Source organism: Natronomonas marina (genome assembly GCF_024298905.1).
Taxonomy (GTDB): domain Archaea; phylum Halobacteriota; class Halobacteria; order Halobacteriales; family Haloarculaceae; genus Natronomonas; species Natronomonas marina.
This window is the reverse complement of record NZ_CP101154.1, coordinates 1,037,889-1,093,402: the sequence shown is the minus strand read 5'-3', so window position 1 is coordinate 1,093,402 and position 55,514 is coordinate 1,037,889. Positions and strand designations below refer to the sequence as shown.

53 protein-coding genes, 1 tRNA gene and 2 pseudogenes (2 of these 56 cut by a window edge) are annotated in these 55,514 nt (G+C 64.2%); 30 read left to right on the top strand and 26 right to left on the bottom strand.

From position 1 onward, the window contains the following. Positions 1-1,237 carry the 5' portion of a S9 family peptidase gene (locus NLF94_RS05890; protein WP_254840540.1) on the bottom strand. Its footprint begins 662 nt before the window's first position, so the window shows 1,237 of its 1,899 coding nt (coding positions 1-1,237); the start codon lies at positions 1,235-1,237; the stop codon falls past the left edge of the window. A gap of 122 nt (positions 1,238-1,359) precedes the next feature. Between NLF94_RS05890 and NLF94_RS05885 the strand changes: the two genes are divergently transcribed. Beyond that, positions 1,360-2,457, top strand: coding sequence for an SDR family oxidoreductase (locus tag NLF94_RS05885; protein ID WP_254840539.1), 1,098 nt, complete (start codon positions 1,360-1,362; stop codon positions 2,455-2,457). Between the two features lie 112 nt (positions 2,458-2,569). On the opposite strand, the gene NLF94_RS05880 is transcribed toward NLF94_RS05885, so the two are convergent. From NLF94_RS05880 to NLF94_RS05870, 3 genes are read right to left on the bottom strand one after another with little or no spacing between them, the layout of a single operon-like run. Beyond that, positions 2,570-3,133 carry an NUDIX hydrolase gene (locus tag NLF94_RS05880; RefSeq protein WP_254840538.1) on the bottom strand — a complete coding sequence of 188 codons (564 nt, stop codon included), beginning with the start codon at positions 3,131-3,133 and terminating at the stop codon, positions 2,570-2,572. A gap of 44 nt (positions 3,134-3,177) precedes the next feature. After that, positions 3,178-3,525 (bottom strand): CHY zinc finger protein, encoded by a 348-nt coding sequence (locus NLF94_RS05875; protein ID WP_254840537.1) that lies wholly within the window; start codon positions 3,523-3,525, stop codon positions 3,178-3,180. Positions 3,526-3,564: 39 nt separating this feature from the next. After that, complete coding sequence (locus NLF94_RS05870; protein ID WP_350355866.1) at positions 3,565-4,281, bottom strand: hypothetical protein; 717 nt, start codon at positions 4,279-4,281, stop codon at positions 3,565-3,567. Positions 4,282-4,414: 133 nt separating this feature from the next. On the opposite strand from NLF94_RS05870, the gene NLF94_RS05865 reads away from it, so the two are divergent. The 3 genes from NLF94_RS05865 (at position 4,415) to NLF94_RS05855 (ending at position 6,646) form a co-directional block, all read left to right on the top strand. Then, positions 4,415-4,615, top strand: a complete 201-nt coding sequence (locus NLF94_RS05865; RefSeq protein WP_254840535.1) for a hypothetical protein — start codon at positions 4,415-4,417, stop codon at positions 4,613-4,615. Positions 4,616-4,713: 98 nt separating this feature from the next. Further along, positions 4,714-5,019 carry a glutathione S-transferase N-terminal domain-containing protein gene (locus NLF94_RS05860; protein WP_254840534.1) on the top strand — a complete coding sequence of 102 codons (306 nt, stop codon included), beginning with the start codon at positions 4,714-4,716 and terminating at the stop codon, positions 5,017-5,019. A gap of 136 nt (positions 5,020-5,155) precedes the next feature. Then, positions 5,156-6,646 (top strand): HPP family protein, encoded by a 1,491-nt coding sequence (locus NLF94_RS05855; protein ID WP_254840533.1) that lies wholly within the window; start codon positions 5,156-5,158, stop codon positions 6,644-6,646. A 123-nt stretch (positions 6,647-6,769) separates the two neighbouring features. On the opposite strand, the gene NLF94_RS05850 is transcribed toward NLF94_RS05855, so the two are convergent. The 5 genes from NLF94_RS05850 to aglM form a co-directional block, all read right to left on the bottom strand. After that, positions 6,770-6,964, bottom strand: coding sequence for a hypothetical protein (locus tag NLF94_RS05850; RefSeq protein ID WP_254840532.1), 195 nt, complete (start codon positions 6,962-6,964; stop codon positions 6,770-6,772). A 164-nt stretch (positions 6,965-7,128) separates the two neighbouring features. Further along, positions 7,129-7,201, bottom strand: a tRNA-Pro gene (locus NLF94_RS05845). Positions 7,202-7,251: 50 nt separating this feature from the next. Then, the gene (locus NLF94_RS05840) at positions 7,252-8,010 is read right to left on the bottom strand and encodes a DUF7847 domain-containing protein (RefSeq protein ID WP_254840531.1); all 759 of its coding nucleotides are present in this window, start codon (positions 8,008-8,010) and stop codon (positions 7,252-7,254) included. Between the two features lie 37 nt (positions 8,011-8,047). After that, positions 8,048-8,659 carry a tRNA (pseudouridine(54)-N(1))-methyltransferase TrmY gene (gene trmY, locus NLF94_RS05835; protein WP_254840530.1) on the bottom strand — a complete coding sequence of 204 codons (612 nt, stop codon included), beginning with the start codon at positions 8,657-8,659 and terminating at the stop codon, positions 8,048-8,050. A 70-nt stretch (positions 8,660-8,729) separates the two neighbouring features. Continuing rightward, positions 8,730-10,025, bottom strand: a complete 1,296-nt coding sequence (gene aglM, locus NLF94_RS05830; protein ID WP_254840529.1) for a UDP-glucose 6-dehydrogenase AglM — start codon at positions 10,023-10,025, stop codon at positions 8,730-8,732. Positions 10,026-10,141: 116 nt separating this feature from the next. On the opposite strand from aglM, the gene NLF94_RS05825 reads away from it, so the two are divergent. After that, the gene (locus NLF94_RS05825; RefSeq protein ID WP_254840528.1) at positions 10,142-11,287 is read left to right on the top strand and encodes a glycosyltransferase family 4 protein; all 1,146 of its coding nucleotides are present in this window, start codon (positions 10,142-10,144) and stop codon (positions 11,285-11,287) included. Between the two features lie 82 nt (positions 11,288-11,369). Then, entirely contained in the window at positions 11,370-12,344 is a 975-nt protein-coding gene (locus tag NLF94_RS05820) for an alkaline phosphatase family protein (protein ID WP_254840527.1), read from the top strand. A gap of 33 nt (positions 12,345-12,377) precedes the next feature. Here NLF94_RS05820 and NLF94_RS05815 read toward each other — a convergent pair whose 3' ends face one another. Beyond that, entirely contained in the window at positions 12,378-13,763 is a 1,386-nt protein-coding gene (locus NLF94_RS05815) for a sulfatase (RefSeq protein ID WP_254840526.1), read from the bottom strand. 207 nt (positions 13,764-13,970) lie between these two features. Here NLF94_RS05815 and NLF94_RS20925 point away from each other — a divergent pair. Next, a pseudogene (locus NLF94_RS20925) lies at positions 13,971-14,177 on the top strand (hypothetical protein); the annotation flags it as partial. A gap of 74 nt (positions 14,178-14,251) precedes the next feature. On the opposite strand, the pseudogene NLF94_RS21060 reads toward NLF94_RS20925, so the two are convergent. From NLF94_RS21060 to NLF94_RS05790, 5 genes and pseudogenes are all read right to left on the bottom strand, one after another. Then, positions 14,252-14,317, bottom strand: a pseudogene (locus NLF94_RS21060) (DUF7333 family protein); the annotation flags it as partial. Between the two features lie 125 nt (positions 14,318-14,442). Beyond that, a complete protein-coding gene (locus NLF94_RS05805) occupies positions 14,443-15,525 on the bottom strand; it encodes a CNNM domain-containing protein (protein ID WP_254840524.1) in 1,083 nt (360 codons plus the stop codon). Between the two features lie 131 nt (positions 15,526-15,656). Next, positions 15,657-16,949, bottom strand: coding sequence for an RNA-guided endonuclease InsQ/TnpB family protein (locus tag NLF94_RS05800; RefSeq protein WP_254840523.1), 1,293 nt, complete (start codon positions 16,947-16,949; stop codon positions 15,657-15,659). A gap of 234 nt (positions 16,950-17,183) precedes the next feature. Beyond that, the gene (locus tag NLF94_RS05795) at positions 17,184-18,068 is read right to left on the bottom strand and encodes an NAD(P)H-binding protein (RefSeq protein ID WP_254840522.1); all 885 of its coding nucleotides are present in this window, start codon (positions 18,066-18,068) and stop codon (positions 17,184-17,186) included. 362 nt (positions 18,069-18,430) lie between these two features. Beyond that, positions 18,431-19,885 carry a sulfatase gene (locus tag NLF94_RS05790; RefSeq protein WP_254840521.1) on the bottom strand — a complete coding sequence of 485 codons (1,455 nt, stop codon included), beginning with the start codon at positions 19,883-19,885 and terminating at the stop codon, positions 18,431-18,433. A gap of 182 nt (positions 19,886-20,067) precedes the next feature. Between NLF94_RS05790 and NLF94_RS05785 the strand changes: the two genes are divergently transcribed. Beyond that, on the top strand, positions 20,068-21,522 hold the full coding sequence (locus NLF94_RS05785) for a lipopolysaccharide biosynthesis protein (protein ID WP_254840520.1): 1,455 nt from the start codon (positions 20,068-20,070) through the stop codon (positions 21,520-21,522). 14 nt (positions 21,523-21,536) lie between these two features. On the opposite strand, the gene NLF94_RS05780 is transcribed toward NLF94_RS05785, so the two are convergent. The 3 genes from NLF94_RS05780 to aglG form a co-directional block, all read right to left on the bottom strand. Beyond that, positions 21,537-22,466 (bottom strand): SDR family oxidoreductase, encoded by a 930-nt coding sequence (locus NLF94_RS05780; RefSeq protein WP_254840519.1) that lies wholly within the window; start codon positions 22,464-22,466, stop codon positions 21,537-21,539. A 63-nt stretch (positions 22,467-22,529) separates the two neighbouring features. Further along, positions 22,530-23,804, bottom strand: a complete 1,275-nt coding sequence (locus NLF94_RS05775; RefSeq protein ID WP_254840518.1) for a nucleotide sugar dehydrogenase — start codon at positions 23,802-23,804, stop codon at positions 22,530-22,532. A gap of 94 nt (positions 23,805-23,898) precedes the next feature. Continuing rightward, on the bottom strand, positions 23,899-24,816 hold the full coding sequence (aglG, locus tag NLF94_RS05770; protein WP_254840517.1) for a glucosyl-dolichyl phosphate glucuronosyltransferase: 918 nt from the start codon (positions 24,814-24,816) through the stop codon (positions 23,899-23,901). 131 nt (positions 24,817-24,947) lie between these two features. Between aglG and aglF the strand changes: the two genes are divergently transcribed. From aglF to NLF94_RS05730, 8 genes are all read left to right on the top strand, one after another. After that, entirely contained in the window at positions 24,948-25,712 is a 765-nt protein-coding gene (gene aglF / locus NLF94_RS05765; protein ID WP_254840516.1) for a UTP--glucose-1-phosphate uridylyltransferase AglF, read from the top strand. A gap of 62 nt (positions 25,713-25,774) precedes the next feature. Next, the gene (locus tag NLF94_RS05760) at positions 25,775-26,017 is read left to right on the top strand and encodes an AbrB/MazE/SpoVT family DNA-binding domain-containing protein (protein ID WP_254840515.1); all 243 of its coding nucleotides are present in this window, start codon (positions 25,775-25,777) and stop codon (positions 26,015-26,017) included. Further along, on the top strand, positions 26,017-26,451 hold the full coding sequence (locus NLF94_RS05755; RefSeq protein ID WP_254840514.1) for a type II toxin-antitoxin system VapC family toxin: 435 nt from the start codon (positions 26,017-26,019) through the stop codon (positions 26,449-26,451). Before NLF94_RS05760 ends, NLF94_RS05755 begins: the two co-directional genes overlap by 1 nt. A gap of 57 nt (positions 26,452-26,508) precedes the next feature. Continuing rightward, entirely contained in the window at positions 26,509-27,498 is a 990-nt protein-coding gene (locus NLF94_RS05750; protein ID WP_254840513.1) for a GDP-mannose 4,6-dehydratase, read from the top strand. 68 nt (positions 27,499-27,566) lie between these two features. Beyond that, positions 27,567-28,997, top strand: coding sequence for a sugar transferase (locus NLF94_RS05745; RefSeq protein ID WP_254840512.1), 1,431 nt, complete (start codon positions 27,567-27,569; stop codon positions 28,995-28,997). Then, positions 28,919-30,148: a glycosyltransferase family 4 protein gene (locus NLF94_RS05740; RefSeq protein ID WP_254840511.1), complete on the top strand. Its 1,230-nt coding sequence runs from the start codon at positions 28,919-28,921 to the stop codon at positions 30,146-30,148. The genes NLF94_RS05745 and NLF94_RS05740 overlap by 79 nt, the downstream gene beginning before the upstream one ends. Continuing rightward, positions 30,145-31,698 (top strand): alkaline phosphatase family protein, encoded by a 1,554-nt coding sequence (locus tag NLF94_RS05735; RefSeq protein ID WP_254840510.1) that lies wholly within the window; start codon positions 30,145-30,147, stop codon positions 31,696-31,698. The genes NLF94_RS05740 and NLF94_RS05735 overlap by 4 nt, the downstream gene beginning before the upstream one ends. A gap of 1 nt (position 31,699) precedes the next feature. Beyond that, on the top strand, positions 31,700-32,641 hold the full coding sequence (locus tag NLF94_RS05730; protein WP_254840509.1) for a polysaccharide deacetylase family protein: 942 nt from the start codon (positions 31,700-31,702) through the stop codon (positions 32,639-32,641). Positions 32,642-32,674: 33 nt separating this feature from the next. On the opposite strand, the gene NLF94_RS05725 is transcribed toward NLF94_RS05730, so the two are convergent. Together NLF94_RS05725 and NLF94_RS05720 are read right to left on the bottom strand one after the other, a co-directional pair. Beyond that, entirely contained in the window at positions 32,675-33,508 is an 834-nt protein-coding gene (locus NLF94_RS05725) for a hypothetical protein (RefSeq protein ID WP_254840508.1), read from the bottom strand. A 318-nt stretch (positions 33,509-33,826) separates the two neighbouring features. Then, the gene (locus NLF94_RS05720; RefSeq protein ID WP_254840507.1) at positions 33,827-34,948 is read right to left on the bottom strand and encodes a glycosyltransferase family 4 protein; all 1,122 of its coding nucleotides are present in this window, start codon (positions 34,946-34,948) and stop codon (positions 33,827-33,829) included. A gap of 83 nt (positions 34,949-35,031) precedes the next feature. On the opposite strand from NLF94_RS05720, the gene NLF94_RS05715 reads away from it, so the two are divergent. Next, a complete protein-coding gene (locus NLF94_RS05715) occupies positions 35,032-36,183 on the top strand; it encodes a glycosyltransferase (protein WP_254840506.1) in 1,152 nt (383 codons plus the stop codon). Between the two features lie 36 nt (positions 36,184-36,219). On the opposite strand, the gene NLF94_RS05710 is transcribed toward NLF94_RS05715, so the two are convergent. Both NLF94_RS05710 and NLF94_RS05705 read right to left on the bottom strand, forming a co-directional pair. Beyond that, positions 36,220-37,110 (bottom strand): alkaline phosphatase family protein, encoded by an 891-nt coding sequence (locus NLF94_RS05710; RefSeq protein WP_254840505.1) that lies wholly within the window; start codon positions 37,108-37,110, stop codon positions 36,220-36,222. 32 nt (positions 37,111-37,142) lie between these two features. Further along, on the bottom strand, positions 37,143-37,976 hold the full coding sequence (locus tag NLF94_RS05705; protein WP_254840504.1) for a DUF2334 domain-containing protein: 834 nt from the start codon (positions 37,974-37,976) through the stop codon (positions 37,143-37,145). A gap of 196 nt (positions 37,977-38,172) precedes the next feature. Between NLF94_RS05705 and NLF94_RS05700 the strand changes: the two genes are divergently transcribed. Together NLF94_RS05700 and NLF94_RS05695 are read left to right on the top strand one after the other, a co-directional pair. Next, a complete protein-coding gene (locus NLF94_RS05700; protein ID WP_254840503.1) occupies positions 38,173-39,003 on the top strand; it encodes a putative nucleotide-diphospho-sugar transferase in 831 nt (276 codons plus the stop codon). A gap of 60 nt (positions 39,004-39,063) precedes the next feature. Continuing rightward, positions 39,064-39,828 (top strand): class I SAM-dependent methyltransferase, encoded by a 765-nt coding sequence (locus NLF94_RS05695; protein ID WP_254840502.1) that lies wholly within the window; start codon positions 39,064-39,066, stop codon positions 39,826-39,828. Positions 39,829-39,901: 73 nt separating this feature from the next. Here NLF94_RS05695 and NLF94_RS05690 read toward each other — a convergent pair whose 3' ends face one another. Continuing rightward, the gene (locus tag NLF94_RS05690) at positions 39,902-41,719 is read right to left on the bottom strand and encodes an ABC transporter ATP-binding protein (protein ID WP_254840501.1); all 1,818 of its coding nucleotides are present in this window, start codon (positions 41,717-41,719) and stop codon (positions 39,902-39,904) included. A 595-nt stretch (positions 41,720-42,314) separates the two neighbouring features. Here NLF94_RS05690 and NLF94_RS05685 point away from each other — a divergent pair. The 4 genes from NLF94_RS05685 (at position 42,315) to NLF94_RS05670 (ending at position 44,652) form a co-directional block, all read left to right on the top strand. Further along, positions 42,315-42,470 carry a hypothetical protein gene (locus NLF94_RS05685; protein ID WP_254840500.1) on the top strand — a complete coding sequence of 52 codons (156 nt, stop codon included), beginning with the start codon at positions 42,315-42,317 and terminating at the stop codon, positions 42,468-42,470. An 83-nt stretch (positions 42,471-42,553) separates the two neighbouring features. Beyond that, complete coding sequence (locus NLF94_RS05680; protein WP_254840499.1) at positions 42,554-43,375, top strand: undecaprenyl-diphosphate phosphatase; 822 nt, start codon at positions 42,554-42,556, stop codon at positions 43,373-43,375. A gap of 42 nt (positions 43,376-43,417) precedes the next feature. After that, on the top strand, positions 43,418-44,149 hold the full coding sequence (locus NLF94_RS05675; protein ID WP_254840498.1) for a DUF4330 family protein: 732 nt from the start codon (positions 43,418-43,420) through the stop codon (positions 44,147-44,149). Beyond that, positions 44,146-44,652, top strand: a complete 507-nt coding sequence (locus NLF94_RS05670; RefSeq protein ID WP_254840497.1) for a hypothetical protein — start codon at positions 44,146-44,148, stop codon at positions 44,650-44,652. Before NLF94_RS05675 ends, NLF94_RS05670 begins: the two co-directional genes overlap by 4 nt. On the opposite strand, the gene glmS is transcribed toward NLF94_RS05670, so the two are convergent. Both glmS and NLF94_RS05660 read right to left on the bottom strand, forming a co-directional pair. Next, positions 44,653-46,449: a glutamine--fructose-6-phosphate transaminase (isomerizing) gene (glmS, locus tag NLF94_RS05665; RefSeq protein ID WP_254840496.1), complete on the bottom strand. Its 1,797-nt coding sequence runs from the start codon at positions 46,447-46,449 to the stop codon at positions 44,653-44,655. Beyond that, the gene (locus NLF94_RS05660) at positions 46,449-47,633 is read right to left on the bottom strand and encodes a sugar phosphate nucleotidyltransferase (RefSeq protein WP_254840495.1); all 1,185 of its coding nucleotides are present in this window, start codon (positions 47,631-47,633) and stop codon (positions 46,449-46,451) included. Before NLF94_RS05660 ends, glmS begins: the two co-directional genes overlap by 1 nt. A 248-nt stretch (positions 47,634-47,881) precedes the next feature. Here NLF94_RS05660 and NLF94_RS05655 point away from each other — a divergent pair, with 248 nt between their 5' ends. After that, complete coding sequence (locus NLF94_RS05655; protein WP_254840494.1) at positions 47,882-48,082, top strand: hypothetical protein; 201 nt, start codon at positions 47,882-47,884, stop codon at positions 48,080-48,082. On the opposite strand, the gene NLF94_RS05650 is transcribed toward NLF94_RS05655, so the two are convergent. Beyond that, the gene (locus tag NLF94_RS05650) at positions 48,033-49,685 is read right to left on the bottom strand and encodes a spermidine synthase (RefSeq protein WP_254840493.1); all 1,653 of its coding nucleotides are present in this window, start codon (positions 49,683-49,685) and stop codon (positions 48,033-48,035) included. The genes NLF94_RS05655 and NLF94_RS05650 overlap by 50 nt on opposite strands. A 209-nt stretch (positions 49,686-49,894) precedes the next feature. Here NLF94_RS05650 and NLF94_RS05645 point away from each other — a divergent pair, with 209 nt between their 5' ends. The 6 genes from NLF94_RS05645 to NLF94_RS05620 form a co-directional block, all read left to right on the top strand. Then, positions 49,895-51,127, top strand: a complete 1,233-nt coding sequence (locus tag NLF94_RS05645) for a tRNA pseudouridine(54/55) synthase Pus10 (RefSeq protein ID WP_254840492.1) — start codon at positions 49,895-49,897, stop codon at positions 51,125-51,127. Between the two features lie 144 nt (positions 51,128-51,271). Beyond that, positions 51,272-51,829, top strand: coding sequence for a response regulator (locus NLF94_RS05640; protein ID WP_254840491.1), 558 nt, complete (start codon positions 51,272-51,274; stop codon positions 51,827-51,829). A 45-nt stretch (positions 51,830-51,874) separates the two neighbouring features. Further along, positions 51,875-52,507: a ribonuclease HII gene (gene rnhB, locus NLF94_RS05635; RefSeq protein ID WP_254840490.1), complete on the top strand. Its 633-nt coding sequence runs from the start codon at positions 51,875-51,877 to the stop codon at positions 52,505-52,507. Positions 52,508-52,572: 65 nt separating this feature from the next. Continuing rightward, on the top strand, positions 52,573-53,592 hold the full coding sequence (locus NLF94_RS05630; protein ID WP_254840489.1) for a complex I NDUFA9 subunit family protein: 1,020 nt from the start codon (positions 52,573-52,575) through the stop codon (positions 53,590-53,592). Between the two features lie 155 nt (positions 53,593-53,747). Next, positions 53,748-54,917: a tubulin/FtsZ family protein gene (locus NLF94_RS05625; RefSeq protein ID WP_254840488.1), complete on the top strand. Its 1,170-nt coding sequence runs from the start codon at positions 53,748-53,750 to the stop codon at positions 54,915-54,917. Continuing rightward, a protein-coding gene (locus NLF94_RS05620) for a hypothetical protein (RefSeq protein ID WP_254840487.1) crosses the window boundary here: on the top strand, positions 54,907-55,514 show its 5' portion. The gene runs 151 nt beyond the window's last position; 608 of the gene's 759 nt are visible here — the first part of the coding sequence; its start codon is at positions 54,907-54,909; the stop codon falls past the right edge of the window. The genes NLF94_RS05625 and NLF94_RS05620 overlap by 11 nt, the downstream gene beginning before the upstream one ends.

Sequence of the window (55,514 nt, the reverse complement as noted above, 5' to 3'; positions counted from 1 at the left end):
GGGCGCGGGGCCCGCCGTGGGGCGTGACGACCAGCGGCGACGGTCGCTCGCCGGAATCGTACAGCAGCGCACCGATCTCCAGCGTCTCGTAGGGGTCGTGGGCGACGGCCTCGGCGTCGGTCTCGGGGATACCGTTCGAGTCGAACGTGAAGTACTCGGCGTCGGCGAAGTCGTCGGGCGAGAAGGGACCGTACTCGGCCGCCACGAGTGTCTCCGTCTCGTCGTCGGCCAGGTCGTAGGCAAGGAGGTCGGGTCGACGGGTCGGCGTCGTGTGGGTCAGGAGGATGCGGTCGGCGTCGATGACCGACCGGCCGGCCATGCCGAAGTCGGCGACGCCCTCCGGCAGGTCCAGTTCCCGCCCTTCGCCGGTTGCCAGGTCGTAGACGACCGGCACGGTCGCCGCGCGGCGGGTCCGGGTGGCGACGACGCGGTCGCCGTCGGCGCCGAAGCACTCCGGGTGCTCTTCGGCCCCGCCGTCGCCCAGCCACGTCACCGAGTCGTCCGTCAGGTCGTAGACGCCACACCGACTCAGGTCGTCGGTGTTGTCCGAGACGAGCAGGCGCTCGCCGTCGGGGTCCCAGTCGACGACGACGGCCTCGGCGCCGACCTCGCCGATTTCGAGGTTGCGGGCGTCCGACGCGTCGTCGGGACCGCCGGCGGGTCCGTCGGTCGAAAGCGACTCGACGCTTGCGACGTAGACGTCCCGGTTGTCGTAGTCGTCGGTCTCGTTCGTGCTGTAGGCGAGTCGCTCGCCGTCGGGCGACAGCGTCGGTTGCCAGACAGCGCGGTCGTAGTCGGTGAGTTTTGCCACCGACTCGCCGTCGACGGCGTGCCGGTAGCAGTTCATCTGGCCGTCGCGGGAGGAGCCGACGACGACGAACTCGCCGCCGGGGTCGACGTCGCGGAGGCTGTTCTGCCCCTCGGACTCGACGACCGTCTCGACGGTCCCGTCGGCGTCGATGGCGCGGACGTCGTTCTGCTCGTCGCCGGCCTCGTCGTCGTGGAAGAAGACGCGCTCGCCGTCGGCGCTCCACCGGAGGAACCAGCGTGCGTTCCGCGGCACCTCGCCGTCGCTCCACCGCTCGGTTTCCCCGGTCTCGATATCGAGGACGTGGAGTTCGTTGCGGCCGGTGACGTCGTAGTAGTAGGCGACCCGCTCGCCGTCCGGCGAGACGGTCGGGTGCGCCAGCGTGGGCAGGGCGGCCAGTTCCTCCAGGGCGTCCGTCTCGGATGACATGCCTCGATTCATCGACCGCCCGGCGTAAATCGGTTCCCGTCCCGGTAGCGCCGGGGCCGTATTAACGCCCCCTCGAAACAGGGGCACAACGTATACGTCGCCGGGGAGTGTTGTCGGTTCGCATGACGACGGTGTTCCTCACCGGGTTCCCCGGGTTCCTCGGTTCGGCGCTGGTCGAGCGACTCCTCGAACGGCACGACGCCGAGACGACGGTGACGTGTCTGATACAGTCGAAGTACCGCGAGGAGGCCGAGACGCGAGTCGACGAGATAGCGGCCGACGCCGAGGGCGACGACGAGGCGGTGGCCGACCGCGTCCGACTGGTCGAGGGCGACATCACCGAGGGCGACCTCGGTCTCGGCGACGCCTACGACGAGTTGCAGGCCGACAGCCTCGAGGTCTACCACCTGGCGGCCATCTACGACCTGACGATGGACCGGGAACCGGGCAAGCAGGTCAACATCGAGGGGACGCGACACGTCCTCGACTTCGCCGAGGGCGCCGACGTCGACCGCTTGCACTACGTCAGCACCGTCGTCGTCTCCGGTCTCTACGAGGGCCGGTTCACCGAGGAGATGCTGCTGGAGGGCCAGAAGTTCGGCAACTACTACGAGTCGACGAAGCACGGCGCGGAGGTACTCGTCCAGGAGCGGATGGACGAGATACCGACCACCATCTACCGGCCGGGCGCCGCCGTCGGCGACAGCGAGACCGGCGAGACACAGAAGTACGACGGTCCTTACGCCTTCGTCGAGACCCTGCTCGACCAGGGCGACTACGCCGTCGTGCCGGCGCCGCGCGGCGCGGGCGACGCGGAGTTCAACGTCGTCCCCCGCGACTACGTGGTCGACGCCATCGGCTACCTGAGCGGCATCGACGAATCCGAGGGGAAGGTGTACCACCTCGCGGACCCCGACCCGCCCTCGACGGTCGAACTCATCAAGACGCTCGGGGAGGCGGCGGGCAAGAAACACACCTTCGTCCCGCCGTACCCGAAGGGAATCGTCCGCGGGCTACTGGAGTCGCTGGACCCCGAGCACGAACTGGTCAAGAGCGGCGGCTTCGAGTTCCAGACCTGGGGGGCCAGTTTCGACTGCTCGAACGCCCTCGAGGATCTGGAGGGCTCCGGCATCGAGTGCCCGCGGTTCGAGGAGTACGCCGAGAACCTCGTCGAGTTCTACCGCGAGCACCCCGAAATCGACGACGCCGCGATGACGTGATACTGCCGGCTGTAATTACGTGAAGGCCGTTTCGTGATGTTCGACAGTAGCCGTTCTGTACAGTCGGGTTTCCGCCACCACTGGCTTAGATAGTTACAGCCGGCAGTATGAGCTAGTCGCCGCGGGACAGCGCGTACTGGAGGATTCCGAGCGCCGAGCGGCCGTCCCGCAACTCGCCGGCCACGGCTCGCTCCCGCAGGGCGGGGAACGTCGTCGTGCCGACCCGGATGGACTCGTTGTGGTCGAGGTCCTGCTGGCCGGTCGGCTCACAGCCGCGGGCGACGACGTAGTGGAACACCGAGTCGAAGAGGCCGTTCGTGGGCTCGTAGGTCGCGAGGGCCTCGACGGCGCCGGCCTCGTAGCCGGTCTCCTCGGCCAGCTCGCGGCGGGCCGCCGAGCGCAGGTCGGCGTCCTCGCTCTCGAGGCCGCCGGCCGGCAGCCCGTAGTTGACCCGGTCGACGGCCTGTCGCCACTCCTCGATGACGACGACGTCGCCGTCCGGCGTGAAGGGCAGCACGACGACGGAGGGCGGTTCGGAGACGTAGTGGAAGTCGGTCTCGGTGCCGTCCGGCAGACGGACGTCGTCGCGCACGACGTCGAATCCGGGGCAGGTGTAGTCGGTTTCGGAGGCGAGCGTCTCCCAGGCGAGGCCGTCGTCGGCGTCCGCGTCGTCCATACCCGCCCTCGGCACCGGTCGGTGAAAACGCTACGCGTTCGGACTCAGGCGTCGTCGGTCGCGGCCGTCGTCTCGAAGTAGCGGTCGTAGTGGTCGGCGCAGGCGGGGTTGAACGCCGCCCCGCACTCGGGGCAGGCGTCCACGCCGAGGTACTCCTGGACGGCCAACTCGGTGCCGCAGGCGCCACACAGCACCGCGGCCTCGTCGCGGCGCTGTATCGGCCACCGCTCGGCGTCGTGGTCGGCGACCTCGACGTGACACCGGAAACAGGGGTAGTAGGTGTCACAGCAGACAAAGCGGATGGCGACGACGTCCCGCTCGGTCCCGTAGTGGGCACACCGCGTCTCGTCGTCGACGTCGACGCCGCGAACCTCGTGGCCGTGAACCTGCACGGTCGGGCTAGCCCTCGCACCGACAAAAACCGCACGCCATCAGAGACTCCCCCACCGGAGCCACACCATCACGAGGACGACGGCGAGCTGGAAGAACCCCTGGACGCCGCTGAGCTTCGCGTTCCGCATCCCGATCTCGCTGATGAGGTCGTCGTCGGGGGTCTCCGACCCCATCTCGAGGTAGATGCGGACCTCGCCGGGCAGCAGGACGCCGAACCCGAGGACGCTCAGGACGGCGACGATGGCGAGCGCGAGCGCGATGGCCGGAGAGGTCATCGCGAAGTCGGGCAGCGTGACGGCGAGGTACGCTGCGGAGCCGACGGTCGTGAGACCGAACGGCACGAACCACCGGGGATCACGGAGTGCGTCGAACTGCCAGCCGACCGACGCGAGGGCGGGCAAAAGCGATGCGGCGGTGAAAAGCGCTAGCCACGGCCCGGCGTTGGGGAAGACGCCGAGCCGGAGCGCGAGCGCGATACCGCCGGCGATGGTGACGACCGCCAGCGTCGGCATCAGGAACGTCATCTTCGGGGTGAAGCGCCGGAAGACGCTCGCACGCTGTTCGACCGCCAGCCCGCCGAGCACCGGACCGAGAACGAGCGCCATGAACAGGTCGATGCCCGTCCACAGCACGCCGGCCATGACGTGGACGTAGATGTGCTGGGGCGTGGTTCCCACCGTGAGCACGTACGCGAGCGCCAGCGTCGGTATCGCCACGGCGCCGGCCGCGAAGGCCGGGTTCGCACGGTCCGCCATCCCCACGACCGTCCCGCGAAGGGTCGCCGTCATGGGCCGATACCTGCGAGGATCGACAATAAATGTTGGTCGTCGGCGTCCGGGCGCCGGAGCGATGCCGGAGATTTATTACCCGCGAGCGCCGGTCGGTGATATGCCCAGTCGCGTCTGTCCGGACTGTGAGGTGGAGATGGAGCAGGTGGAGTACTCCACCGACGGTTCGGCGGGCAGTACGTCCCGGGTGCGCATCGACGACCCGCGGAAGGGCGGGCCGCTCGGCATCGGGGGCAAGGCCTACCTCGAGGCGTACCTCTGTGAGGACTGCGGGCTGGTCCGGTTCTACGCGACGGAGTGACCGGCGGACGGCGACTTCGCTTCGGCGGGCGCCGTCGGTCGTGTGCGCCGGCCGCAACCGCGAGGGTAGCTTAGGGTCGTCGGGAGCGACCCGCTCGTATGGCGAGCATCGAACTGTACGACCTGCGCGGCTGTCCCTACTGTGCGAAGGTCCGGCGCGCCCTGGCGGATCTCGGCCTGGAGTACGAGACCCACTCGGTGAGCCGAGCGCGCCGGACCCGCGAGGAGGTCTACGAGGTCAGCGGCCAGTACGGGGTGCCGGTGCTGGTCGACGAGGAGAACGGCGTCGACGGGATGGCCGAAAGCGACGACATCGTCGCCTACCTCTACCGGGAGTACGGCGACGAGGGTCAGGAATCGCCGGCGGGCGGCCTGCTGTCGCGGCTGTTGTCGAAGCTGGGGTAACCGGCGGGAAAACGGCGACCTAGTCGTCGGCGTCCAGTCACTCGACGTCGACGTCCGCCGCTTCGTCGGCGAACGACGGGTCGGCCGCGCCCGTGTCGTCGTCGGCTTTACTTCGGTGCAGGGAGTCCGGGTAGGTATGCTCGACCGCTTGCGAGGGATCGGCGGTGCGGCCCGGAGCCTCGTCCGCCGCTCGGTTCGTGAGATTCGCCGCCGTCTGGAGTACACCTCGGTGCTCGTCCACGTCTCCATTCTCGTCTTCGTCCCGTTCTCGGTGGGACTGTTGACCTACCTGTCGAACCGGCTCTCCTTCCTCTCGTTTTTCATCTTCCCGCCGCTTGCGGCCGGCACGTACGCGCTGTTTGCGAACCCGGAAAGCGAGTACGCCTCGCCGGTCCGGTTCGTCACGGGGCTTACCGCTGGCGCCGCCTGCGCCTCGGTGGCCGTCTGGGTCGCCGTCAGGTTCGTCTATCCCGAGCTGCCGCCGACGGCGCTGGAGGTCGACGCCCCAGGGGCGGCCTTCGCCGTCCTGTTGACCGGGCTGGTCACCTGGACCGTCGACGTCGAGGAGGCGGCGGCGTTCTCCATGGCGCTGCTCGGGCTGTTGATCCCGCCGGCCCGCCAGCCCGCCTTCGTGGGCAGCGTCCTCGTAACTTCCGCCATCGTCGCGGCGGTCTTCACCGCCTGGCGGGAGTTCGTCTACGAGCGGCGCGCGCAGTACTTCTACGAATCGACGCGGGGCGACGACCACGTCCTCGTCCCGATGCGGGACGTCATCGACGGCTCGACGGCCATGCTCGGCGGCCGACTGGCCGCCGCCCACGACGCCGGCAAGGTCGTCCTGCTCGACGTGGTCGCGGGCGAACGGGCCGCCGCTGTCGAGCGGCGACTGCTGCGGACGGACCTCGAAAGCGAACCGGCAGCCGCCGTCGCGGGGCAGGGCGCCGCCGATGCCACCGATACCGCCGAGGAATCCGACGGCGCCACCGCCGCGGCCGACCCTGCTGCGGCGATGGCCGTCTCCGAGTTGAAGTCGCTGGCCGACCGCATCGAGACTGAACTCGACGTGCCCTGCGAGGTGGTCGTCGCCGCGGGCGGTGGTTCTCCCGTCGAGGCGGTCCGGCGGGTGCGGGTGGAGACGAACTGCGACCTGACGGTCGTCCCCTACGAGGGCGAGGACGGCGAGCTATCGGCCTACGTCACGCGCCTGCTCGAGACCGCCGGCGACGTCGTCGTCCACCGAAGCTACGGCGACCGAACTAGATGGTCCCACATTACCGTCCCGGTCAGGAAGGCCGGCGACACCGCCCACAACATGCTCGACTTCGCGCTCCGAATCGTCGAACCGGACGGCCGCGTCAGCGTCGCCCACTGTATCGGCGACGAGACCGAACGGCGGGTCGCCGACCGAATGCTGGCCGACCTCGTCGAGACGTTCGACGGGACCATCGAGACCCGGGTCCAGAACACCGACATCCGGACCTTCCTCCGGCGTGCAGCCAGAGCCAACGACCTCCTCGTGATCGGTGCGAGCCAGGAGCGGGGCCTCGTCTCACGCATCGTCTCGCCGCCGACGTTCGAGGGGATCCACGACGTCGAGACCGACGTGGCCATCGTCGCCCGGGAGTGACCTAAAATCAAGCGCTAAAGCCCCGTTCTCAAGGAGCAACGCAGGGAGCGAAGTGACCGAGTAGCGCAGTAGGGCGAGGATACAGCGCCGTCATCGTCTCTCATACACCCTACAACGACCGGCTCACTGACTTCCGGAGGACGGTGCCGACGTGACCCTGGTCAGACGGTGGTAGTAGACCACGTCGAACGCGACGACGGTGGCCGCGAGCACACCCAAAAGCGGGTCGATACCCACGAACGTCACCGCAGCAGTGATGACTATCCACGCCAGAAGGGCCCCGAACGCGCCGGCGATGGACTCGAACGGTCCTCTCATCGCTCGCCGGTAGGGAGCAAAACCGTATAAACGCGCGTAGCGTTTCGAGAACTGATTCGAGACGGTCGACGGAGGTGTCTTCGAGCCGACACTCCTCGTGGTCGTTCCGTTCGGGCCCCCGGCAGGCGAAGCCCCGGCTGGCGGTCGTCGACTGCGGGAAGAAGTGGGCCGGCACGAATTTGAATCGTGGTTACGGCCACCCGAAGGCCGAAGGATACCAAGCTACCCCACCGGCCCGCACGCGAAACGACGCCGTGGCCGACTTTAAGGGTTGTGATCCGCCCCGTTCAGGCCATCGGATCCGCCTCGGGAGTCGGGCTCCCGGCGTCGGGTTCGCGCGGCTTCGCGTCGGAAAGCTGGAGGTACGCGTCGGCGAGGATGCCGTAGCTGACGACGGCGAAGATAGACGCCAGCGCGAGGCTCGTGACCTGGCCGGCGAGGGGGGAGACAACCGACAGCACCGACCCCAGGCCGCTCCCGACCGCCGTGACGACGCCGACGATGAGACCCAGCGCGAGCAGCGACCAGCGGTCGCCGCTGGCCAGTTCCCAGCTCCGCCCCAGGGCGTCGATGGCCCGTTCGTCCTCGACGCCGATGGCGAAGACGACGAAGACGAAGCTGAGCGCGAGGAATATGCCGGGCACGAACAGGAAGACGAACCCGACGGAGACGGCCACAAAGACGACGATGTTGGTGACGACCGCCGAGACCGTCGCCCGCCCGATGCGTCGGGTGAACAGTTCGGCGGGTAGCGAACCCAACTCGGAGTGTTCACGGGTCAGCGCCCGCGTCGCCACGAGATACAGGACGACACCGAACAGCAGTCCGACGACGGCCAGCGCCCCGGCCACGGCGACCGGGACCGGGAGCGCGAGCCCCAGGCTCCCCTGCTGGGCCTCCGGCGGGAGCGACTCGGCCACGAGCGTGTTCACCGCCCCCACGAAAACGAGCTGGTAGACGAACAGTAGCGCCATCAACACGCCGCCGCTGTACGTGAACGCCCGACGCACACCGTCGCCTATCGCGTCGCCGATCTGGAGGGACATGTCCGGCGCTTGCGGGCGGCGGGTTATAAATCCCCGCCTAGAACCGGCTAGAGTCGCCGTACGATGCGAAGCCGTCGGTGTCGAGGTAGTTGTGGGCGACGGTGACGGCGTGGTCGGCGTGCAGCGCCTCGGGACCCACCGAGACGCGGTGGTCGGCGGCCGCCGCCAGCGTCTCGGCCTCCGCGTCGGTGAACTCGCGGTGGTCCGAGAGGACGAACGCGGGGTCGGTCGGTGGGTCGAGGTCGGCGACGGGGTCGCCCTCGGCGTGGAGTTCGACGAGTGTGGCGGATTCGGCGAGGTCTTGGACGGTGCCGGCGAAGTCGCCCTTCCCGACGTAGACGCCGGGGGAGGGGTTGGCCTCCATCGCGCCGATGGCGCCGTCGCGGGCCGCCAGGGCGCCCCGGATCAGCGAGGCCGCCGACCGCTCGTCCGGGTGGAGGTGCCGGAGTTCGCTTCCCTCGAAGCGGACGACGTACTCGTCGGCGAGCACGAGACGGACCCGGACGTCCTCGCGGAGGTCGTGGGAGAGACAGAACGCGCTCGTGACACAGCGGGCGAGGATGTCCAGGCGGCCGGCGCCCGGGAGGTCGTCCAGCGAGAACTCCGGTGTCGTCGGCGCCTCGTGGCCGACGACGACGAACTCGCGCATACCCCCGACGGGGGCGGGCGCGGCAATGAGCCCTTCGTTTCGACGGCTCCGGGGGCACCGGGGCGGGCGGCTACCAGGTCAGCCCCTCGTAGGTGAGTCCCTCGCGGCGCTCGACGATGCGGCGGCCGTCGACGACGACGGGATTCGCCATCGCGTCGAACTCCGCATCGAGGTCGGCGAACTCGGGCCAGTCGGTGACGACGCAGGCGCCGTGGGCGCCCTCCAGTGCCGCCGCCGCCGAGTCGACGTACTCCACGTCGGGGTACTCGGCGGCCATTTCCTCCGTGGCCATCGGGTCGTAGGCGACAACGTCGGCGCCGCGGGCTTCCAGCCCCTCGATGACCGGCTTGGCCCGCGACCCCCGGACGTCGTCGGTGCCGGGCTTGAACGCGAGTCCGAGGACGGCCACGCGCTTTCCCGAGACGTCGACGTGGGCGTCGAGCAACTCCAGCAGGCGTTCGGGCTGGTGGTCGTTGACCTCGCGGGCCGCCTCGACCATCGCGGGGTCGTAGCCGGCTTCGCGGGCGGCCGAGGCGAGCGCGGCGGTGTCCTTCCCGAAACACGAGCCCCCCCACCCGACACCCGAGCGGAGGAACCGCTCGCCGATGCGGTCGTCCATTCCGATGGCGTCGGCCACCTCGTAGGCGTCGACGCCGAACTCCTTGCAGACGTTCCCGAGGTCGTTGATGAGGCTGACCTTCGCCGCGAGGAACGTGTTGTTGGCGTACTTTATCATCGCGGCCTCCCGGCGGCCGGTCTCGACGACGGGCACCTCCCAGTCGCTGACCAGTGGCTGGTACAGTTCCGCGAGCAGGTCCAGCGCCCGCTCGTCGCCGTCGGTGCCCAGGACGATCTTGTCCGGGTCCATGAAGTCGTCGACGGCGCTGCCCTCCCGCTGGAACTCGGGGTTGACGGCGACGCCGATTTCCTCGCCGTCGGTCTTGCCCGAGGCCGACTCCACGAGCGGGACGAGTTCCTCCTCGATCACGTCGGGGAGGACGGTCGACTTGACGACGACGAGGTGGTAGCCGTCCTTGTCGGCGAGGGCCTCGCCGACGTCCTCGGCGGCCGCGAGCAGGGCCGAGGGGTCGATGGAGCCGTCCTCGCGGGCGGGCGTCTCGACGGCGAGGAAGGTGAGGTCGGTGTCGGCGACGGCGGCGTGGTCGGTGGTCGCCCGGAGGCGGCCGCCGGCGTACGCCGACACCAGCGGGTCGAGACCGGGTTCGTGGATGGCCGTCTCGCCGGCGTTGAGGCGGTCGACGACCGACTGGTCGATATCGACGGCGGTGACGTCGTGACCCAGGTCGGCGAGACACGCCGCGAGGGTCGTGCCGACGTAGCCGCTGCCGACGACGCTTGCGTTCATACTCGTCCGTACCACCGGCGGGGATTTGAGGGTTCGGCTCTCCGGCGCGACGGGACGGCCGGCAGTCAGCGGGTATCGGTGGAGTCAAACGCCGACCCCAACAATCCCGACCAAGGATGGGCGACCCCGACGACGTCTGCGTCGTGACCCACCCGCTGAGCGGCGCGGGCGAGACGGCCACCCGGACGTTCCTCGCCATCCTCGCGGAGGTGACGGCCGTCTCGCTCGTCACCGCGAACCTGCCGGCGGACTCGCCGGTGCGGGACGACCACGAGGTGGTCGAGGTCTCCGAACGCGACGAGGGCGACTCGATACCGACGGCGGCCGTCCGGTTTCTCGCCAACCAGATTCGGATGGCGCGGGTGCTCGCCGACCGCGACGAGGAGGTGGCGCTGTTCTACGGTGCGACCTCGTATCTGGTCCCGATCCTCGTGGCGAAACTGGCGGGCAAGACGGTCGTCCTCGAACCTCGCGGGGACGTACCGCTGACGCTGGAACTGTACTGGAAACGGCGGGTGCCGGACCCGGTCGCGCGGGCGCTGGCCGGGGCGCTTCGGCTGCTGGAGTGGGCCGGCTACGCGCTGGCCGACGGCATCGTCACCTACACGCCGTCGATGGCCGAGGAACTCGGACTGGACCGCTTCGAGGCGAAGCTCTACCCCAACGGCGCCCGCTACGTCGACACCGAGCGGTTCGCCCCGACGACGCCCTACGAGGAGCGCGACCCGGTGGTCGGCTTCCTCGGACGGCTCGACGAGGAGAAGGGCATCCGGACGCTCGCGGAGGTCTCGCGGCGGTTGCCCGACGGCGTCCGGTTCCGGTTCGTCGGCGGCGGCGGCCTCGAGGAGTGGCTCCGCGAGGAACTGTCCGACGGGATAGCGGCCGGCGACGTCGAGGTGGCCGGCTGGGTCGACCACGCCGAGGTGCCGGCGGAACTGAACCGGTTCCGACTGCTGATCATGCCCTCCCAGCCGACCGAGGGCCTCCCGACGGTCATCCTGGAGGCGCTCGCCTGCGGCACGCCGGTGTACGCGTCGCCGGTCTCGGGCGTTCCCGACGTGGTCCGGAACGGCGAGACGGGATTCCTGATGGACGAACTCGAGGCCGACGCCATCACGCGGGACGTCGAGCGGATTCTCGACCGGGGGGACCTCCCCGAGATCAGCCGCAACGGGCGGGGACTCGTCGAGGACGAGTACAGTTTCGAGGCCGCCGTCGAGCGGTACCGGGCCATCCTCGGGGCGCTCTCGGCGGCGGACTGAGGCCGCGGGCACGGTGGCCGGCAGTCCCGACCGACCGGGCGGCACCGAACGATTCAACTGTCCACCCGGCCGACGTTGGGCCATGACCCTGGTCGTCCTCGGGATCGACGCCCTGGACCCCGACCTCGTCGACCCGGACGCCCACCCGAACCTGACGCTTGCGGCCCACCGCGCCATCGACACCATCGTCTCCTCGAGCGGCGAGCCGAGCACGCACGAACTGTGGCCGACCATCATCACCGGCCTGCCGCCGGCCGAGCACGGCCTGGAACTCGACGACGGCGTCGCCTGGGAGAACCCGCTCCTCGCGGCCCTGAGTTCGGTCGCCGACTACGCGGTTCCGGACGGCCTCCAGACCCGCCTCGGCGCGTGGCTCCTGACGAACACCGACGCGGACGCCTTCCGCGTGCCGGCCACCTACTACGCCGAGGAGGGCATCGAGACGGTGTTCGACGGCCGCGAAGCGACGGCCATCGGCGTCCCGAACTACGTCGTCGACCCCGACACCGAGGACCGCGAACACCAGCTCCGCCGCCAGATGGGCGAGTTGTTCGAGCGCGACCCCGGCGCCACCGGCGGCCACCGCTCCGCGGACCCCGTCGCCTTCTACGAGCAGTGTCTCGAGATGGCGATGATCCGAATCGCCCGAACCCGCCGGGCGCTGCGGAGCCGCGAGTACGAGCTCGTTTTCGGCTACACCAGCGGGTTGGACCTCATCGGCCACGTCAGCCACTCCCGGCCGGAACTCCAGGCGGGCGCCTACGACGAACTCGACGAGTTCGTCGGCGAACTCCGCGGCGACCTCGGGGACGACGACGAACTGCTGCTCGTCAGCGATCACGGCCTCCAGGACGGCCTCCACACCGAGGAGGCGATGGTCGCCGGCACCGACCCCGGCACCGTCGAGCGAATCGAAAGCGTCCTCGACGTCTCCGACGCGGTCGACGCCGCACTGGCCGACGGTGCTCACGTCCCCGAGCCGCGCTGGGACGACGACGAGGGTGCGGGCGATTCCGAGGCGGTCCGGGAACAGCTCGAGGACCTGGGGTACATGTAACCCGGACGGCGGCCGGGCCGCCCACTCTGCCGCTCACTCCACGTAGCCGAGGTCCCGGAGCTGTCGTCGCATGGACTCGTCGAGTTGGGAGTCGCTCTCGGCCTCGATGGGGTCGGCGTTGGCCTCGACCCACGCCTCGAGCGTCGCCGACAGGTCCTCGGTCACCTCGGGGTACTGCTGGCGGACGTCGGTCTCCTCGTCGGGGAGTTCGTACAGTCGCTCCATCGAGTCGCTGCGCTCGTAGCGGAACTCCTTGGTCCGGATCCCGTGGACCGGCCCGTGGTGGAACCGCGAGGTGTCGAAGTCGGGGTTGACGTCGGTGAAGAGGTCGAAGTCGAAGGGGCCCCGCTGGACGAAGGCGTGCTCTCGGGTCGTCTCCCGGAGGTCGACGCCCTGGTGCTGGTCGATCCCCTCCCCGACCATCGCCGAAAGCGTCGTCGTGAGGTCGACGTGCTGGACGAGTTCGTCGGCCTGCCCCTCGATGTCCCCGAACCCGTGGGTGACGAGCGGGACGTGCGTCAGCGCGTCGTCGACGGCCACCTTGTGCGACAGGAGGCCGCGCTCGCCGAACAGTTCGCCGTGGTCGGCCGTCACGACGAATATCGTCGGTCCGAGGTCCAGCGACTGGACGTGATCGAACAGCCGGCCGATCATCTCGTCGGTGTAGCGTATCTCGGCGTCGTACATCGCGTGGAGGGCGGCCCACTCCTCGTCGGTGAAGTCGAGTCCCTCCGCGATGCGCTCGTCGAGCGTCCGGTGGACCTCGATGGCGAACTCGGCGGCTTCCGAGGCGGACATCTCGATGTCGTCGGTGTAGGTGTCCATCCACGGCAGCGGCGGGTAGTAGGGTCGGTGCGGCTCGTTGTAGTGAAGGTAAAAGAAGAACGGCTCCGCCGCCCGGAGGTCGTCGAGCCACCGTTTGGCGGTGTCGTTCATCACGTACGGCGTGGCGTACTTGGCGGTGTCGCGGGCCAGCCCCGCCGAGTGACGCCGGAGGTTGAAGAAGTACTTGACGAGCGTCCGCAGGGGGACGGCGTCGAGGATGGTCGACCCGGAGACCCACGAGAAGCGGTCGAAGCCGCGGTCCAGGCCCGTGCCGGGGCTGACGTAGGAGTTCCGCGACAGACAGGCCGTCCGGTAGCCGGCCCGCCCGAGGGTCTCCGGCAGCGTCTCCAGGCGCTCGGGCAGGTACTCGTTGTCGATTTTCACGCCGTGTCTGGTCGGATAGGTCCCGCTCAGTATCGACGCCGACGAGTAGGGCGTGCCCGTCCCCGAGGAGATGCAGTGCTGGAAGGCGGCGCCGTCCTCGCCGTCGGCGATACGTGCGAGGTTCGGCGTCGTGTCCCGGTGGTAGCCGCCCATCGTGGTGTGGTCGGCCCGGACGCTGTCGAGCGTCACCCAGACGACGTTCGGGTCCATCGACCGGAAGGGGCACCGGCAGCTACAAAACCTTCCCGTCTCGGTGTCGCGGTCGACCGCGCCTCGGGGCGCCACGAGCGGACCCCACCCGGGACGCCCCGAGCGCCCGGCGTCGCCGACTACCAGAAGTTGAGACCAGGGTTCTCAATGTATAGGTGGCAGAGTTTGTCTGACCACCTACAGTAGTTCTCCCTATTCCGCCATCTCGAGTCGTCGGGCGGAGGCGCACCCGTAAACGTGCGCTTGAATCGCGGGACGTTGAACGTGAACGGCGAGTATTCGCCTGCCGCCGAGGGCGGCCAGAACAGGAGTCCACGCGAAAGCCCCACCCTCAACGAAGCGAACGGCGATAGCGCGGAACGAAGTTCCGCGGACCATTCGAGCGGGCCTTCGGCCCGCGAGAAGAAGCCGTGAGCGAGTAGGGTGGGGTAGTTTACTGAGGGCAGAACCATCATGAAGACCGTTGAGGGAGCCATTGCGGACGTGAGCGCGACTGTTGCGACGGCGACGATTGCGGCGAGCGGAACCACTGAGCGCGTGAAATCAAATTCCATATCCGTGATTGTAGCCGGACGAATAGAGCGTTTGAGAATGTACGTTATTAATCAGTAAGTTGAAAAGTATTGCTCTGAATAGGAGCGCGTGGAGATTCTGTCGGCTTTGGACTCGTACAGCCAGTTCACTGGGGGACGCTTTTCTGTTCCTTGAGTTTGATGTCGAGGGGGTCTTCGATCTCACCCATCACTGCTTCGAGGGCGTCTGTCGCAGTGATCAGTCCCACGACGTTCTCCTCGTCCTCTTCATACACGAGCGCGAGTTCTTGATGTTCGTCCTGAAACTGGTCGACGGCATCGCTGATGAGCGTGTCTGCTCGGAGCGTCATCGGTGGAGCAGCGACATCCTCGAACGTGACCTCGCCATGCCGGAGTTCGTCGATCTGATCAACAACTGCAGGAACGTAGACAACCCCTCGATAGTCGGCTGGATCGTCACCAATCAAGGGAAATCGCGTGTGCGGGCTTGTTCCGATTCGATCGAAATTTTCTTGCGCAGAGACGGCTGTCGAGAGAAAAATAATGTCCTCACGATCGGTCATGATATCGCTGACGGGCTGTTCGCCGACAGTGAAGGCGTTCAGGATCTCTTCTTGCCGTTCCTCAGAAAGATTCCCTTGGTCGAGCAAAGTCCCGAGCCGGTGGCGGAGGTCCGCCCGGGATTCGACCCGGTCGGTTTCGGTTTCTAGCCAGGCACCGGTCATCTCAACACCGAACAGCCCGAGCGTCCATTTGGCGACGCTGTCTCCGAGCACGATGACCGGATAGAGCAGCTTGGCAAACCAGTACAGCGGTGTCGCGCCGTACCGAGCGACGAACTTCGTCCGCTCGACCCCGAGATACGTGGGTGTCTGTTCGCCGTGGGTCAGGTGGAGCAGATTGATGATGACGAACGCAAGGATGCCACCCGCCCCAATCGACGTGAGCAGTGTGTTCTCGAACACTGGATCGATCAACGAAGCCAGGGCGGGTTCCGCGACGATGCCGACGGCGATACTCGTCGCAGAGATGCCGACCTGACAACTCGTGAGATAGATTTCGAGATCCTGTGTCATCTCCCAGGCTCGCTCGAGTCCCGGGACGTCGAACTCGGACTTGGGGTACTGTCGCACGCGAGTGAGTGCGAACTCGATCGCGACGAAGAATCCGTTTGCGAGGATAAGCAAAACACCGCTCAGTAGGCGGAGCGTTAGTTCGAGACCATTCATTTCGTAGGGCTATTCCCCGTGGTATCAAGAATTCCGTCATCTCGCTCACCGGGACGAGCTGATCCACGGAGCGAGGGCTCGATATGTCCTGTCTCAGGGTTGTGCCTCCGGACCGCCAACACCGGAATCGGTCAGCTACCCACCGCTGAAGCGGTGGGCTTGTCGGTGGACTCCCGTTCTGCCGACACGTAAGCGTCGGACGCCACGTCAGTAGCGTTCACGGTCATCACCCCCGACTTCAGGGCGTACTGACAGAACGCCCCTCCAGCGGGGGACTTCTGCCCTCGCTGGAGTTTCAACGCGAGTTTCCGGGCCACGTTTTTCGCCGCGTTGTAGTCGGCGTTCACCGAGTACGAACAGTCTAAACAGGCGAAGCGTTGCCCGTCGCGGTTTTCTTCGAGCGTACAGCCACACTTTGAGCACTGCTGGCTGGTGTAAGACGGGCCGACTGTCTCAACCACGCTGCCGTGTTCGTCGGCTTTGTACGCGACCTGTCGCTGTAACTCGTTGAACGCCCACTGCTGGAACTTCTTGCCGTCGCTGATGCGCTCTCGGATCTGCTCCAAGTCCTCGAACGCGATGTGCGTACAGCCGTGGCGGTCGGCCTCTGCGACAATTTCTTTGGAACACCGATGCAGGTAGTCTTCGCTCCACCGTCCGAATCTGTCACCGATGCGGTGGTAGGTCAGGTGGGCGCTTCGCGTGCCGGTCTGTTGCAGGCTAGCACGGCGTTTCTCAAACTCGCGGCGCTGGTGGTTGAGGTAGTCGGCGTTGCCGACGAACCGTCCTGTCGAAGTCACGGCGATGTGGTCGTCAACGTTGCAGTCCACGCCCAGGACTCTCGAATCCTCGGCTTTCTCAGGACTGGCAACGTCGAGTTCGCGTTCCATCGCCGCGTGCAGGTAGAACTCGTCGACTCCGCTGTCGTAGTGGACGGTACTGGTCGAAAACGAGTAGTCCTCGTTCAGCAGGTACTTGCCGTGTGGTGTGCCTTCGGGATCGTCGGGCAGGTCGTACTCGCACTCAACGCGCCCGTTGACGGTGGCGAGACTCACCGTGTCGCGGTAGTAGGTGGCGGCTCGCTTGTCGTAGACGATGCTGAACGTGTCGTATTCGGGCTTGCTGGTATTCTCGCCGTCAGCAAGCCGGTCAACGCAGTTGTCGATGTCGTCGGTGGCGCGTTTGATGGCTTTCTGCACGAGGTTCGCGTGAAGGCCGTCCGTCTCGTGGCGGAGTTCGTCGTAGATGGCGGCTTCGGCTTCGCTCTTGCTGGTTACACAGTCCTCGTCGGGATAGCGCCACGCCCAGTCTGCGGTACGGTTGGCACAATACTGGAACTTGCTGTTGGTGGCGTGGAGGTCGCTCTTGCGGTCGTCGGGCACGTCAAGGCGAACCTGAACCGTTCGAGTTACCTCCCACGCCATACCTCACAGTAGTAGCTACTCTTTATTAATATTTTTGAATGGTGTTGGGGAGTCAGCCCTGTCGCTGTCGGTGGTTTGCCGCTCGGAGCGTACGCGCTTCCTCCCACGGCTGAAGCCGTGGGCTTCCGCGCTGTTACCGCTGTGATTGATCGAGGTCCCGCCGGCGCTGGCGCCGGCGAGGACCTCGTACAACTCATCGGAGGTGACCGTGCAATATCCACCGAAGAGCCTTGATCACCCCTCCGCAAGCGCCTGCTGGATCGCCACCTCGACCGACGTCTGCTCGATGGGAACGACCGACTGCAGGTCCCGCTCGGGGTCGACCGTCACGGGGTTTCGCATACTCTCGGCCAACGGCCGGGCGATGGCGTACTGGACGTCCGTTGTCAGTCGGAGCCAGTGCGAAGAGAGTCCCGGGGACATCACCGGTACCGGCACGATCAGGATACGCTTTCCCTTCTCCTTGGCGGTCAACTTCAGCAGGGACTCGTAGGACCACACTGTCGGTGCGCCGATGTCGTAGATGCCGCCCCGGGTCTCTTCGACGTCGAGGACGCCGACGAGGTAGGCGACAGCGTCGTCGATGCCGATCGGTTGACACGGCGTCCGCACCCACTTCGGAACCGCCATCACGGGCAGCCGGTCGGTGAGGTCGTCGATGATGCGGAAGCTCGCGCTGCCGGCACCGATGATGATCGCCGCCCGGAGGACGGTCAGATCGAAGCTTCCGGCCTCGAGTACTGACTCGACCTCCCGGCGGGAGGCGAGGTGTGGCGAGAGGTCCCGCTCGTCGCCGCTGATGCCACTCATGTAGACCACCCTGTCGACGCCGGCTGCCGACGCCAGCTCCCGGAACCGGCGGGCGTAGGTGCGGTCGAGCTCCGCGAAATTCTCGGCCGTCAGCGAGTGGATCAGGTAGTAGGCCACGTCGATCTCCTCACAGAGCCCCTCCAGCGAGGCCGGATCGCCGAGGTCGCCTTCGAATATCTCGACATCGTCCGGGAATCTCGACTGGCTCGCGCTCCGGGAGAAGGCGACGACCTCATGGCCGGCCGAGCGCAGCGACTCGACGAGCCGGCCGCCAACGAACCCGGTCGCTCCAACAACGAGGACACGCATTCGTGAATGTACGGACCATTACCTCAAGGGTGTTCGGTTGGCGTACTCGATCTGGCGAACACTCGATTTGTTGGTGCAGGTTGAGTTGACCGGTGAATATGAACATTCGCCGATCGTGACGGCCGACAATACGCTGACGCTGCTGAAGAAGGAGACTGGAATCGGGTAGATAGGCACTCTGTCTGGGTTAGCGCGCCGTCTGAGTGGCTACACTATTGGAAGTCTCGAATATTCACCCATACGATCGGAAGTGTGACAAGAATGGCCGCTTGGAGAGTGATCTGAGGTAGTTTCTACGATCGCATTGGTCAAATTCACGCATCACAGCCTCGCTAAACCCACTGTAGTCTCAACTTCCCTGACTACATGTAGCCGAGGTCCTCGAGTCGCTTCTGGGTACCCTCGTCGACGGCGTCGATGCCGGCACCCTCCTCGACGAGGCCGGCGTCGTCGACGGCCTCGAACCGCTCGTCGACCTCGGCGGGGTCGATTTCCCGCTCGACGTAGGCGGTGGTGGCGTCCCGGATTCGGACCGTCACCGCCCGCCGGTCGCCCCAGGCGACGTGCTTGCGAACCGTGTCGCCGTCGTCCTCGTAGACCGCCCGGAGGCGGTCGTTGAACCCCTCCAGTTCGTCGGGATTCCCGTAGCGCTCGGCGCGCGACCGCAACTGGTCGTCCATCAGGAGGCCGTAGGAGGTGGCGTAGGCGGTGTCCGTCCGGAACGAGTCGGGACCGGCCGCCCCCTCGCGGGCGTCGGCGACGGCCGCGGGGAACTCCGCGACGGAGGCGAGGCCGGACACGCGCTCGCCGTCGCCCTCGCCGGGGAACCGGACGACCAGCGGAACGTGGAGGATGACCTCGTGGAGGGCAGTGTTGTGGCCCGCCACCCGGATGCCGGGGCGGACGCGACTGGGTTCGCCGAACCCCTCGCCGTGGTCGCTCGTTATCACGAGCAGCGTCTCCTCCAACTCGCCGCGGCGCCGCAGCGTCGCAACCAGCCGTTCGACGAGCGCGTCGGCCTGCCGGATGGCGCCGTCGTACAGCGACTCGACGGCGAACAGTTTCCACCACCCCTCCGGCCGCGAGAGCAGTTGCCAGTCGTTCGGCACCCGCTCCTGCAGCGAGCGCAGTTCGTCGTCGCCCCACACGTCGTGTTCGGGCCGCGGCTCGTAGGGCCGGTGGGCGTCCATGAGGTTCAGACAGGCCGCCCACGGGCCGTCGCGGTCGTCGTGCCACTCGAGGAAGCGGTCGAGGTAGACGTCGCCCGGCGGCGAGCTATCGAAGGGGTTCAGCCGGGGGTAGTCGGCGGCGAGTTTCGTCGCGGCGCCGTTGGCCAGCGACCGGAGCGGCCGGCCGCTTTCTGCGGCCGCCCGGAGGAACTCCGCGTAGTTGCCGCGACCCGCCTCGGCGACGAACCGGCGGGCGTCCAGCGCCTCCGGGAACGGGACGTTCTGCGGGCCGACGACGGTGTCGAATCCCCGCCGGAGACCGATGTCGACATCGGTTATCCAGACGTTCTCCGAGAAGACGGCCGTCTCGTAGCCCGCCGATTGCAGCGTCTCGAACACCGTCGTCCCTGGCCGGAGTCGCCGGTCGGCGCTGGTCAGGCCGTGGCCCTCGACGGTCCGGCCGGTGAAGAGGCTCGCGTGGCCGGTGATGCTGCGGGCGCCGGGGGTCCGTGCACCCTCGTAGACGGTGGCCTCCTCGGCGAACTCCGCGAGGAACGGCGTCGTCTCGCGGGCGTGGCCGTAGAGGCCGGCGTTCTTCGCGCGAACGCTGTCGAGGACCACGAGCAGGACGTTCGGTTCGGCGGCCATTGGCGGCTCCTTCCCGGCCGGGCGGCATAAACGAACCGTGTCGCGGCGCCGTCCCGTTCGTGACCTACGCTCTCCGCCCGGCGCGCTTCTGGAGGGTTTATATACGTCGGCCGAAAGGTGCCGACTGTCACGACGCCGTCCCGGCGGCCGACGCGGGGACGGCGACGCTCCGGTGTTCGCCAATGAGAATCGGCCAGAAATCGTTCGTCGTCTTCGTCTCGAAGTTCCTGGGCTCGGCGCTCGGCTTCGTCGCCACCATCTACTTCGCCAACGTCCTCGGGTCGGAGGTGCTGGGCTACTACGCCGCCGTGCTGGCGCTGGTGGCGTGGCTTCGGCTGGCCGGCGACTTCGGCGTCGGGTCGGCGATGCGAAAACGCATCAGCGAGGGCGACGAGCCCGCCGCCTACCTCGTTGCGGGCTTTGCGCTCGTCGGCGCCCTGGCGACGGCCATCGCCGCCGCGGTGCTGCTGGCGGGCGGCCTCGTCGACGACTACGTCGGCCGGCCGGTCGCCGCCTTCGTCGCACTGCTCGTCCTGACGGAACTGTTCCGGCTGTCGACCATCGCGGCCCTGGAGGGCGAACGCCTCGTCCACGTCGCCGGCCTGCTGTCGCCGCTGAAGATCGGCGTCCGCAGCCTCGTCCAGATCGGCCTGGTCGTCGCCGGCCTCGGACTCACCGGCATGCTGGTCGGCTACGCGGTGGGCGGCGTCCTCGTCGGCGTCGCCGGTCTCACCGTCGTCTCCGTCGGGATTGCCCGGCCCGAACGCCGCCACGTCGAGAGCCTCGTCGACTTCGCCAAGTTCTCCTGGCTCGGGAAGCTACAGGCCCGGTCGTTCAACGACGTCGACGTCCTCGTGTTGACGGCGCTGGTCCCGTCCGGACTCGTCGGCGTCTACTACGTGGCCTGGCGGGTCACGAAGTTCCTCACGCTGTTCGGGTCGGCCATCAGTTCGACGATGTTCCCCGAGTTGAGCCGCGCCGACGCCGAGGGCAGCGAGGAGACCGTCTCGACGCTCGTCACCGACGCCCTGACCTACAACGGCCTGCTCATCATCCCCGGTCTCGTCGGGAGCGCGCTCATCGGTCGCGGGCTGCTCCGAATCTACGGCCCCGAGTTCGTCCAGGGGGCCACGGTGCTGTGGGTGCTGGTGCTGGCCGCGCTCGTCTACGGCTACCAGGAGCAGTTGATGTACGCGCTGAACGCGCTGGACCGGCCGGACATCGCCTTCCGCGTCAACCTCGTCTTCATCGTCTCGAACGTCCTGCTGAACGTCGTTCTGGTGGTCGCAATCGGCTTCCTCGGCGCGGCCATCGCCACCGCGATTTCGGCGACCCTCGGGCTGACGCTGTCGTATCTCGCGTTGCGCTCGCTGGCCTCGTTCCGCGTCCCGGTCGGCGAAATCGGCCGGCAGGTCGCCGCTGCGGCCGCGATGGGCGTCGTCGTCGCCCTCGGCCGGCGGGTGGCGGCCGCGCTGGACCCCAGCGTCGAGTTCCTGCCGGTCGTCACCGCCAACGCCGTCACCGTCGGCGCACTCGTCGTCCTCGGGGCGGCCGCCTACTTCCTCTCGCTCTTGGGGCTGTCCGCGCAGTTCCGCGCGACGGTCCTCTCGAACCTCCCGGCGAGCGTCCGGCCCTGAATCCCTGCCGCGACCTACCGATAGTACTCGATGGTCCGCTCGAGACCCTCCTCGAAGCCCACCTCGGGGTCGTACCCCAGTAGCTCCTCGGCCTTCGAGATGTCGGCGTGGGAGTGTCGCACGTCGCCCGGGCGGGGGTCGTCGTGGACGGGGTCGATGTCCGTCCCGAGTTGCTCGTTCAGCGCGTCGACCAGTCCGTTGACGGTGACGCGGCCGCCGGTGCCGACGTTGAACGCCTCGCCGGTCACGTCGCCCTCCGCGGCCAACACGTTCGCCTCCACGGCGTTGTCGATGTAGGTGAAGTCGCGGGACTGCTCGCCGTCGCCGAAGATGACCGGTCGTTCGTCGTCGAGCATCAGGTCGATGAACTTCGGGATGACGGCGGCGTACTGGCCCTCGGGGTCCTGGCGCGGCCCGAAGATGTTGAAGTACCGCAGCGCGACGGTGTCGATGTCGTAGAAGTCGCTGAACTCCAGGGCCAGTTCCTCGGTGAAGTACTTCGAGAGGGCGTACGGCGATTCGGGAGTGACCTCCATCGTCTCGACCTTCGGCAACTGCTCGCTGGAGCCGTACACCGACGACGAGGAGGCGACGACGGCGGTGTCGACGTCGGCCCGGCGGGCGGCGTCAAGCACCGTCGCCGTTCCGGTGCAGTTGGCGCCCGTCGACGTGACGGGGTCCTCGACGCTGCGGGGGACGGAGGCGACGGCCGCCTGGTGGAAGAGGTAGTCGACGCCGGAGACTGCGTCGGCCATCGCGTCGCCGTCCCGGATGTCGGCCTCGTGGAACTCGAAGTCCTCGCGGGATTCGAGCGGTTCGAGGTTGCTGGACCGGCCGGTTGCGAAGTTGTCGACGCCGCGGACCTCGTACCCGCGGTCGAGCAGCGCCTCGGCGAGGTTCGACCCGATGAAGCCGGCGGCGCCGGTGACGAGTGCGGTCGGCATACCGTCCTCTCCTCACGGCGGGCGGTTTAGTGTGTCGGCTTCGTCGGGCGTGGGGCGACGAGATTACAGGCGGACGACCCCGTCGGCCTCGATGCCGGCGGTCGCGTTCCGCGTGTCGAAGACCAGCGACGCCCGCTCGACGATGCGCTCGACGTCCAGCGCCGAGTGGTCGGTGACGATCACCACGCAGTCGGCCGAATCGAGCCGGTCGTCGGTCAGCGGGACGGACTCGTAGGTCCGCTCGCCAACCGAGAGCGTCGGGACGTGGGGGTCGTGGTAGGCGACGTCGGCGTGCCACTCCGCGAGGCCGTCGACGATGTCGACCGTCGGCGACTCGCGCGTGTCGGAAACGTCCGGCTTGTAGGCCGCGCCGACGACCAGTACCTCGGCCTCCGGCAGCGGGACGCCGCGGTCGTTGAGCCGCTCGACGACGCGCCGGACGACGTGGTCGGGCATCTCGCGGTTGACGGTATCCGCGAGTTCGATGAACCGCGTGTCGATGCCGTGCTCGTTGGCCTTCCAAGAGAGGTAGAAGGGGTCGACGGGGATGCAGTGGCCGCCCAGCCCCGGCCCGGGATAGAAGGCCATGTAGCCGAACGGCTTCGTCTCGGCGGCGTCGATGGCGTTCCAGATGTCGACGTCGAGTTCGTGGGCGACCTGTGCGAGTTCGTTGATGAGACCGATGTTGACCGCGCGGAACGTGTTCTCCAGCAGTTTGACGAGTTCGGCCTCCGTCGCGGAGTCGACGCGGACGACCTCCTCGAAGACGGGGTCGTACAGCGCCTCCGCGCGGTCGCCGCAGGCCTCGGTCACGCCGCCGAGCACCTTCGGAATCTCCGTCGGCCCGTACTCCTCGTTGCCGGGGTCGATGCGCTCCGGCGAGAAGGCGAGGTGGATGTCCTCGCCGAGTTCGGCGCCGTTGTCCGCGAGGGTTTCGCCCACGACCTCTTTCGTGGCGCCGGGGTAGACCGTCGACTCCAGGACGACCGTCGCGCCGGCGGGGACGACGTCGGCCAGCCGTTCGGCGGCGTCGACGACGAAGGAGAGGTCGGGCGTGTCGGTCTTCCGCAGCGGCGTCGGCACGCAGACCGAGACGCCGTCGACGTCCGCGAGTTCGGCGTAGTCGGTGGTAAAGCGGAGGCCCTCGGCGACCGCGTCGGTCACCTCGGCGTCGGAGACGTCGTTGACCGTCGACTCGCCGCCGCGGAGCCGTTCGACGGTGTCGGGGTCGACGTCGACGCCGACCACCTCGTAGCCGGCGTTGTGCATCGCAAGCGCCAGCGGCAGGCCGACGTAGCCCAGGCCGACGACGCCGACGCGGGTCGACTGCGTTGTCATGTACTACGGGCGAGGACCCTCGGAGGTTTCAGTCCATCGGCTCCCGCGCGGTCGCTGCGTCTCCATCCCGGCGCCGGTCCTGTCGTGGCCGCCCCTACCACTTCAGCAGGCCGTAGAGGTAGCCCGCGCCGATGGTGCCCGTCAGCACGAACAGCGTGACGAGCTGGGCCGCCTTCGTCGTGTCGGGGTCGGTGACGAGCGACGTCACCCGCGAGGGGACGAACTCGGTCAGCAGTTGCTCGAGGAACTCCGACTCCTCCTGGCTGGACTCCTCGGAGACCAGCGTCTCCATCGCGCGCTTCGAGTAGCCCTGCCAGAAGGACCGCTCCAGCAGCCAGCGCTTGTCGGTCCGCCACTCGAACACCTTGTGACCCACTTCGGCGTCGGGGTTGTAGACGACGCCGCGGCCGAACTCCTCGCGCATCCGGGCGCACAGCTCCGTCTCGTGGGCCTGGAGGTTCTTCTCGCCCTGGCGACCGACCTCGGTGGCGAAGCCACCCAGTTCCCGCAGCACCTCCGTCCGGAAGGAGATGTTCGAGCCGAAGGTGTTGCGGACCTCCTCGCCGGGTTCGGCGAAGCCGCGGTGGGTGACGCCGACCAGCCAGTAGAACTCCTCGGGGAGGAACTCGGGCTTGCCGGCGACCCAGATGGGCGTCATCTTCCCGCCGGCGGCGATGGCGTCGCCGTCCTCGTACACCGAGACGAGTTCCTCGACCCACCGCTCGTCGGCGACGGCGTCGTCGTCGATGAGCGCCACCACGTCGCCGGTGACGAACTCGAGGGCGTTGTTCCGGCTGGCCGACAGCCCGACGTTCTCCTCGTTGCAGTGGAGTTTCAGGCCCTCGAGGTCGCCGTACTCGGCCTCGATGCGGTCGTGCAGGTCGTCGTTGCCGTCGACGACGACGACGATTTCGATATCGTCGTAGGTCTGTGCGCGGATGCTCTCCAGACAGTCCTCGAAGTGCTCGTACATCTCCTCGGAGTACGTACAGATGACGACGGAGACCTTCATTGCCGGGAGCGTACCCCCGAGCGGCCGATAAGGGTTTTCGTCTACCGTCGAACGCCCCGCTGTGAGAGCCGTCTTCTTCCTCGCCGACGGAAGCCCGAAGGCATTTGTGCCGTAGCCGACAGTGTGAGCGTATGAAAGGAGTCGTCATCGCGGCGGGCGAGGGAACGCGGCTTCGCCCGCTGACCGAGGACAAGCCGAAGGGGCTCGTCGAGGTGGACGGCGAACCCATCCTGACGCACTGTTTCGACCGCCTCGTCGAACTCGACGCCGAGGAGCTGCTGGTCGTGGTCGGCTACCGGAAGGAGCAGATCATCAGCCACTACGGCGACACCTACGAGGGCGTTCCCATCACCTACTGTCACCAGCGTGAGCCGCTGGGCATCGCCCACGCGCTGTTGACCGCCGAGGAGCACATCGACGACGACTTCATGATGATGCTCGGGGACAACATCTTCGAGGCGAACCTCCAGGACGTCGTCAACCGCCAGCAGGAGGAGCGCGCCGACGCCGCCTTCCTCGTCGAGGAGGTGCCGTGGGAGGAGGCCTCCCGGTACGGCGTCTGCGACACCAACGACTACGGCGAGATCGTCGACGTCGTCGAGAAACCCGACGACCCGCCCAGCAACCTCGTGATGACGGGCTTCTACACGTTCACGCCGGCCATCTTCCACGCCTGCCACCTCGTCCAGCCGTCGGGCCGCGACGAGTACGAGATCAGCGACGCCATCGACCTGCTCATCAAGTCCGGGCGGACCATCGACGCCATCCGGATGGAGGGGTGGCGCATCGACGTCGGCTACCCCGAGGACCGCGACGAGGCCGAACGGCGCCTCCAGGAGGGGTACGACGCCGACGCCGACGAGGGCGGCGAGGAAGCGTCCGCGGCCTCGGAGTAACTGCCGACGTGGTAGTGTGAAATCACACTAGCCTTTTGAACGAGCGGGCCGTACGGCCGGCCATGAGCGACGGCGACCGCGTCGGCGAAGGGAAGGTGTCGGGCAACCAGGCATCGATACCGGCCCACATCCGACGCGAACTCGGTATCGAGGACGGCGACACGCTCAGGTGGCGGGTCGTCGGGGACGAACTCAGAGTCTCCGTGGTGCCGACCGAACGGCGGGCGTTCGACGACTTCGAGCCCGGGGCATCCGACGACCCCGTCGACGCCGTCGAGGAACACGACGCCTTCGGGACCGACTGATGCCCGCGGCCGTCGTCGACACGACCGTCCTGTACGCTGCGGGCAACCGGAACAGCAAGCAGCACGACCGGGCGCTGGGAATCGTTCGGGCAGCGGACCGTAGCGCCCTCCCGACGCTCCACGTCCCCGATGTCGTTCTCGTCGAGACGATGAACGGACTCACGCGAGACGTCGGTCCCGGCACGGCGACCGATATGCTGGGCCGACTCGAGACCAGCGGCGGATTCGACCTCGTGCGTATCTCCGACGCCGTCTGGAGCGCTGGCGTCGACCGGTTCCGGTCGGTCGACCGTCTCTCGCTCGCCGACGGCCTGATAGCGACGTACTGCCGCGAACACGATCTCGAGTATCTGTACGGTTTCGATGGCGGCTTCGACGGGCTCGATGGGCTCACCCGGCTCGAAACGACGACCGATCCGTACGCTCCCGACTAACCCCGACCGCACCGGCGGTTCGTCGTACTTTTGTCCCCTCACGCTGACAGCGGCAGTATGCGCGTACTCGTCACTGGGGGCGCCGGCTTCATCGGCGGCCACCTCGCGGAGGCGTTCCTCGCCGACGGCCACGACGTGACCGTCCTCGACGCGATGGACCCCTTCTACGATCTGGGCATCAAGGAACACACGCTCGACGTCCACCGCGAGACGGCCGACGCCGAGGGCGTCGATTACGAGTTCGTCGAGGGCGACGTCCGGGACGCCGACCTCGTCGCCGAACTGGTCGCCGACGCCGACTACGTCTACCACCAGGCCGCCAAGGCTGGCGTCCGACCCAGCGTCGAGGCGCCGCGCGAGTACGACGAGGTCAACGTCGACGGCACGCTGAACCTGCTCGATGCGGCCCGCGAGACCGACATCGAGCGGTTCGTCGTCGCCTCCTCGTCGTCGGTGTACGGCGGCCGCGAGGCGTACGTTCCCTTCTCGGAGACGGACCCGACGATGCCGGTCTCGCCGTACGGCGCCTCGAAACTCGCCGCCGAGCGCTACGCCTGTGCCTACCACGAGGTGTACGACCTCCCGACCGTCGCCCTGCGGTACTTCACCGTCTACGGGCCCCGGATGCGGCCGAACATGGCCATCTCGAACTTCGTCTCCCGCTGTCTGAACGACGAGCCGCCGGTGGTGTACGGCGACGGCACCCAGACGCGCGACTTCACCTACGTCGACGACGTGCTGGACGCCAACCGGACGCTGCTGTCGTCCGACGCCGCCGACGGCGAGGCCGTCAACGTCGGCTCGACGGACAACATCGAGATACGGACGCTTGCCCGCGAGATCCGCGATCAGCTCGCGCCGGACCTCGACATCGAGTTCGCCGAGCGGTACGACGCCGACGCCGAGCACACCCACGCCGACACCACGAAGGCCGAGGAACTGCTCGACTACGCCCCCGACCACACCATCCGCGAGGGCGTCGCAGAGTTCGTGGAGTGGTACCGCGCCAACCGCGAGTGGTACGAACCGCTCGTGCTGTCGTCCTGACGCCGGCCCCGGCACAGCGTTCGAGGGAGACAGCACGTTTATTTCCGTCGCCCGTGGATGAACCCTCGATGAACGACGGCTGGCGCTACCGGGTGGGGGCCGTCCTCGGAGCCGCGACCATCGCCGTCCTCGCCGTCCTCGTTGCCAACCGTCCGCCCGTCCAGGCGGCGTTTCGGGCGCTGCCCGTCGTCGGCCACCTTCCCTTCGATTCCGCCGTCGGCGCCGAATTCGCCATCGAGGCCGCCACGGCCGCCGTCGCCTTCGTCGTCGCCCTGGCGCCGCTGTATCGCCCCCGGCCGCGACGCATCCTCGACATCGCCGAGTTGGCCGTCCGCCGGGTCGCGCTCGCCTGCATCGCGCTGGCCGCCGTCGGCTACTTCGACTACTCCTACCGGCTCCCGCGGGCGACGCTGCTTGTCGTCGGCGCGCTCACGCTCGTCGCCGTTCCCGTCTGGTTCGTCGCCATCCGACGGCCGCCCCGCGCCGAGAACGGCCGCACCCTCGTCGTCGGCGACGACCCCGACACGATGGGCGACGTTCTCGCGGCCGTCGAGGGGCGCCTCGTCGGCTACGTCTCGCCGCCCTCCGCCCAGCCCGCGGGCGGGCGGTCGACGCCGGCCCGGCCCGCTCGCGCGGACGGCGGCCACACCGACCGCCTCGACGCGCTCCCCTGTCTCGGCGGCATCTCCCGCCTCGAGAGCGTTCTCGTCGAACACGACGTCGACACCGTCGTCCTGGCGTTCGCTGCGCCCGACCGCGCGGAGTTCTTCGGCACGCTCGGCGCCTGCCACGAGTACGGCGTGACCGCGAAGGTCCACCGAGAACACGCCGACAGCGTCCTGACGACCGGCTTCGGGAGCGAGGAGCTGGTCGACGTGGACCTGGAGCCGTGGGATCCGCTGGACCGCGTCGTCAAGCGGGTGTTCGACGTGGTCTTCGCGGGCGTCGGATTGCTGGTGTCGGCGCCGCTCGCGGTCGGCATCGCCATTGCGATCAAGTTGGATGATGGGGGTTCGGTTCTGTACGAACAGGAGCGGACGGCGGCGTTCGGCGACACCTTCAGCGTCTACAAGTTCCGGACGATGCGAGAGGGTGCCGAAGCTGACACGGCCGTCATCAGCGCCGAGGACGAGGGCCGGTCCGACCCACGGGTGACGCGGATCGGCGGCGTTCTGCGGTCGACGCACCTCGACGAGATTCCACAACTGGCGTCGATACTGGCCGGCCGGATGAGCGTCGTCGGTCCCCGGCCCGAACGGCCCGAACTCGACACCGACATGCAGCGAGACGTCGGCGAGTGGCGGAGCCGGTGGTTCGTCAAGCCCGGCCTGACCGGACTGGCACAGATCAACGACATCACCGGCCACAGCCCGGAGGAGAAGTTGCGCTACGACGTCGAGTACATCCGTCGGCAGTCGGTGTGGTTCGATTCGAAGATCGTGGTTCGGCAGCTGTGGAACGTCCTCTACGACGTGAAATCGACCCTCGAAGAGCGATGAGTCGGGAGCGTCCCGAGGTCTTCCATCTCATCACACGACTGTTGCGGGGCGGCGCCGAGGCGAAGACGCTCGATACGGTCCTCGGTCTCGACGGCTACGACTTCACTGTCGGCCACGGGGCCGCTTGCGACGAGACACAGGTCGCTCGGCTCGGGGAGAACGGCGTCGAGACGCGACGGTTCCCGCTCGTTCGGCACTACAATCCGGTTACTGCGGTCCCCGCTGTCGCGTCGGTCGCACGGCACCTTCGACGGGAGGACTACGACATCGTCCACACCCACAGCACGGAAGCGGGTATCATCGGCCGGTTCGCTGCGGCGGCCGCGGGCGTCGACAACGTCGTCCACACCGTCCACGGCGTGCCGTTCACCGAAGATAGAAACGCCGTCCTGAACCGGTTCGTACTGGCGTGTGAACGCCGGGCAGCAAAACACACCGACCGTCTCGTTACGAACGCGGATGTCATCGCCGAGGAGTACCTCGAGCGCGGAATCGGGAGGCGTGAGCAGTACACGACCATCTACAGCGGCGTCGACCTGGACGAGTTTCGGGACCCGGTACCAGCCGATGACCTCCCCGGAGGCCGCCCACGCGTCGTGATGGTGAGCCGCCTCGTCGACGGAAAGGGATTCGAGGTGCTTCTCGACGCCGCGGCGAAGGTGTGTGACGGGAATGCGTCGGTGTGTATCGTCGGCGAGGGGCCGCTTCGGGACTCGATCGAAGCCGAGATAGACGAGCGTGGGCTCGGCGACAGCGTCTTCCTCGTCGGGTATCGAGAGGACGTACCGCGCGTGCTCGCCGCCAGCGACGTGCTGGTGTTGCCGTCGTTCCGCGAGGGAACGCCGCGCGTGATTACCGAGGCGATGGCGAGCGGACTGCCGGTCGTTGCGACGGATATTGCGGGGATTCCCGAGCAGGTGGCCGACGGGGAGTCCGGGTATCTGATACCGACGGGCGACTCGACCGCACTGGCTGCACGGCTCGAAGAAATACTGGCCAACCCGGACCTTCGAGAACGAATGGGAGAGCACGGCGCGAAACGGGCGGAGCAGTTCTCGGTCGAGACGATGCTCGCGGAACTGGACGGGCTATACGAAGGGTTGATTTGTGAGGACGAGGTGGTACACCCGTCCGGAGGTATCAGGAGATGACGACGGTCGTTCTCGGACTCGACGGGGGCTCTTTCGAGCTAATCCAGCCGTGGCTCGACGAGGGGCGTCTCCCCAACTTCTCGACGCTCGTGACCGAGGGAACAGCGGCCGACATGCAGAGCTGTCTCCCGCCGGTGACGTGTCCGAACTGGCAGTGTTACGCGACGGGGACGAATCCCGGGAAGCTGGGCGTGTTCTGGTGGGAGTCCGTCGACCGGGCGGCCGAGCGCATCGAAAACCGGAGCCGGTCGGACGACTTCGACGGCGTCTACTTCTGGCGCCTGCTGGAGGACGAGCCGGCTGTTATCAACCTCCCTACGTCGTATCCCCCGTCCTGTACCGAAGGGATTCACGTCGCTGGCGGACCGGGCGCAGAGCAGACCGGATACACGTATCCGGACTCACTCGAGGCGGAACTGGAGCGGGAGTACGACTACGCGGTCCACCCCGAGCGGATGTCGTTGCTGTCGGAGGAAGCTTCCGATAACGAGTGCGTAGACGAGATATACGAATTGATCGACACGCGTTTCGACGTTCTCGAAGACCTGCTGACCGACGGAGAGCACGAGTTCGTTCATGTGACAGTGTTCTATCTGAACGTCCTCCAGCACTTCTACTGGGACATGGATGTGGTCAGGCGAGCCTGGGAGCGAATCGACGAACGGGTCGGTCGACTCCTGTCGATGGAAGCGTTAGAGCATCTCTTCGTCATGTCCGACCACGGCGCAAACGAGATACGGACGACGGTCCGAATCAACGCCTGGCTTGCGCAGAACGGATACCTGCAAACTCGGTCGAGTATCAGCGACTACCTCCACGCCGTGGGACTCACTCGGGAACGCGTCCGGCCGGTTCTGGCGCGGCTGGAAATCGAGTGGCTTGCCCGCAGGCTGCTGCCGGAGCGCATCCAGATGTATCTCCCCGACGAGGAGGGGTCGGTGGACAAGAGCGCGAAGGAAAGCGTCGTCGACTGGAGGCGTTCCCAGGCGGTCGCCAGCGGCCAGGGGCCTCTGTACGTTCTCGCCGACGATCCCGTCGAGCGGAAGCGAATCGCCGCGGAACTCGTGTCGGACCTGGAGGGGTTGACAGACCTATCCGGTGCTCCCGTGTTCGATCAAGTCCTCAGAGGTGAGGAGGTATACATCGGCGAGTACGTCGAACGCGGGCCGGATATCGTCCTCGACCAGGCTCCCGGCGTCCACATCGAGGGGAAAATCGGGGTCGAAGACGTGTTCGGCAGTCCGGAGACGTGGCGCGGCGAGAACAAGGATACGGGACTGTTCGTCGGCTACGGCCCCGACATCGATGCGAGCGCCACGCTCGACGGTATGCACATCCTCGATATCGCGCCGACGCTGCTACATCTTCACGGCAACGCTGTCCCCGAGCGAATGGACGGAACGGTCCGGCGTGGCCTCTTCGAGTCGGGGTCGGCACCGGCCGAACGGGCGGTGTCCCGGACGGAACTAGCAGACCTCGAGCGCGCGACGGCGGAGTCGACCGACAGCGACGTGACCGACCGCCTGACCGACCTGGGATACATGGAGTAACATGGACGAAGACAGGGGCGTGTTCACGCTCTCGCTGGACACGGAACTGGCGTGGGGTACCTTCGACGTCGAGCGCGTCGAGCGGTACGAGGCGGCCTACCGGCGGACGCCCGAGGTCATCGACCGGCTCTGTGCGCTGCTCGACGAGTACCGGATTCCGGCGACGTGGGCGGTCGTCTCTCACCTCCTGGTCGATTGCGACGGCGACCACGGCGACCGAAATCCCCCATCGCTGCCGGGGGTCGACGACTGGTTCGGCTCCTTGCCCTGTTCGAGCGGTCTCGACCGGGAGTTGTGGTCCGCCCCCTGGCTCGTCGACCGGATACGGTCCTGCGAGACCGATCAGGAGATCGGGCTCCACGGGGCGACGCACATGCAACTCGGTGCCGAGGGCTGTTCGAGACAGAATGCGGTGGAGGAACTCGAGGCGGCCGTCGAGACGCTCGAAGGGTTTGGTGTGTCCCCCGAGAGCTTCGTCTTCCCGCGGAACGATGTCGGACATCTCGACGTGCTCGCCGAATATGGTATCCGCGTCTACCGCGGCGTGGACGCACGCTGGTACGAGCATCCGCCGACGCCCGAGGCGGTGAAACCGCCGCTGCGATTCGTCGATGAGGCGACCCGCCGGACCCCGCCGGTCGTCGAACCGAGGTCGGCGGGCGACCTCGTGAATCTTCCCGGCTCACAGCCCTTCCGGCCGAGACGGGGCGGCTGGAAATACACACCGCCGGGGAGTAGTGTCGCTCGCGCGAAGCGCGGCCTGCGACGCGCGGCCCGGACCGGGAAGGTGTTCCACCTGTGGTTTCACCCGTTCAACCTCGCTGGTGACCCCGACGCGGAGCTTCGTCGATTCGAGCGGGTGCTGGAAACGGCGAGGGAACTGGTCTCCGACGGGCGTCTCGTTGTTCGGCCGATGGAAGAAGTCGCGTCGATGAAATTCTGAAATGCGAAATGAAATATTTCATTTGGCTATCCTTCAGGCCTTCAGCTGAACCGTTTCGGATATGCCTATTCCGCCTAATATAAACAGCGCCCAGAGTATCATTTGCCGATGCCGAATAGCCGTCCCGACATTCGCAGTCCCCAAGCCATAGAGAATGGCTCCGAGGAGTACACCCATAGTTAGTGTAACTCCGACAGCGAGATTACGCCTCCAGAGCGTTCGTGCTCCGACAATACCAAAGAGTGCGTAGACCACGTTTCCAACCGCCTCAAAGAGAGCAACGAATCCAGTTATTTCCTCAACCATCCAGGGAAACGGAGTAAAAAGGAAATACACTGCTCCGACCCAGCTGAAAGCGACCGCTGCAGGTACGGTTTCAGGAAACACATGTCCCAAGTACTCGGTCCGTCCACGGGCTCTCTTCCGACGGAGTGTTGCTAGCGATTGGAGTAATATTTTGATTCGCGAATAAGATATAACGGCTGCAGCAGAGCCAATAGGTACGAGTAAGTATCTAGCTGTGGAATCTGTTATAACACCTCGATACTTGAGTGTGAGGGCAATACCCAGTAATATGGCAATCACCGGCAGGTTTTCTGAACGGAGCAATGCTGATAGCAATAAAAAGGAGACCGCGAGGAGGTAGTTTGTTGGCAGTGTCAACCTATCTGAAGGGGCGATGAAAAAGCGCGCTCCTGTGGTGAGTCCGAAAAGAACAGCCGCCTCTCGGAGGACCGTACTGTGTATGAGAATGAAACTCGGATAAAATATAGGCGGGGTAACAGCGTAAACCGCTGCTCTATGTGATCCGTATGCACGTGTTATGATGTAGACATTGTATACTGCAACACCTGCAAGTAGAGCCATGCCAATACGTGCATAGACGCGATTGGGGCCAGGCAAAAACCAGAAAGGGGCAAGGAACGATCCCCAGATATTATCGATTCCAGAAAATTCCGGTGAAGTGGAATAGCTGCCCCGGGCTAGACTCTCAAATATGAAGTAGGATGCCTTCCAGAATTGTTCAACATCTGCTTGGGCGTACGTGTTTAAATCCGTTAGCGTCGTTAGTGCAACACCGAACGTTCGTGTTGATATATAACATAAAATGCATACCAGATATGCTTTATATTGGGTATTCATGTTTCATCCAATTATCAGGTGGGTCCGGAATTCCAGTATCTACTAAATACATTTGAACACCTCTTCATACCTGTCAGTAACGGATGAGAGTGAATACTTCTCCTTCAACAATTCCCTGCCATTTTGACCCATCTGATTTCGGCGTTCAGGAGCGGAGAGAAGTAACTCCGTATCTTCTTCTAACTGTGCTTGACTACCCGAGTGCATCCCGACTTCTTTCGTCCTAAGTATTTGATCAACATCAAACGATAGTGAGACGATCGGCGTAGCAAAACGCCACGCTTCGAGAAAGGTATTTGGGAAGCCTTCATATGCGGAGGTATTTATAAAAACCTTAGCACGCCTGTGGTACTCATGGACTAAGTCTGGTGGCGTTGTACCTAAGAAATAAATGTTATCTATATTTTCTGCTCTGTTTTTTAGCTCATCGTGATATTTTTCTCTTCCTGGGTGGGGCTTTGATATCATTACAAAATCTTCTTCAGGGAGACTTTTTGCCAACTTGAGGAATTTCTCAGGGCGCTTCTGATTAGGATCACTGCTTCCTACCCACAAAACGAATTGTCGCTCCTCGTGGTGAAGCAAACACTTTGAGTCAGGAATTGTATAACCATTCGGAATACGTACACTATCGATATTAAAATCTGACTCCATTTGTGATCGTTGTCGGTTTGTCTGTGAAATCACGGTATCAGCATTCCGTATCGTCCAAAAATATGCTTTTCTAACTGGCTTTGTATATTTTTCCTGAAGATGACTCTTGAAAATGTCTGAATCGTTTGCGGCGCAAAAAACAAAATTTTTACCAAGTAGCTTACATCCTATGCCGACTGCGATCGTCAGACGGGGCGCCCCTCTAACATAATAAATATCTGCATCAATGGTATAAATAGCATGCCACAGTAAACAGATCTGCTGGGGAATTTTGAAAAATGAAGAAATATTGGTAGGGCATCCGGAAACAACTAACATATCCTCGATGGACTGCTCTTTATCCTGCCCAACATCTTCGACCAAAAGCTTGATTGAATATCCTCTGTTTTTCAATTCTGACGCTAGCAAGTATTGCTGTCTTTGCGCTCCTCCTGCTGGTTTGTTCTCTTTCTCGTCCAGATATTTATATAAATATGGCGCAATAAAGCAGATTTCTAAATTTTTGTCCATTTTTGATTATTGTCGGCTACAATGTTGGTAATGTATCGGTTCGTACCAATAGAGTTATCGATGATCTACTCTCTCATACTCTTATGGAGGTGAGCGTATTCGGCTATGCTGATATTGGTTCGCAGCCTGGCCAGCCCCTAACATATCTTGGACGGGAACTAGATTCGGCTGGCATATTAAATACCGTTTACGCTCGTGGAATTGAGAAGTCGGTGGAATATAATGTATCTAAACCCATAATTGGCGGGAGAAAAATCCCTCGAGCACTTAGTGGTATAGGACGGCTTTCGTCAGGCTTTCCAGACAGATATGTTTCAGAGACTATATTCGATTATTTCTCTTCTGTTCTGGCTAAAAATGACTTTGCCGATTTACACTTTCATTACCAGCCCGGACTGATCAGGACAGTCGAATCAAACACCGCCTCGAAAACCCGGGTTATTGTACGAGGACCAACTGAACTGGTAAGTTCAAGTCTCAAACGGCGAATTAACGAAGCGGAGCGGGCCGGGATAGAGTTATCTACTGAACTCTGCTCCCACCGACGGGCTGAGCATCGTAGACAAACATTAAGTAAGGCTGATCATATAATAGCACTATCAAATTTCGTAAAGAGGTCATATGTACAGGCAGGTATAGATAAAAAGAAAATATCTGTAATCCCGCAAGGTGTAAATGTTGATGATTATCCCGAGAAATGTGAACCCAAATCCGGAGAATTCTCGGCTATCTATGTGGGTAGTATAAACTTGCTCAAGGGAATACGGTATTTGTTAATCGCATGGGATAAATTAGAGCTGGATAATAGTAAATTACTTTTATGTGGAAATATATCGGATAATATTAAGAAAGTCATTGAGAACCCCCCGAAGGATGTGGTCATGCCGGGACATGTTGACCCGCGTGAGTACTTATCAGAAGCTAATGTGTTCGTATTTCCGAGTTTATCTGAAGGGTTCCCAAAGGCTCCGCTAGAGGCGATGGCAGCAGGTCTTCCGGTTATCGTTACGACTAATTCTGGAATTAACGATGTTATTACTGATGGAGAAGAAGGATTTGTTATACCGCCAAGAGACCCTGAACTCTTAGCTAATAAGATTAGATATTTGAAAAATAATCCCGAAATTTGCAAACGAATGGGGGATTCTGCAATCGAAACTGCAGAAAGGTATTCGTGGAAACGGCACTCGAACCGAGTGGTAGACGTGATTAGAGATTTGAGCCACACTGAATAGTAGATGGTTATAAAATTTTGAAAATAAGCTAATCATTTAAAATGTATATCCCAAGTCTTTTAGATTAGATTTAATTTCTTTATCGTCGTACCCTTCATTCATACTACACCCAGCTGAGGTGATCTCTTTTCTAGCTCCGTTGTTTATTTTTAACCAGGGTATCTTTATTGTTGGTTTGTTGAAAATATGGCTGTGGTGTCCATAGTCTCGAAGGGGGATGTAATCATGACGTTCTCCAAGCATTTCGCCATGATCAGCTGTTACAACTGTCTTTCCCTGCAAGAATGATAAGAGATTTTTAACTTCCTCAAGAACAATTGATAAATTTTCTTCATAAGCATTCATTAATGTGTTCCGACTAACAGACGAGTCGGACATGACCGTGCTGATTGAGGATGAGGTCTGATTCAGTTGTTTCCCTGTCTCCCCGAGAAACGGATGATGTGGCTGAAGGTAGTGTATAATGAGTCTTTTTTGAGGGTGTTTGTTTGAATTTTGCTTGGCATAGCGTGTAACTGTAGAAGGATTGGCTACTTTCAGATCATCAAATGCGTAATCTATATCCCTGCTATCTCCTTGCAAATTCACAAACTTGTATATTTCTGAATTAATTTGCCCTTTCAATTTTAAGTACCAGCTATTGGCACCGATATAGACTGTATCAAGCATTTTTTTCCCAAAAAAATTGTTCCTAATGAAATCACGGGTTGTTGACGAATTTGAGTACTTATAGGTACAATTTGCATTAATGTCGTTAATTTTCTTAAATTTGTCATACCGACAGGCGTCCAGAATTATCAAATTGTCCCAATCTTCTTCTATGATATTAATTGATTTTGGGTGGCAATTACGAAGATAGCCTCTGGTGTGACCTATCCTGTTGAGCTCTCTTGCAATCTTTTTCGGATTTTTAGCCGCTTGCAACATCTGAGACGGATTATACATAGTTAAATGTCCAATTATTTACCAGTAATAAAACTCTTCAATTGCATACTTGACTGAGAGGTGTTCAACAATTCTCTTATTGATACTGGCTCTACTTCGTGATCGATCGCGTACCTGAGTACCTGCCTTAGCTTCTTACGTCCTTCCTTTGAAAGTGCTGCTGCATGAGCTGAAACACAGAATACCCCATCGTTTTTATAAACATAATCAAACGATTTCTTTATTTCTTTCATATTTGAATTTTCATTTATTCTGTGACAGTAAACTTCTTGATGAGTCCCATAGTCGAGAGGGAATGGGTATCGGTATTGACGGCCCTTCTGTAGATAGAAACTAAGAAGTTGTCCGTACGTAGTAATCCACTGAGGACTCATCTGTAATTCTCTTGGGCGTGGTCCCCGTCCTCTTGCCACATTAAGTCCCTCATGTGCAATAGCTTTCAGGCCTCTATTTGAGAGCCTAACGTGTGGAGGGACAAATACGTCTATCTCTATATCAAATCCGTCACTAAGAATTTCTACACCATGTGCGGTTTTTTCTTTTAGTTTTCCACCACTAACGTATTCAGGTTTATCATTTGGTGTATTATGATGGTACCCATGAAGTGCAACTTCGAACCTGCCGCATTTAATTTGGTGTTGTATAAATTCAACTAGACTTCGGTTTTCTGTAATTTTTCGATTTGTTTCTGTATCTTCAATATCGATCACTACATCCGCATCTGCCGCCACATTCGGGACACAGGCTAACGTGATTGGAATGTCATCCCAAAATTCTTCATATACTTCCCGTAGAGTTGATGGTGAGGTGTAGAAACAGGTATCATCGTCCCGGACAGCTAATTTCATGGCAGATTAGTATCTATTGTTGTCATCGTAGACTGTTATCATTTATCATTATTATGATTTCGTGTTTGCCTGTGTTTTGCGCTACAACGCTACTGGTAAAATAACGATTCGACTGTTGTTGTCTGTTGAATATATCTGCAAACTGCGCTTCTATGATTAGTGAACACTCATTATCAATGCACCCTCTAATATAGACATGACCCGAGGAGTTGTATATATCTGTGCAGCAGACCAATTACTTGCCGAAGCTGAGCTCTCAGCTTATTCTGTTCGAGAATCAAACCCAGATCTTACTATTGGAATTATAACCGATGACACTTCTGAAGTATCAGATGTGTTTGATTTGAGTATCGAAACTTCCTTATCGGGTTCCTTCGCTGATAAACCGGGCGCGTTGGAGTTGCCATTTGATCGATCTTTGTACATGGATACAGATATTTGGGTTGATGGCGATTTAGACCCGGTGTTCGAAATCCTAGATCAATTTGATATAGCTGCTGTTCATAACCATGATAATTACAGCCGGATGGCTTATGAAAATCCAGATGTACCCAAAACCTTCCCGGAATACAATACAGGGATTATAGCATTCAAAAAGTCACTTAATGTTAAATCATTTATTGACCGGTGGAAAAGAACGTATCAGGAACGGACAAATCTTCGGCCAGGTGATCAGCCAAGTTTCAGACATACCCTATATCATAGTGACTTGCGAGTCGCTACATTACCTCCCGAATATAATTGCAAATTTAGGTATCCTGGATTGGCGGTAGGGCAAATCATTTGTTTCCATGGTAGAATATTAGACGTCAGTTCTGAAGGTGCTGTCGAACAATACTCTATTGAAGAAGCACGAAACACCCTAAACAATCAAACTATTGCTCGTTCATTTGCGCCCAATGGAACCGGGGGTTACAATGTTATCCACAGCAGAACGTACGCAAATAAAATTAGAACTCGGTATAAAAACGAAGGAATCACCGGAGTAGTCAAAGGAGTTCTGGAGCAACTATCCAAGTTGAAATAAATATGTCCTCGTAAACACGATCCCGATAAGTAAATGTGCAAGTGCTCTTTTTGATTGACTATGATGATTGATAAAGTCAGAAGAACTTTGCCCCATTCGCTTAGATATAGACTAAAGCGCACACATATTGGTCAAATATACTACAGCGAACCCGTACAGCGATACCGGGGCAAATACACCCGCTTGGAAACACTCTCGTTCTGCAGCGATTATGGCGATTTTACGCTTGAAGTTCCAAAGTCTGCAGGGCTAATATCGGAGCGGAGTCCCTGTCTCTACGAACCCGGCTTAGTCGACCGATTAATCGAATTACTGGATTCGGAGAGTCATTTTTTAGATGTCGGGGCAGGTTACGGGTACAATTGCAAGTTAGCCCTCCTTGCTGGCGTCCCTCCAAATCAAATTGTCTTGGTGGAAGCCTCACCATTCCGTTCCGAGATACTAAAAAGAAATGTGCCGAAAGAGGTGGAAGTGATAGAAGCGTTCATAGATTCTGGGTCAGAAGATGGGGCGTGTCTGAACGAAATTTTCGAAAATAGAATACTACCGAATGTTGTAACAATAGATATAGAAGGACAAGAATTTGAAGCAGTCAAGGGTGCCACATCATTGCTGGAGTCGGAAACTACTTTTTTAATTGAGCTCCATCCAGAAAAGCTTCAAGGGGGAAAACATTGGACGGAGCTCCAAGATTTCTTGCAGACACATGGATATGATCTTCAAATTCAGAATCACCGAGAGAATTCTCAGTGGAAGTCTCTGAATAATGACCTTGTCATGGATAATTCAACTGATTCTCCCACAGCTCTTGTCGAAGCGACGTGACTTGCCCGAGATTATTTCAGAAAATGATGTTATATTTCTATTTTGGAGTAAAATCCTATCTTGGGTATAGTAACTAATCAGATAGTTCTTCCCCTGTTTGTAAACCATGTAATGTTGAATATTTCCCACCTTCCTCGATCAGCTCTCCATGTTTGCCTGATTCTTTCACTTTCCCATCTATAATTGTGAATATGTTGTCTGAATTTTGTATGCTTGAGAATACATGAGAAACTGCGACAATAGCATAATCCTCTTGCATCTCTATAATGGCTTTGTGAACTTGCTTTTCTAAATTCGAGTCTAGATCGCTTGTTGCTTCATCCAGAATTAATATATCTGCATCCTTAATCAAGGCACGAGCTAAAGCAACGCGTTGCCGTTGTCCTCCAGACAACCGAACACCGTTGTCCCCTATTTGCGAATCGTACCCGTTGGGTAATTGATCAAGAAACTCGTTGATTTTGGCAATACAGGCGACCCTGTTTAATTCCGCGTCGGAAACGTCCCGGTTTCCGATAGTGAGGTTATACCTCAAGGTGTCGTTGAAGATGAATGGGTCTTGGCGAACTACTGAGACCTTCGAGCGCCACTCCTGTATGTCCATCTTGTGTATCGGTCTGCCGTTGATCCGTATCGCTCCGGAGTCGGGTTCGTACATCCGCACCAGCATCGAGACGATGGTAGATTTTCCCGCGCCGGACTCTCCCACAAATCCGATGAAATCGCCCTTATCGAACTCGAAGGATACTCCCTTCAGGGCTTCTTCATCCTGCCCCCTGTAGGAGAACCGGATATCGTCGAACTCCACGGTCCGTACTTCTTCCGGTACTGGTTCTGAGGCAGCCGTCGGCTCGGAATTCCGCTTGAGGTCGTTGATGAACGTTTGAGTCCGGACGAGATGCGGAAGGTGGTTCTCGATACGGTAAAACTTCGAGTTCAGGCTGCTGGCTTTCGGTCCGAGCCGGAACATCGCGAATAGAAAGACCCCGAGTGCGCCGAGCGAAAGGTTCGCGAACGTGATCGCGACGAAAATCAATAGAAAGACTGAAACCGCGGTCAGGAGGTTATAGAAATTCTGTATAATCTCCTCGTTGCGACGCTGTCTGATTAGTGAAGTCGCATATTGGTTGACTGACGTTTGGAAATCGTTGAATAGCTCGCCCTTCAGCCCAAATAGCTTCGTATCTCGGATTCCTTGGGTCCCTGCTTGAGCCGCTTCCTGGACCCGCTCGTTGGCGTCGGCGACCCTATCGCCGAGGGAGTAGCCCGATTCGATAGCGACTCGGAATAGTACCGCAAACCCCCCGAGGAAGACGATGGAAAAAAATGCCAGCCACGGTGCGATAACGAGCGCAACCACGAGGTACATAAATGCAAGGAGCCCCTGCTCAACAAAGTTGATGACGTACCGTATCGTCCGTCCGGCGTACTCCGCCTGCGTCACGATGGCGTTGAGTATATCGTCGGAGCCCTCCTGGTCGAAGTACTCGATTCGAGCATCCAGGGCGTTGTCGAACGCCCGTTCCTGAAGCTCTCGGGTGTAATCGATGGCAAGCGCACTCCGGAGCCACCTGACGAGAAACGTCGTCGTCCACCGAACTGTCAACACGAGGCTCACACCGGCGACGACGAACCCGAGCGTGAACGGAATGCCGAGGAACTGGTAGACCCGAACGAACCCAAGCAGTATCCCGTCGGCCTGCTGCGCCGGATTCCCGGGCGACTGCACGATCTCGACGATAGGCAAAATGAACCCCAGTCCGACTCCCTCGAGTAGCGCCGCGAAGACGCCCCCGGCGACGATGCCAGCTGTGAGCGTCGGCCTGTACCGGGCGACCCGCACCAGCGCCCGAAATTGCTCGCGCCGGCTGACGTCCTCGCCGTCACTCATCGAAGGTGTCTTTCCCCTCTCGCCGTTTATACGCGTTGGTCCACTCGGAATCTGTGTACATCCCCGAATCTTTGCCTCGCCGTCTCATCCTCGCCGAGCGGGCTGTTAGGGTGGCGAACGGCTCCGTACACTCACGCTCACGTCCGAACGATTTCCTCTCACCGCCAGCGTACGCCCCTCAGAGAACCGATGTCTGGAATCCGGGCGTTTCGAGCGCCTCCTCCCCTGAACTGGTTCAGACTCGTTCTTCCAATATCCGGGATACACCCGACAGAGCGGGGGTGTATCGACGTTTCGAGGGACTCGGATGCGCTCCACCCTGGACGAGAGTCGGAGCATCAGAGCTTCTGGACGAACAATGACCCTTCGAACGGACAGTACAAGGCGTACGCGCACGAGAGCTGGTACTTTTGCGGAAGGCAAAACGATTGTACAATTCGAGATAGGTGTGCGAGACGGCACAACGAAGCGGTTTAGGTCTCAGTGGAATCCGCTTTCATCGTGCGCCGCCACCCACTACGTCGCTTTCCCGAGCTATTTCACGAACTGAAAACGCCCGGCCGCATATATATTCCCGAGACGCATCCCTCCTTGCATGGCCGACCGATGTGAGAACTGTAGAGCCTCCGACGCCGAACCGCGGGAGCTTCTGACCCGCAACGACGACTCCGACGAGGTGTACCTCTGTGACTCGTGTTACAGCGCCCTCGAGGAGGAGTTCGTCTGGGGCGACGAGGCGACCCACGGGTAGCGCCGGACGGACGATAGAGAGACTGGAGACGACCACCGCCGCGAACCACCGCCGTTTTCTCCCCACCCGCCAGACTTCCGGACGTGCTCTGGTCGGACCTGGCGGTCGCGCTGCTGGTGGGCCTCGTACAGGGCGTCCTCGAGTGGCTGCCCGTCTCCAGCCAGGGCAACGTGGCGCTTCTCCTCACGCTCGTCACCGACGTCGACCCGGCGGTCGCCGTCGATCTCGCACTCTTCGTCCAGGTGGGGACGCTGTTCTCGGCGACGGCGTACTACCGGGCCGACATCGCGGCGGCGCTTGAGACCACCCCAACGTGGCGGCCCGAGACCGCTTACGAAGCGGAACACGCTGACCTCACCTTCCTCGTGGTCGCAAGCGCCGCGACCGGGGTCGTCGGGATTCCGGCCTACTTCGCGTTCCGGGAGACGGTCGCCGGCCTCGCCGGCGGCGTCTTCCTCGCCGTCGTCGGCGGCCTCCTGGTGTTGACGGGGCTGCTCCAGCGGGCAGGTGACTCGCTCGCCTTCGCCGGCAGGGAGACGCCCACCTTCGGCGACACGCTCCTCGTCGGCGCCCTGCAGGGACTCGCGGTCCTGCCCGGCGTCTCCCGCTCGGGGACGACCGTCTCGGTGCTGTTGCTCCGCGGCTACGAGGGGCCGGCCTCGCTTCGGCTCTCCTTTCTGCTCTCGATCCCGGCCAGTCTGGGGGCCGCCCTCCTCGTCATCTTCACCTCGGGGGGCGTCCCCGGAATCGCACCGGCGACGGCCGCCGTCGCGCTGGCGACCAGCGCCGTCGTCGGCTACCTCACCATCGACGCCCTGGTGCGGTTCGTCGAGCGGGTGCCCTTCTGGGCGGTCTGTGTCGTTCTCGGCGGGCTGGCGGTCGTCGGGGGCGTCGCTCTCGGGTGACGAGCGAAACTGGTTAGTGACTCCCCCCGGAGTTCCGCCCGAATGGAACTCCTCGACGAGGAGGGGCGGCTGTTCGGCGCGGTCAACGTCGTCGACGCCCTGGTGGTCGTCTTCGCGCTCGCGGTCGTCGTCGCCGGCGCGGCGCTGGTCTTCGGCGGTGGCGACGACGCCTCGGGCGAGACGATGCACGTAACGCTCGTCTCGGAGAACGCCTCCGCGACCGCGCTGGAGGCCGGCGAGGTCGGACTCGAATCGGGAACCCTGGCTGGCACCGGCCGGGACGCGACCGCGACCGTCACCGACGTCTACCGGACCGCCGGTCCCCGCGTCTACCTGCGGGTCGCTCTGGAGGGCAGCAGGACCGACGACGAGTTCAGGTACGAGGACGAACCGGTTCGTCTCGGCGACCGGGTCGTCGTCGCCGACGACACCGCGAGGGCGACCACGCGCCTCGTCGAGCGGGACGTCGACCGGACGTTCTCGCCGACGACGACGCCGGTCACCGTCGCAACGACGGTCCGCCGGCCGGTCGCCGACGCCGTCGCGGCCGGCGACGAGGTGACCGTCGGCTCCACCGCCGTCGCCACCGTCACCGACGTCGAGGCGACGGCGCGCAACGACAGCCACACCGACCTCCGGGTCACGCTCGACCTCCGGACGCGGACGGTCGACGGTACGCCCCACTACGGCGGCCGGCCGGTGCGTCTCGGGCGGGAACTCGGCGTCGGGACGGACGACTACGAGTTCGAGGGGGCGGTCGTCGACCGCGAATGAGCGACGGACTCGCGGACCGGCTCACGACCGCGCTCGATGACTCGGCCCTCGTCAGTGCCGCGCGACACGTCGAGACCACGCTCTCGAGGTGGGCCGACGGCTCCCGAATCGTCGGCTGGCTGCTGGCCGAGCCGGACCCCGGGGTAGTGGTCGTCGACCTCCGGGAGACCTACACCGTCGGGCCGCTCCTCCGGGCGCTGGAGCGGGGGACCCGGGCGGCCGAGGCGGTCGGTTTGACCGACGCCGCCGCGTGGCTGTCGGCACGCTTCGCAGCCGAACCGCTGCGGGCCTCCGGGGTGGTGCTGGCCGCGCTCGCACTCGTCGGCGTCGTCTCGACCGTCGCCCTCGGGGGAAACGGGACCCTCGGCGGCTGGCTCCTCGCGCTCGGCGTCGGTCTGCTGGTCTCGCGGGAGCGGCGCTCGGCGGAGGAACTCGGGGAGACGCGCGTCGGGGCCGCGCTGCGGGCCGTTTTCGAGCCGCCGGAGCCGCCCGACCGCCGCTGACTACTCGACGGTGACGCTCTTTGCGAGGTTGCGCGGCTTGTCGATGGAGCGGCCCAGTTTCGCCGCGGTGTGGTAGGCGACCAGCTGGAGCTGGATGTTCGCCAGGATGGCCGCGGCCCTCGGGTGGGTCTCGGGCACCTCCAGGACGTGGTTCGCGTACCGCTCGACGTCGGACTGGCCGTCGGTCACGGCGACGACGGGCGCGTCGCGGGCCTCGACCTCTTTCACGTTGCCGACGGTCTTGCGGGCGAGTTCGCCGTCGCCGATGACGTTCGCGATGACCGGCGTGTCGGGCGTCACCAGGGCGAGCGTCCCGTGCTTGAGTTCGCCGGCCGCGAAGCCCTCGGCGTGCTTGTAGGTGATCTCCTTCATCTTCAGCGCGCCCTCCATGGCGACGGGGTAGTTCAGCGCCCGGCCGATGAAGAAGTAGGCGTCGCTGTCGAGGTAGGTCTCGCCGACGGCCTCGGCGTCGGTCTCGTCGAGAATCGCCTGGACGTCGCTCGGGAGGTCCCGCAGCGCCGCGATGAGGTCGCGGTCGACGGGACCGGGCGAGAGGTGCTGGGTCAGCAGGTTCAGCGCGGTCTGCTGGCCGGCGAAGGTCTTGGTCGCGGCGACGCCGATTTCGGGACCGGACCGGATGTAGCAGACGTGGTCGCACTCGCGGGCCATCGTCGAGCCGACGGTGTTCGTCACGGCGAGCGTCTCGGCGCCGCGGCGCTGGGCTTCCCGGGTTGCCGCCAGCGTGTCTGCGGTCTCGCCGCTCTGGGAGACGCCGATGACCGTCGCGTCCTCCGTCGGCGGCGGCGAGGTGGCGTACTCGTGGGAGAGGAACGCCTGGGCGGGCACGCCGTCGTCGCGGAGCAGTTGGGCGCCGTAGACGGCGGCGTGGTAGCTGGTGCCCGCCGCGACCAGGTGGGCCCGCTCGAGGTCGAGGTCGTCGAGTTCCTCCAGCGTGACGCTGCCGCCGAGTTCGTCGACGCGACCCTGGAGACACTGCCGGAGCGCGCGCGGCTGTTCGTGGATCTCCTTGAGCATGAAGTGATCGTAGCCGCTCTTGCCGGTGTCCTCGGGGTCCCAGTCGACGGTGTCGACGGTCTTCTCCCGGAGGGTGCCGTCGACGTCGGAGACCGACCAGCCGTCGGCGGTCAGTCGGGCGAACTCGCCGTCCTCGAGGTAGACGACCCGGTCGGTGAACTCTCGGAATGCGGGCACGTCGCTGGCGAGGTAGGTCGCGTCGTCGCCGATGCCCAAGACGAGCGGCGAGTCGTTGCGCGCGACGAAGACGGCCTCGGTGCCCTCGACGACGCAGGCCAGCGCGAAACTGCCCTCCAGCCGCGCGACGGCGTCCCGGAAGGCGGCCTCGGGGTCGCGGCCGGCCTCCAGACTCGCCTCGACGAGGTGGGGCACGACCTCGGTGTCGGTGTCGCTGTCGAACTCGTGGCCCGACTCGGCCAGTTCGTCCCGCAGCGACTGGTAGTTCTCGATGATGCCGTTATGGACGACCGCCACCCGCTTCGTGCAGTCCTGGTGGGGGTGGGCGTTGTCGTCGGTCGGCGGGCCGTGCGTGCTCCAGCGGGTGTGGCCGATGCCGACCGTCCCCGCCAGGTCCGCCCGCTCCTCGACGGCCGCCTCGAGGGCGTCCAGTTTCCCGGCCTTCTTTGCGACGCGCAGGCTGCCGTCGCCGACCAGGGCGACGCCGGCCGAGTCGTAGCCCCGGTACTCCAGTTTCGAGAGGCCGTGCAACAGCGTCGACAGCGTCCCGTCGCCGCATCCGACACAGCCGATGATGCCACACATCAGCGGACCACCTCCGCGTCGTTGGGGACGGTGCCGGAGAGGTGGACGCCGTCGTCGACGTCGGTGCCAGCGCCGACGAGCGTCCCGGGCGCGAACGTGACGCCGCCGCCGACGGTCGCGCGGTCGGCCAGGACGGCTCCGAGCGCCTGGTCCTCGAAGACACGGGACCCGACGCGGACGTCGCCGGGACCGCCGGAGACGACCGACCCGGCGCCGACGGTGACGTCCTGGCCGGCGACGCAGTCGACGAGCGTCGCGCCGTCGCCGACCCGACAGTCCGTGTCCAGAACGACGTTCCGGAGCGTGGCGTTGGCGCCCACGGTCCCGTTCCGGCCGACGGTGACGTCGGGACCGATGACCGCGCCGGCGGCGATCTCGGCGTCGGGACCGACCGCGACCGGCGGCTGGAGCGTGGCGGCCTCGTGGACGCGGGCGCTGTCGGCGACCCAGACCGACCCGTTCCGGAGCGGCCGCTCGATGCGCCCCCGCGAGAGCAGTTCCCGGTTCAGGTACAGCAGGTCCCACGGGTAGGTGGCGTCGGCCCACAGGCCGTCCGTCCGGACGGCGCGGACGTCGCCGTCGCCCATCAGCGTCCCGATGACGTCGGGCAACTGGAGCTCTCCGTCCCGGCGGGCCGTCCGGTCGATGGCGTCGAAGACCCGCTCGTCGAAGGCGTAGACGCCGGCGTTGATGAGCCGGTAGTCGTCGCTGTCGGGCCGCTCGACGAGTTCGGTCAGGCGGCCGTTCTCGACGCGGACCGCGCCGTACCCCGAGGGCGTCGGGTGCTCGAGCACGCTGACGGTCGGTTCGCCCTCGAATCCGCCGAGGACGTCCGAGACGATGCGCTCGTCGATGACGCGGTCGCCGTTGAGCACGAGCGTCGGCCCCTCGACCTCCCCGGCGGCCTGCTGGAGCGCGTGGCCGCTGCCGAGCTGTTTGCGCTGGTGGACGTACGTGAGCGGGACGTCCCGGTGGGCGTGCCCGAAGTGGTCCTGCACCCGGTCGCGCTCGTAGCCGACGACCAGACAGATGCGTTCGAGTCCACACTCGACGAGTACGTTCAGGACGTGCTCCAGAATCGGGCGGTCCGCGGCGGGAAGCATCGTCTTCGGCCGGTTATGTGTCAGTGGTCGCATCCGGGTCCCCTCCCCGGCGGCGAGAACGACCCCTGTGGTGACGTCCATACTCATCGCTCTCCCTCTGGGAAAATGAAACTGTTGGCAGGTGATACTCGTAGCATTCGACGCGAGTAGGAACGAACGTCGGGATATATTGATAAAAACCGACTAATCTCGGCTCGATTACCGTCAGACGGTGCATAATTAAATCCTTGTCAGGTACCGAGGGCTCGCAGTCGGCGTTCGGGCGACACCGTCCCGGTGATTGGCTCCGCCGCCGACACACCCAGGAATCCCCGGCCCGTAACGGGCGTATGTCCGGCGAGGAGTACCCGAAAGAGCCGCCGGCGGACGTGCCGGCGGAGCACCGCGAGCGGGCCCGCGAACTCCAGTTGCAGTTGCTCGTCCTGGAGGCCCGTCTGGAGTCGGCGAACTTCGAGGACGAGGAGGCCTACCGGCGGGCCATCAACGAGCGGCGGGCGGAACTGGCGGCGTTGCGGGACGGGGACGGGTAGCCGACGACCGACCCGCCGCCCCGATCTGGACGGGCGCCGATACCGCCCGTCCGTCGGCGGTTTCGGTGTCGTTGGTCCGCTCGACGACGTACCGCCGGCCGACCATCGGGTCCAGAAGAGCGTCGACCGGCGCGTAGTCGTCGCGCAGGACCGGGGCGTCGTCGTCGGGCGCCTCGTGGCGGTAGGCGGCGACCTCGCTCTCGAGGTCCAGTCCGACGTCCCGGCGTTCGTTGCGCTCCCGGAGGGTCGTCTCCGTCACTCGCCGGTCGTTCTTCGTGGCCACGATTTCGATGTTCTGGACGACGGCCCCCTCGCTTGTCGGGAACGAGTACACCTGCGGGAAGACCCGCGAGACCGTGCGGTGCTCCGCGCGGTAGAACTTCGAGGCGGGACCGGTCGGCGCCGAGATGAGGTTCGCCACGAGGATGCCGTCCGCCGAGAGCCGCTCGTTTACGAGCCGCATGAACTCAACGGTCGTCAGGTGGAACGGCACCTTGTCCTTCTTGTACGCGTCGAGGACGATGACGTCGTAGGTGCGGTCGGTGTCCCGGAGATACCGGCGGCCGTCCCGGTTGTAGACGTTCAGCCGGTCGGACTCCGGGACCCGGAAGTACTGCCTGGCGACCCGGATGACCTCGGGGTCGATTTCGACGACGTCGACCGTGGCGTCGTACTCCTCGAGGAACCGCTTCGGTCCCGAGAAGCCGCCGCCGCCGACGAACAGCACCCGGTCGATGTCGTCGGGGTCGTCGGCGAACAGGTACGGCAGATGGAAGTACCTGGTGTAGTCGAAGACGTGCCGGGTCGGCGACGCACGGTCCATCGCGCTGTGTCGCTGGCCGTCGAGGTACAGCGTCCGCGTGTCCCCCAGATCGACCACGCGGAGCTCCTGGTACTCCGTCTGCGTCTCGTAGACCACGTTCCCCTCGACGGAGACGCCGGCCACGCCGGTTCCGATGGCGGCCGTCAGGAGGAGGACGGTCCCCAGCACCGACCCCAGGGTCTCCCGGGACGGGTCGGGCCAGGCCAGCAGGGCGGCCGTTCCGACCAGCAGGACGCCGAACAGGAAGCCGATGGCGTCCGTCCCCAGGGCGGGTACCAGCGCGTAGGTCGTCCCGAAGGCGCCGACGATGCTGCCGACCGTCCCGACCGCGTAGACGTGCCCCGAGGCCTCGCCAGTGCCCGTCTTGTCGGACAGTTCGGCGGCGTAGGGGCTGACGAAGCCGAGCAGGTAGGTCGGCGGCCCGAACAGGAGCACGACGGCCGGCAGCGAGGCGGCCCGGCCGGGGAACGGCAACGCGACGGTCGACCGCAACAGGAGTTCGCCGGCGAACACCAGTCCGGCGACGTAGACGGCCGTCCAGACGAAAAGCCGGATCAGGTGTCCGGTGTCGGCCCGCCGACTCGCCAGCTTCCCGCCGCGGTAGTACCCGAGGCTCAGCGCCGCCAGGAACACGCCGATGATGGTCCCCCAGGTGTAGATGCTGCTGCCGAACTGCGGGGCGATCAGCCGCCCGGCCAGTATCTCCAGGCCCATGCTCGCAACCCCGGAGACGAACACCGCCAGTTCCGCCCTGCTGACCGACCGCACCGCCCGCTTCATCGCCGGCCGTCGGCGCGCGTCGCACGCCGCCGGTCGTGTCCGCCTCCCGGTTCCCGCCGATCCGGTTCGGCTCCCGAACGCGTGTGACCCATACACACGATAGGTGCCCGGCCCAGTTGAATCACGGGGGCCGTCGCGCGCTGCCCGCGCGCCAGTCCTCGCCGCGGCGGATGGCAAGCGTGTTACCGTCGGAACACCGACCTCCGACAATGAGCCTCATCGACGACGCCCGCGCGTTGCTCGAGTCGGGCCCGCTGTGTGACTCCTGTCTCGGCCGCCCCGTCGCCGACCGGAGTTTCGGGCTGACGAACGCCGAACGGGGGCGGGCGCTCCGGACCGTCGTCGCGCTGGCCGACGACGAGCCCTTCGAGGAGCCCGACGCGGAGTGCTGGGTCTGCGAGGGCGTCTGCTCGCGGTTCGACGAGTTGGCCGACCGGCTGGTCGAGGCGCTGGGCGACACCGAACTGTACACCTACCAGGTCGGCACCCGGGTGCCGCCGCTGCTCGAGGAGAACGACCGCCTGCTTCGAGAGGGCGCGGGTCTCGACCCCGACGCCGGCGAGGAGCTGAAGACCGAACTGAACCGCGAGGTCGGCCGGCGCGTCGGCGCACGGCTCGGCGCCGAGGTCGACTTCCGGCGACCCGACGTCCAGTTCCTGCTGGACCTGGAGGCCGACGCCGTCGAACTCCAGCGCAACTCCGTGACCGTCTACGGCCGCTACCGGAAACTGGAGCGCGGCATCCCCCAGACCGAGTGGGACACCTACGACGAGAGCGTCGAGGAACTCGTCGCGCCGCCCTTCCTGAACGCCTTCCGGGGGACCGAGGCCGTCTTCCACGGCGCGGGCCGCGAGGACGTCGACGCCCTGATGCTCGGGGGCGGCCGGCCGTTCGTCCTCGAAGTGAAAGAGCCCCGACGGCGGGACGCCGACCTCGCGGAACTGGCCGCCCAGGTCGACGGCGAGAAGGTGGCCGTCGAGGACCTCGCGTTCGTCAGCTACGAGATGATAGAGCGGGTCAAGGAGCACGACGCCACGAAGACCTACCGCGCGACGGTCGCCTTCGACGAACCGGTTTCCGACGAGGCGTTCGAGACGGCGCTCGACGCCCTCGAGGGGGCTACCGTCGAACAGCGGACGCCGCACCGCGTCGACCACCGCCGCGCCGACCTGGTCCGCGAGCGGGAGGTACTCTCGGTCGACGCCGAACTCGAAGACGAGTACACCGCCGTCGTCGACGTCCACGGCGAGGGGGGTCTCTACATCAAGGAACTCGTGAGCGGCGACGAGGGGCGGACCGAGCCCAGCCTGGCGGGCGAACTCGGCGTCGGCGCGACGGTGACCGCCCTCGACGTCCTCGATGTCGAGGGCGTCTCGGGACCGTTTTTGACCGACGAGTACCGGCGCGACCGGGCGGGCGAGCCGGCCCGCGCCCCGGAGTGACCGGCGGTCCACCGGACGCTCCCGCCGACGAAACCCGCAGCAACGGCGCGGTTACCGAATAAATATCGGCCGTTCGATCCTCTATCCAACCGGGGGTTTATTATCGTCGTCCGTCCTAGGGGGCAACGAGTCGTCCCACAGGACATGAGCAAAGACGTCATCCTCGTCGTCGAGGACGAGCCCGAACTCGCGAACCTGTACAGCGGCTGGCTCGCCGAGAAGTACCCCGTCCGGGTCGCAAACGACGGCCCGGAGGCCCTAGAGGAGTTCGACGAGGACGTCGAGGTCGTCCTTCTCGACCGCGAGTTGCCCGGCATGAACGGCAGCGCGGTCCTCTCGATGCTCCGCGACCGGGGCGCCGACTGCCAGGTAGCGATGGTCACCGCCGTCGAGCCCGAGATGGACGTCGTCGAGATGGGCTTCGACGCCTACGTCACCAAACCCGTCCGCGAGGACGAACTGTTCGAACTCGTCGACCACCTGCTCCACCGGCGGGTCTACGACGAGAACGTCCGCAAGCTCTTTGCGGCCATCTCGAAACAGATCGCCCTCGAAAACGAGTACTCCCGGGAGGAACTGGCGGACGACCCCCAGTACCAGTACCTGCTGGCCGAGATCGAGAAACTGCGCGACGAGACCGCCGACCTCGCCGAGCAGTTCGACGACGAGAACTTCCGTACTGCGCTGTCCTCGCTGCAGTAACGGCGCGAGCGCAACCTTTTCGAGCCGCACGCGACACCACGGAGCATGGAGTTCGGCGTCGACGAGGCGGGGAAGGGACCGGTGCTCGGGTCGATGTTCGCCGCGGCGGTGCGGGCGCCCCGGGCGGCGCTGCCGGCGGGCCTCGACGACTCCAAGCGACTGTCCGACGACCGCCGCGAACGGCTGGCCGACCGTCTCCACGACGACGACCGGGTGGCCGTCGGCCTCGCCGAGATACCGCCGGAACGCATCGACGCCGGCAACATGAACGACCTCACGGTCGCGGCTCACGCCGAGGCGCTGGCGGCGGTCGCCGAGTCGGGCGACGCCGGTCTCTGTGACGCGGGCGACGTCGACGCCGACCGCTTCGCCGCCCGCGTCGAAGCACGGACCGGGACCGACGTCGCGGTCGACGCACGGCACGGCGCCGACGGCGACGACGACCTGGTCGCGGCCGCGAGCGTCGTGGCAAAGAGCGCCCGCGAGGCTCACGTCGCCGCACTCGAAGCGGAGTACGGGGCGGTCGGCAGCGGCTACCCGAGCGATCCGACGACCCGGGCGTTCCTCCGCGAGCACCTCGCCGAAACCGGCGACCTCCCGGCGTGTGCGCGGCGGTCGTGGTCGACCTGCGAGGACCTCCGTGCGGCCGCAGAGCAGTCCGCCCTCGAGGAGTTCTGACGGGTAGCCGGCGGCCGTTGCCTCGCCACGACGTTTTAAGTCGGCGCCGCGAGTAGCGTTTTTATATGCGAATCCTGGTCGTCGGCGGGTCCGGCTTCATCGGTACGGCGCTGTGTGAGGAACTCCACGGGCGGGGTCACGAGGTGACCGCGCTCGCACGGCACCCCGAGGAGGCCGATCTGCCGTCCGGCGTCGAGCGGGTCATGGGCGACGTGACTGCCTACGACTCCATCGAGGCCCACTTCGAGGGGCAGGACGCCGTGGTCAACCTGGTGGCGCTGTCGCCGCTGTTCCGGCCCGCGGGCGGTAACGAGGCCCACTTCGCCGTCCACCGCGACGGCACCGAGAACGTCGTCCGGGCCGCCGAGGCCCACGGCGTCGGCCGACTCGTCCAGATGAGCGCGCTGGGCGCCGATCCCGACGGCGACACCGCCTACATCCGTTCGAAGGGACTCGCGGAGGCCATCGTCCGGGAGTCCGACCTCGAGTGGACGATGTTCCGGCCCTCGGTCGTCTTCGGGGACGGCGGCGAGTTCATCCCGTACACGAAACAGCTGGCGACGCCCTATCTCACGCCGCTGCCGGGCGGCGGCAAGACGCGGTTCCAGCCGATATGGGTCGGCGACCTCGTGCCGATGCTCGCCGACGCCGTCGAGGGGGCCGCTCCCGACGACGAACCGGCGGACGACGCCGAACTCGACGAGGAATTGACGCCAGCGATCCGACGGATCGGCGACGGCGACGAGAACCCGCACGCCGGCCGAATCTACGAGATCGGCGGCCCGGAGGTGCTGACGCTCGCGGAGGTGGCCCGCCTGGCTCACGGCGCCGACGGCAAGCCCGTGGACGTGGTGTCGATCCCGATGCCGCTGGCAAAAATCGGTCTCTCCACCCTGGACCACGTTCCCGGGGGTGTCCTCGATGCGCTGCCCGGCGTTCCGCGGATGGGCTCGGACCAGTACCGCTCGTTGCAGTTCGACAACACCACCGACGACAACGACGTGGCCGCATTCGGCGTCGAGGTCTCCGCGTTGCGGACCGTCGCCGAGTACCTCGGCGTCGACCCCGACGAACTCGAGGACTGACGAGCGGGCCGCCCGGCTGTCGCCGCCGTCGTGCTCGTTGTTCCGTTCCGCCTGCAGGTCCCCGTCGTCCCGCCGCCGCCGGGCGTCGTTCGGGCGTCGGACGCCGGCCGAAAGCTTATCCTTCCAGTGGACGGCTACCCTGCGTAAGCAAGCCCATGAAACTAGCAATGATAGGCTTCGGGCAGGCCGGCGGGAAGATTCTCGACCGGTTCCTCGAGTACGACACCACCCGTGGGACGGGTATCGTCGGCCACGCCGTCGCCGTGAACACGGCGAAGGCGGACCTGATGGGCCTCGATTACGTCCCCGAGGAGAACCGCGTACTCATCGGGCAGTCGGTGGTGAAGGGCCACGGCGCCGGCACCGAACCCGAACTCGGCGAGCGGTGTACCCGCGAGGACATGGAGGAGATCCAGTCCGCCATCGACCGGATGACCACGAGCGAGATCGACGCCTTCCTCATCATGGCCGGACTGGGCGGCGGCACCGGCAGCGGCGGCGCACCGCTGCTCGCCCAGCACCTCCAGCGGCTCTACGTCGAACCCGTCTACGGGCTCGGCATCCTCCCCGCCAAAGACGAGGGCGGCATCTACAACCGCAACGCCGCCAAGTCCTTCCAGAACTTCGTCGAGGAGGTCGACAACATGCTGGCGTTCGACAACGACGCCTTCAAGACCGGCGGCGAGAGCCTCCAGGAGGGCTACACCGAGATCAACGCCGAGATAGTCTCCCGGTTCGGCGCTCTCTTTTCGGCCGGCGAGGTCGAGGCGCTGGGCGACGAGGTCGCCGAAAGCGTCGTCGACGCCTCAGAGATAATCAACACCCTCGGCGACCACGGGATCACCTCCATCGGCTACGCCAGCGAGGAGGTCGAGACCCGCGACAGCGGCCTCCTCGACCGGCTCCGCGGCGGCAATCGGGACGACGGCATCTCGAGTGCCGGCGACGACACCAACCGCATCACATCGCTGGTCCGGAAGGCGACGCTCGGCAAACTGACCCTCCAGTGTGAGGTCGACTCCACCGAACGGGCGCTGCTCCTGGTGTCCGGACCGCCGGAGGCGCTCAACCGGAAGGGGATCGACAAGGCGCGCAAGTGGCTCGAGGAGTCCACCGACTGCATGGAGGTCCGGGCGGGCGACTACCCGCTCCCCAACGAGGACCGCGTCGCGGCCATCGTCGTCCTCTCCGGCGTGACGGACGTGCCGCGGGTCCGGGAGATGCAGCGGCTGGCCATCGAGGCCGAGGAGAACGTCGAGAAACTCCGCGCCTCGAGCAAGGACGACCTCGACAGTCTCATCGAATACGGTGACGATGAGGAGTAAGGTTCCCCTCTCGGTCCTCCTCGCCGCCCTCCTCGCGGCGTCGGTACTCGCCGGCCCCGTCGCGGCCGTCGACAGCGGGCCGATGGATGCCCCCGAGGAGTCCGAAGTCGGCTCGGAGTTCGACGCGACCTACGAGCTGACCGACCTCTTCACCGACTTCGAGCGGTGGACGCTGGTCGGCGAGACCGAGATAGAAAGCGTCACCTGGACCGTCACGCAGTACGACCAGGCGGGCAATCAGGTCGCCCAGGAGTCCTACGACGGCCAGGAGTTCTCCCAGGAAATCGACATCGAGAGCGGCGTGAGCCGCGTCGAGGTGCGGATCACCGGCACCACGCCCGCCTTCGAGACGCCGAACTACGACCCGCCACAGCGGTTCTCCGCCGCCTCGTTCACGCTGAACAGACAGGGCGGCACCCAGCAGGACATCGCCAGCTACGAGACCCACCACTTCACTCAGGAGAGCCGCTCGGCCCGTCAGGACATCGACGAGGCGAGCGAGGTCGTCGGACAGTCCAGTAACGACGGGAGCCAGGAGACGCTCCAGCGGGCCATCTCCGCCTACAACGCGGGCAACTACGACAACGCCAACCAGCT

Excerpts from the sequence above, each read along its gene's own strand:
- NLF94_RS05720 (WP_254840507.1), bottom strand. The coding sequence starts at position 34,948 with ATGGACAAAAATTTAGAAATCTGCTTTATTGCGCCATATTTATATAAA.
- NLF94_RS05880 (WP_254840538.1), bottom strand. The coding sequence starts at position 3,133 with ATGGACGACGCGGACGCCGACGACGGCCTCGCCTGGGAGACGCTCGCC.
- NLF94_RS05795 (WP_254840522.1), bottom strand. The coding sequence starts at position 18,068 with ATGCGTGTCCTCGTTGTTGGAGCGACCGGGTTCGTTGGCGGCCGGCTC.
- NLF94_RS05865 (WP_254840535.1), top strand. The coding sequence starts at position 4,415 with ATGCCCAGTCGCGTCTGTCCGGACTGTGAGGTGGAGATGGAGCAGGTG.
- NLF94_RS05730 (WP_254840509.1), top strand. The coding sequence starts at position 31,700 with ATGGACGAAGACAGGGGCGTGTTCACGCTCTCGCTGGACACGGAACTG.
- NLF94_RS05630 (WP_254840489.1), top strand. The coding sequence starts at position 52,573 with ATGCGAATCCTGGTCGTCGGCGGGTCCGGCTTCATCGGTACGGCGCTG.
- NLF94_RS05640 (WP_254840491.1), top strand. The coding sequence starts at position 51,272 with ATGAGCAAAGACGTCATCCTCGTCGTCGAGGACGAGCCCGAACTCGCG.
- NLF94_RS05785 (WP_254840520.1), top strand. The coding sequence starts at position 20,068 with ATGAGAATCGGCCAGAAATCGTTCGTCGTCTTCGTCTCGAAGTTCCTG.
- NLF94_RS05745 (WP_254840512.1), top strand. The coding sequence starts at position 27,567 with ATGAACGACGGCTGGCGCTACCGGGTGGGGGCCGTCCTCGGAGCCGCG.
- NLF94_RS05685 (WP_254840500.1), top strand. The coding sequence starts at position 42,315 with ATGGCCGACCGATGTGAGAACTGTAGAGCCTCCGACGCCGAACCGCGG.
- NLF94_RS05645 (WP_254840492.1), top strand. The coding sequence starts at position 49,895 with ATGAGCCTCATCGACGACGCCCGCGCGTTGCTCGAGTCGGGCCCGCTG.
- NLF94_RS05790 (WP_254840521.1), bottom strand. The coding sequence starts at position 19,885 with ATGGCCGCCGAACCGAACGTCCTGCTCGTGGTCCTCGACAGCGTTCGC.
- glmS (WP_254840496.1), bottom strand. The coding sequence starts at position 46,449 with ATGTGTGGCATCATCGGCTGTGTCGGATGCGGCGACGGGACGCTGTCG.
- NLF94_RS05870 (WP_350355866.1), bottom strand. The coding sequence starts at position 4,281 with ATGGCGGACCGTGCGAACCCGGCCTTCGCGGCCGGCGCCGTGGCGATA.
- NLF94_RS05885 (WP_254840539.1), top strand. The coding sequence starts at position 1,360 with ATGACGACGGTGTTCCTCACCGGGTTCCCCGGGTTCCTCGGTTCGGCG.
- NLF94_RS05855 (WP_254840533.1), top strand. The coding sequence starts at position 5,156 with ATGCTCGACCGCTTGCGAGGGATCGGCGGTGCGGCCCGGAGCCTCGTC.
- NLF94_RS05650 (WP_254840493.1), bottom strand. The coding sequence starts at position 49,685 with ATGAAGCGGGCGGTGCGGTCGGTCAGCAGGGCGGAACTGGCGGTGTTC.
- NLF94_RS05695 (WP_254840502.1), top strand. The coding sequence starts at position 39,064 with ATGATGATTGATAAAGTCAGAAGAACTTTGCCCCATTCGCTTAGATAT.
- aglM (WP_254840529.1), bottom strand. The coding sequence starts at position 10,025 with ATGAACGCAAGCGTCGTCGGCAGCGGCTACGTCGGCACGACCCTCGCG.
- NLF94_RS05760 (WP_254840515.1), top strand. The coding sequence starts at position 25,775 with ATGAGCGACGGCGACCGCGTCGGCGAAGGGAAGGTGTCGGGCAACCAG.
- NLF94_RS05660 (WP_254840495.1), bottom strand. The coding sequence starts at position 47,633 with ATGGACGTCACCACAGGGGTCGTTCTCGCCGCCGGGGAGGGGACCCGG.
- NLF94_RS05690 (WP_254840501.1), bottom strand. The coding sequence starts at position 41,719 with ATGAGTGACGGCGAGGACGTCAGCCGGCGCGAGCAATTTCGGGCGCTG.
- trmY (WP_254840530.1), bottom strand. The coding sequence starts at position 8,659 with ATGCGCGAGTTCGTCGTCGTCGGCCACGAGGCGCCGACGACACCGGAG.
- NLF94_RS05775 (WP_254840518.1), bottom strand. The coding sequence starts at position 23,804 with ATGACAACGCAGTCGACCCGCGTCGGCGTCGTCGGCCTGGGCTACGTC.
- NLF94_RS05705 (WP_254840504.1), bottom strand. The coding sequence starts at position 37,976 with ATGAAATTAGCTGTCCGGGACGATGATACCTGTTTCTACACCTCACCA.
- aglG (WP_254840517.1), bottom strand. The coding sequence starts at position 24,816 with ATGAAGGTCTCCGTCGTCATCTGTACGTACTCCGAGGAGATGTACGAG.
- NLF94_RS05675 (WP_254840498.1), top strand. The coding sequence starts at position 43,418 with ATGGAACTCCTCGACGAGGAGGGGCGGCTGTTCGGCGCGGTCAACGTC.
- NLF94_RS05800 (WP_254840523.1), bottom strand. The coding sequence starts at position 16,949 with ATGGCGTGGGAGGTAACTCGAACGGTTCAGGTTCGCCTTGACGTGCCC.
- NLF94_RS05625 (WP_254840488.1), top strand. The coding sequence starts at position 53,748 with ATGAAACTAGCAATGATAGGCTTCGGGCAGGCCGGCGGGAAGATTCTC.
- NLF94_RS05755 (WP_254840514.1), top strand. The coding sequence starts at position 26,017 with ATGCCCGCGGCCGTCGTCGACACGACCGTCCTGTACGCTGCGGGCAAC.
- NLF94_RS05780 (WP_254840519.1), bottom strand. The coding sequence starts at position 22,466 with ATGCCGACCGCACTCGTCACCGGCGCCGCCGGCTTCATCGGGTCGAAC.
- NLF94_RS05850 (WP_254840532.1), bottom strand. The coding sequence starts at position 6,964 with ATGAGAGGACCGTTCGAGTCCATCGCCGGCGCGTTCGGGGCCCTTCTG.
- aglF (WP_254840516.1), top strand. The coding sequence starts at position 24,948 with ATGAAAGGAGTCGTCATCGCGGCGGGCGAGGGAACGCGGCTTCGCCCG.
- NLF94_RS05820 (WP_254840527.1), top strand. The coding sequence starts at position 11,370 with ATGACCCTGGTCGTCCTCGGGATCGACGCCCTGGACCCCGACCTCGTC.
- NLF94_RS05710 (WP_254840505.1), bottom strand. The coding sequence starts at position 37,110 with ATGTTGCAAGCGGCTAAAAATCCGAAAAAGATTGCAAGAGAGCTCAAC.
- NLF94_RS05815 (WP_254840526.1), bottom strand. The coding sequence starts at position 13,763 with ATGGACCCGAACGTCGTCTGGGTGACGCTCGACAGCGTCCGGGCCGAC.
- NLF94_RS05825 (WP_254840528.1), top strand. The coding sequence starts at position 10,142 with ATGGGCGACCCCGACGACGTCTGCGTCGTGACCCACCCGCTGAGCGGC.
- NLF94_RS05840 (WP_254840531.1), bottom strand. The coding sequence starts at position 8,010 with ATGTCCCTCCAGATCGGCGACGCGATAGGCGACGGTGTGCGTCGGGCG.
- NLF94_RS05735 (WP_254840510.1), top strand. The coding sequence starts at position 30,145 with ATGACGACGGTCGTTCTCGGACTCGACGGGGGCTCTTTCGAGCTAATC.
- NLF94_RS05725 (WP_254840508.1), bottom strand. The coding sequence starts at position 33,508 with ATGGCTCTACTTGCAGGTGTTGCAGTATACAATGTCTACATCATAACA.
- NLF94_RS05655 (WP_254840494.1), top strand. The coding sequence starts at position 47,882 with ATGTCCGGCGAGGAGTACCCGAAAGAGCCGCCGGCGGACGTGCCGGCG.
- NLF94_RS05750 (WP_254840513.1), top strand. The coding sequence starts at position 26,509 with ATGCGCGTACTCGTCACTGGGGGCGCCGGCTTCATCGGCGGCCACCTC.
- NLF94_RS05860 (WP_254840534.1), top strand. The coding sequence starts at position 4,714 with ATGGCGAGCATCGAACTGTACGACCTGCGCGGCTGTCCCTACTGTGCG.
- NLF94_RS05700 (WP_254840503.1), top strand. The coding sequence starts at position 38,173 with ATGACCCGAGGAGTTGTATATATCTGTGCAGCAGACCAATTACTTGCC.
- NLF94_RS05715 (WP_254840506.1), top strand. The coding sequence starts at position 35,032 with ATGGAGGTGAGCGTATTCGGCTATGCTGATATTGGTTCGCAGCCTGGC.
- NLF94_RS05805 (WP_254840524.1), bottom strand. The coding sequence starts at position 15,525 with ATGAATGGTCTCGAACTAACGCTCCGCCTACTGAGCGGTGTTTTGCTT.
- NLF94_RS05670 (WP_254840497.1), top strand. The coding sequence starts at position 44,146 with ATGAGCGACGGACTCGCGGACCGGCTCACGACCGCGCTCGATGACTCG.
- rnhB (WP_254840490.1), top strand. The coding sequence starts at position 51,875 with ATGGAGTTCGGCGTCGACGAGGCGGGGAAGGGACCGGTGCTCGGGTCG.